Origin of the sequence: Thiorhodococcus mannitoliphagus, assembly GCF_010915725.1 — a bacterium.
Taxonomy (GTDB): domain Bacteria; phylum Pseudomonadota; class Gammaproteobacteria; order Chromatiales; family Chromatiaceae; genus Thiorhodococcus; species Thiorhodococcus mannitoliphagus.
This window is the reverse complement of sequence record NZ_JAAIJR010000045.1, coordinates 1-40943: the sequence shown is the minus strand read 5'-3', so window position 1 is coordinate 40943 and position 40943 is coordinate 1. Positions and strand designations below refer to the sequence as shown.

49 protein-coding genes are annotated in these 40943 nt (G+C 62.4%); 34 read left to right on the top strand and 15 right to left on the bottom strand.

What is annotated here, in order from left to right; genetic code table 11:
• Positions 1–556: 556 nt before the first annotated feature.
• The 7 genes from G3480_RS12635 (at position 557) to G3480_RS12605 (ending at position 8789) form a co-directional block, all read left to right on the top strand.
• Entirely contained in the window at positions 557–1270 is a 714-nt protein-coding gene (locus G3480_RS12635) for an HAD-IA family hydrolase (RefSeq protein WP_240905783.1), read from the top strand.
• A gap of 111 nt (positions 1271–1381) precedes the next feature.
• Positions 1382–2356 (top strand): AAA family ATPase, encoded by a 975-nt coding sequence (locus tag G3480_RS12630; RefSeq protein ID WP_164654248.1) that lies wholly within the window; start codon positions 1382–1384, stop codon positions 2354–2356.
• 110 nt (positions 2357–2466) lie between these two features.
• Positions 2467–3414, top strand: a complete 948-nt coding sequence (locus G3480_RS12625; protein WP_164654247.1) for a DUF58 domain-containing protein — start codon at positions 2467–2469, stop codon at positions 3412–3414.
• Positions 3411–3902: a DUF4381 domain-containing protein gene (locus G3480_RS12620; RefSeq protein WP_164654246.1), complete on the top strand. Its 492-nt coding sequence runs from the start codon at positions 3411–3413 to the stop codon at positions 3900–3902. The genes G3480_RS12625 and G3480_RS12620 overlap by 4 nt, the downstream gene beginning before the upstream one ends.
• Positions 3899–4894 (top strand): vWA domain-containing protein, encoded by a 996-nt coding sequence (locus tag G3480_RS12615; RefSeq protein WP_164654245.1) that lies wholly within the window; start codon positions 3899–3901, stop codon positions 4892–4894. Before G3480_RS12620 ends, G3480_RS12615 begins: the two co-directional genes overlap by 4 nt.
• Before the next feature lie 5 nt (positions 4895–4899).
• Positions 4900–6960 (top strand): VWA domain-containing protein, encoded by a 2061-nt coding sequence (locus tag G3480_RS12610; RefSeq protein ID WP_240905782.1) that lies wholly within the window; start codon positions 4900–4902, stop codon positions 6958–6960.
• Positions 6957–8789, top strand: coding sequence for a BatD family protein (locus tag G3480_RS12605; protein ID WP_338114128.1), 1833 nt, complete (start codon positions 6957–6959; stop codon positions 8787–8789). The genes G3480_RS12610 and G3480_RS12605 overlap by 4 nt, the downstream gene beginning before the upstream one ends.
• A gap of 20 nt (positions 8790–8809) precedes the next feature.
• On the opposite strand, the gene folK is transcribed toward G3480_RS12605, so the two are convergent.
• The gene (folK, locus tag G3480_RS12600; protein ID WP_164654244.1) at positions 8810–9319 is read right to left on the bottom strand and encodes a 2-amino-4-hydroxy-6-hydroxymethyldihydropteridine diphosphokinase; all 510 of its coding nucleotides are present in this window, start codon (positions 9317–9319) and stop codon (positions 8810–8812) included.
• A 222-nt stretch (positions 9320–9541) separates the two neighbouring features.
• Here folK and G3480_RS12595 point away from each other — a divergent pair, with 222 nt between their 5' ends.
• The 16 genes from G3480_RS12595 (at position 9542) to G3480_RS12520 (ending at position 22331) form a co-directional block, all read left to right on the top strand.
• Complete coding sequence (locus tag G3480_RS12595) at positions 9542–10165, top strand: response regulator transcription factor (protein WP_164654243.1); 624 nt, start codon at positions 9542–9544, stop codon at positions 10163–10165.
• A 469-nt stretch (positions 10166–10634) separates the two neighbouring features.
• On the top strand, positions 10635–10850 hold the full coding sequence (locus tag G3480_RS12590) for a hypothetical protein (RefSeq protein WP_164654242.1): 216 nt from the start codon (positions 10635–10637) through the stop codon (positions 10848–10850).
• 350 nt (positions 10851–11200) lie between these two features.
• Positions 11201–11743, top strand: a complete 543-nt coding sequence (locus tag G3480_RS12585) for a YceD family protein (RefSeq protein WP_164654241.1) — start codon at positions 11201–11203, stop codon at positions 11741–11743.
• Positions 11744–11863: 120 nt separating this feature from the next.
• Positions 11864–12040 (top strand): 50S ribosomal protein L32, encoded by a 177-nt coding sequence (rpmF, locus tag G3480_RS12580; protein ID WP_164654240.1) that lies wholly within the window; start codon positions 11864–11866, stop codon positions 12038–12040.
• Positions 12041–12102: 62 nt separating this feature from the next.
• Positions 12103–13131 (top strand): phosphate acyltransferase PlsX, encoded by a 1029-nt coding sequence (plsX, locus tag G3480_RS12575; protein WP_164654239.1) that lies wholly within the window; start codon positions 12103–12105, stop codon positions 13129–13131.
• On the top strand, positions 13131–14087 hold the full coding sequence (locus tag G3480_RS12570; protein ID WP_164654238.1) for a beta-ketoacyl-ACP synthase III: 957 nt from the start codon (positions 13131–13133) through the stop codon (positions 14085–14087). Before plsX ends, G3480_RS12570 begins: the two co-directional genes overlap by 1 nt.
• A 41-nt stretch (positions 14088–14128) precedes the next feature.
• Positions 14129–15073 carry an ACP S-malonyltransferase gene (gene fabD, locus G3480_RS12565; protein ID WP_164654237.1) on the top strand — a complete coding sequence of 315 codons (945 nt, stop codon included), beginning with the start codon at positions 14129–14131 and terminating at the stop codon, positions 15071–15073.
• Positions 15066–15806 carry a 3-oxoacyl-ACP reductase FabG gene (gene fabG, locus G3480_RS12560; RefSeq protein WP_164654236.1) on the top strand — a complete coding sequence of 247 codons (741 nt, stop codon included), beginning with the start codon at positions 15066–15068 and terminating at the stop codon, positions 15804–15806. The genes fabD and fabG overlap by 8 nt, the downstream gene beginning before the upstream one ends.
• A gap of 152 nt (positions 15807–15958) precedes the next feature.
• Positions 15959–16195 carry an acyl carrier protein gene (acpP, locus tag G3480_RS12555; RefSeq protein WP_164654235.1) on the top strand — a complete coding sequence of 79 codons (237 nt, stop codon included), beginning with the start codon at positions 15959–15961 and terminating at the stop codon, positions 16193–16195.
• Positions 16196–16294: 99 nt separating this feature from the next.
• Entirely contained in the window at positions 16295–17533 is a 1239-nt protein-coding gene (gene fabF, locus G3480_RS12550; protein ID WP_164654234.1) for a beta-ketoacyl-ACP synthase II, read from the top strand.
• Between the two features lie 92 nt (positions 17534–17625).
• On the top strand, positions 17626–18456 hold the full coding sequence (gene pabC, locus G3480_RS12545) for an aminodeoxychorismate lyase (protein ID WP_164654233.1): 831 nt from the start codon (positions 17626–17628) through the stop codon (positions 18454–18456).
• A gap of 9 nt (positions 18457–18465) precedes the next feature.
• A complete protein-coding gene (gene mltG, locus G3480_RS12540; RefSeq protein ID WP_164654232.1) occupies positions 18466–19476 on the top strand; it encodes an endolytic transglycosylase MltG in 1011 nt (336 codons plus the stop codon).
• Positions 19477–19484: 8 nt separating this feature from the next.
• Positions 19485–20132 carry a dTMP kinase gene (gene tmk / locus G3480_RS12535; protein ID WP_164654231.1) on the top strand — a complete coding sequence of 216 codons (648 nt, stop codon included), beginning with the start codon at positions 19485–19487 and terminating at the stop codon, positions 20130–20132.
• A 10-nt stretch (positions 20133–20142) separates the two neighbouring features.
• The gene (locus tag G3480_RS12530) at positions 20143–21171 is read left to right on the top strand and encodes a DNA polymerase III subunit delta' C-terminal domain-containing protein (RefSeq protein WP_164654230.1); all 1029 of its coding nucleotides are present in this window, start codon (positions 20143–20145) and stop codon (positions 21169–21171) included.
• A gap of 3 nt (positions 21172–21174) precedes the next feature.
• Complete coding sequence (locus G3480_RS12525; protein ID WP_164654229.1) at positions 21175–21546, top strand: PilZ domain-containing protein; 372 nt, start codon at positions 21175–21177, stop codon at positions 21544–21546.
• Between the two features lie 8 nt (positions 21547–21554).
• Complete coding sequence (locus G3480_RS12520) at positions 21555–22331, top strand: TatD family hydrolase (RefSeq protein WP_164654228.1); 777 nt, start codon at positions 21555–21557, stop codon at positions 22329–22331.
• 18 nt (positions 22332–22349) lie between these two features.
• Here G3480_RS12520 and pap read toward each other — a convergent pair whose 3' ends face one another.
• The 6 genes from pap to G3480_RS12490 all read right to left on the bottom strand — a co-directional run bounded on the left by pap (position 22350) and on the right by G3480_RS12490 (position 26139).
• Entirely contained in the window at positions 22350–23948 is a 1599-nt protein-coding gene (gene pap, locus G3480_RS12515; RefSeq protein WP_164654227.1) for a polyphosphate:AMP phosphotransferase, read from the bottom strand.
• Between the two features lie 418 nt (positions 23949–24366).
• Positions 24367–24609: a BolA/IbaG family iron-sulfur metabolism protein gene (locus tag G3480_RS12510; protein ID WP_164654226.1), complete on the bottom strand. Its 243-nt coding sequence runs from the start codon at positions 24607–24609 to the stop codon at positions 24367–24369.
• A 21-nt stretch (positions 24610–24630) separates the two neighbouring features.
• The gene (grxD, locus tag G3480_RS12505; RefSeq protein WP_164654225.1) at positions 24631–24945 is read right to left on the bottom strand and encodes a Grx4 family monothiol glutaredoxin; all 315 of its coding nucleotides are present in this window, start codon (positions 24943–24945) and stop codon (positions 24631–24633) included.
• Positions 24946–25101: 156 nt separating this feature from the next.
• On the bottom strand, positions 25102–25494 hold the full coding sequence (locus tag G3480_RS12500) for a Rieske 2Fe-2S domain-containing protein (protein WP_164654224.1): 393 nt from the start codon (positions 25492–25494) through the stop codon (positions 25102–25104).
• A gap of 16 nt (positions 25495–25510) precedes the next feature.
• The gene (locus G3480_RS12495) at positions 25511–25915 is read right to left on the bottom strand and encodes a hemerythrin domain-containing protein (RefSeq protein WP_164654223.1); all 405 of its coding nucleotides are present in this window, start codon (positions 25913–25915) and stop codon (positions 25511–25513) included.
• Positions 25912–26139: a hypothetical protein gene (locus G3480_RS12490; protein ID WP_164654222.1), complete on the bottom strand. Its 228-nt coding sequence runs from the start codon at positions 26137–26139 to the stop codon at positions 25912–25914. Before G3480_RS12490 ends, G3480_RS12495 begins: the two co-directional genes overlap by 4 nt.
• Positions 26140–26293: 154 nt before the next feature.
• On the opposite strand from G3480_RS12490, the gene G3480_RS12485 reads away from it, so the two are divergent.
• On the top strand, positions 26294–26581 hold the full coding sequence (locus G3480_RS12485) for a hypothetical protein (protein ID WP_164654221.1): 288 nt from the start codon (positions 26294–26296) through the stop codon (positions 26579–26581).
• Positions 26582–26656: 75 nt separating this feature from the next.
• Here the strand turns inward: G3480_RS12485 and G3480_RS12480 are convergent, their stop codons facing one another.
• Both G3480_RS12480 and G3480_RS12475 read right to left on the bottom strand, forming a co-directional pair.
• Positions 26657–26911, bottom strand: a complete 255-nt coding sequence (locus G3480_RS12480; RefSeq protein ID WP_164654220.1) for a hypothetical protein — start codon at positions 26909–26911, stop codon at positions 26657–26659.
• A 521-nt stretch (positions 26912–27432) separates the two neighbouring features.
• On the bottom strand, positions 27433–27870 hold the full coding sequence (locus G3480_RS12475) for a CoA-binding protein (RefSeq protein ID WP_164654219.1): 438 nt from the start codon (positions 27868–27870) through the stop codon (positions 27433–27435).
• A gap of 51 nt (positions 27871–27921) precedes the next feature.
• Between G3480_RS12475 and G3480_RS29515 the strand changes: the two genes are divergently transcribed.
• The 3 genes from G3480_RS29515 to arfB all read left to right on the top strand — a co-directional run bounded on the left by G3480_RS29515 (position 27922) and on the right by arfB (position 29990).
• Positions 27922–28428, top strand: a complete 507-nt coding sequence (locus tag G3480_RS29515) for a DUF5320 family protein (protein WP_420824621.1) — start codon at positions 27922–27924, stop codon at positions 28426–28428.
• 188 nt (positions 28429–28616) lie between these two features.
• Positions 28617–29495, top strand: a complete 879-nt coding sequence (locus tag G3480_RS12465) for a damage-control phosphatase ARMT1 family protein (RefSeq protein ID WP_164654217.1) — start codon at positions 28617–28619, stop codon at positions 29493–29495.
• 69 nt (positions 29496–29564) lie between these two features.
• Entirely contained in the window at positions 29565–29990 is a 426-nt protein-coding gene (arfB, locus tag G3480_RS12460) for an alternative ribosome rescue aminoacyl-tRNA hydrolase ArfB (RefSeq protein ID WP_164654216.1), read from the top strand.
• Positions 29991–30111: 121 nt separating this feature from the next.
• On the opposite strand, the gene G3480_RS12455 is transcribed toward arfB, so the two are convergent.
• From G3480_RS12455 to G3480_RS12445, 3 genes are all read right to left on the bottom strand, one after another.
• Complete coding sequence (locus G3480_RS12455; RefSeq protein WP_164654215.1) at positions 30112–30915, bottom strand: M90 family metallopeptidase; 804 nt, start codon at positions 30913–30915, stop codon at positions 30112–30114.
• A gap of 292 nt (positions 30916–31207) precedes the next feature.
• Positions 31208–31441 (bottom strand): hypothetical protein, encoded by a 234-nt coding sequence (locus G3480_RS12450; protein ID WP_164654205.1) that lies wholly within the window; start codon positions 31439–31441, stop codon positions 31208–31210.
• Between the two features lie 68 nt (positions 31442–31509).
• Entirely contained in the window at positions 31510–31797 is a 288-nt protein-coding gene (locus tag G3480_RS12445) for a WGR domain-containing protein (protein ID WP_164654214.1), read from the bottom strand.
• Between the two features lie 153 nt (positions 31798–31950).
• Here G3480_RS12445 and G3480_RS12440 point away from each other — a divergent pair, with 153 nt between their 5' ends.
• The gene (locus G3480_RS12440; RefSeq protein WP_240905781.1) at positions 31951–32367 is read left to right on the top strand and encodes a hypothetical protein; all 417 of its coding nucleotides are present in this window, start codon (positions 31951–31953) and stop codon (positions 32365–32367) included.
• Positions 32368–32460: 93 nt separating this feature from the next.
• Positions 32461–33357, top strand: a complete 897-nt coding sequence (locus G3480_RS12435; protein ID WP_240905780.1) for a CHAP domain-containing protein — start codon at positions 32461–32463, stop codon at positions 33355–33357.
• Between the two features lie 189 nt (positions 33358–33546).
• Here G3480_RS12435 and G3480_RS12430 read toward each other — a convergent pair whose 3' ends face one another.
• The gene (locus G3480_RS12430; protein ID WP_164654212.1) at positions 33547–34248 is read right to left on the bottom strand and encodes a P-loop NTPase family protein; all 702 of its coding nucleotides are present in this window, start codon (positions 34246–34248) and stop codon (positions 33547–33549) included.
• 275 nt (positions 34249–34523) lie between these two features.
• Here G3480_RS12430 and G3480_RS12425 point away from each other — a divergent pair, with 275 nt between their 5' ends.
• From G3480_RS12425 to G3480_RS12405, 5 genes are all read left to right on the top strand, one after another.
• Complete coding sequence (locus G3480_RS12425; protein WP_164654211.1) at positions 34524–35216, top strand: type 1 glutamine amidotransferase domain-containing protein; 693 nt, start codon at positions 34524–34526, stop codon at positions 35214–35216.
• A gap of 168 nt (positions 35217–35384) precedes the next feature.
• A complete protein-coding gene (locus tag G3480_RS12420) occupies positions 35385–36236 on the top strand; it encodes a pirin family protein (protein WP_164654210.1) in 852 nt (283 codons plus the stop codon).
• A 266-nt stretch (positions 36237–36502) separates the two neighbouring features.
• Positions 36503–37075, top strand: coding sequence for a hypothetical protein (locus G3480_RS12415; RefSeq protein WP_164654209.1), 573 nt, complete (start codon positions 36503–36505; stop codon positions 37073–37075).
• 379 nt (positions 37076–37454) lie between these two features.
• Positions 37455–37886, top strand: a complete 432-nt coding sequence (locus G3480_RS12410; protein ID WP_338114127.1) for an acyl-CoA thioesterase — start codon at positions 37455–37457, stop codon at positions 37884–37886.
• Between the two features lie 263 nt (positions 37887–38149).
• Positions 38150–38332 (top strand): hypothetical protein, encoded by a 183-nt coding sequence (locus G3480_RS12405; protein ID WP_164654207.1) that lies wholly within the window; start codon positions 38150–38152, stop codon positions 38330–38332.
• Between the two features lie 66 nt (positions 38333–38398).
• Here G3480_RS12405 and G3480_RS12400 read toward each other — a convergent pair whose 3' ends face one another.
• Together G3480_RS12400 and G3480_RS29510 are read right to left on the bottom strand one after the other, a co-directional pair.
• A complete protein-coding gene (locus G3480_RS12400) occupies positions 38399–38974 on the bottom strand; it encodes a hypothetical protein (RefSeq protein ID WP_164654206.1) in 576 nt (191 codons plus the stop codon).
• Positions 38975–39286: 312 nt separating this feature from the next.
• Complete coding sequence (locus G3480_RS29510; protein WP_420824622.1) at positions 39287–39841, bottom strand: transposase; 555 nt, start codon at positions 39839–39841, stop codon at positions 39287–39289.
• Positions 39842–40943: the final 1102 nt, after the last annotated feature.

The following is a 40943-nucleotide window of genomic DNA, read 5'->3' as shown; positions in this document are numbered from 1 at the left end:
CTTCCCCCCTTTCGCAAAGGGGGGCTAGGGGGGATTTCGGGCGGCATCGCTCGCATCGGGAAACAATTGATGGACACCCTCTAGGAGCCTGTCCGACTTAGGATGAATCGGCTGCGGAATCGGGAGAAGGGTCCCTTTCGCCCCGCTTTTTCGTTACATAGAACCACTATGCGCCTCAAAACCGGAACGAAATGGCCTCGCTCTCGCACTTCCTCGCTTCGATCCCCCCAAGTCGGACGGGCTCCTAGATGCTGACGGCGTTGCTTCATTTCACGCTTGGGTTCAGTGCGGTTGCCGGAATAACCTACGCACATGCGCGGCTACTCCAAGAAACGAACGGGTCTTTTCTATCGGCGGGTCTCGTCTCCGGGCTTCTATGCGCGTCGTTGGCTACATTCGCGACTCAATGGGCGAGCCCCGTTGTCATTCTTCTGCTAGGAATCAGCTCGCACAAGGAGTATCTGGAATCCCGAAAGTACAAAGCTCAATACGATGCTGAGGAAGCAAAAGCGAACAACGAGGATGCGGCCTCTAACATCGGAATGGAGTCCGACGCTTGACCGCTCCTTCCTGCGCTGCCGCTCCGGTGGTCGCCGTCAAGCGCGACTCATTGTTGCGTTGTTTTTGTTTCGATTTCGACGGAACGCTCGTCAAGAGCATGGACATTGCCTTCAGTGCCTTCGAGCGCGTCGGTCCAGAGATGGGCTGCAAGCCGCTGACTCGCGACGAGCTGCTCGCCATGCGTGGCATGCATGTGCGGGAGGTCATTCGCGAGATGGGGATCCCCTTCTACCGCGTCCCGCGTCTCGCCAAGCGGATGCGTGAGGCGATGCGGGCGGATCTGATGGAGACCCCGCCGGTCGATGGCGTCGTTGAGGCCCTAGAGGCCCTGGTGGCAAGGGGATATCGCGTCGGCATTCTCTCGTCCAATGCGCGTGAGAGCGTTACGGAGTACGCCGCGCGGCACGGCTTGAAGGGGCTTGATTTCATCGTTGGCGGGGCGGCCCTGCTCAAGAAGGAATCGGCCCTGCGCCGGCTGTTGCGGCGCCAGCGCTTGGCCGCGCGTGAGATGCTCTACGTCGGTGACGAGGTGCGCGATGTGGAGGCCGCGCGCGCTGTCGGTGTTGGCGCCGTTGCTGTCAGCTGGGGCTACAACTCCGCAGAGGGTCTGGCGCGAGCCACTCCTGATCATCTCCTGAATCACCCAAGTGAATTGCTCTCCTTAACAAGTTTTAACGGGTGTTCGCTCGAAGAACCTGTAAGGCTATAAGACACGTTGAGCGCGCGCGGTCGGGCTTCGCCATGGTGTGGGCCGGCCAAAAGGTCTTCTTACCCTGGGTTGGCCGAGCCGCTCGAGAAGCAGGCTGCAGGTAGGAGAACGATGCAGGACTTACTTGATCCAAAGCATGAATTCGCTGGACTCCGCGAGCAGATCGCCCAGTCCATCCTGGGGCAGCAAATGCTCATCGATCGGCTGCTGATCGCGCTGCTCGCGGACGGGCATCTGCTGGTCGAGGGCGCCCCGGGACTTGCCAAGACGACCGCCATCAAGTGCTTGGCGCGCGGCTTGGAGGGAGACTTCCACCGCGTCCAGTTTACCCCCGACCTTTTGCCGGCCGACTTGACAGGCACCGAGATCTATCGTCCGCATGACGGCAGCTTCCGTTTCGATCGGGGGCCGATCTTCCACAATCTGCTGCTCGCGGACGAGGTCAATCGGGCGCCCGCCAAGGTGCAGTCGGCCCTGCTGGAGGCCATGGGCGAGCGGCAGGTCACCGTCGGCCGCGAGACCTATGCGCTGCCGCCGCTGTTCCTAGTCATGGCGACCCAGAATCCCATCGAGCAGGAAGGGACCTATCCGCTCCCAGAGGCGCAGCTCGACCGCTTCTTGATGCATGTGCGCGTCGACTACCCGGATCTGGAGACGGAGCGCGCCATTCTCCGGCTGAATCGGGATGAGGCGCGTCAGGAGGAGCCGGGTGGGCCTGGGGTCGTCGTCAGCCAGGCGCATGTCTTCGCCGCCAGACAGGCGATCCTGGGGCTCTACATGGCGCCCGAGGTGGAGGACTACCTCGTCCACTTGGTCATGGCGACCAGGAATCCGAGTGCTTATACCCAGGAGCTTGTGGGCTGGCTAAGGTTCGGGGCGAGTCCGCGCGCGACCATCGCGCTCGATCGCTGCTCGCGCGCGCTCGCCTGGCTCAACGGTCGGGATTTCGTCTCGCCCGAGGATGTGCAGGCAATCGCGCCGGACGTCCTGAGGCACCGCGTGCTGCTCTCCTACGAGTCCGAGGCGGAAGGCCGTGAGCCGGACGATTTCGTCCAGGCGCTTTTGAGTCGGGTTCCCGCGCCCTAGGCGATCAGGGCGCCAGGGTTCACATCCAGCACTGGACCTGGGATGAGTCGCTGAGCCGCTCGGCGATGTTGCCGCTCCAGCTGCTCGCAGTCGTTTGAAGATCAAACCGCATGATTGACCCAGCCGACAACATGGCACCGGGCCTGCGCGCGACGCTCAAGGAGCTGATCGGGCTGCGCGCGCAGGCGCGGCGCTTGGATCTCGCTCCACGCGGTCGCGTGTTGGCGACCCGCAGTGGTGGGCACTTGTCCCGATTCCGTGGCCGCGGGATGGAGTTCGACGAGTCTCGCGTCTACCAGCCGGGCGACGATCCGCGCAACATGGACTGGCGCGTCACGGCTCGGGCCGGCACGCCCCACGTCAAGCTCTTTCGCGAGGAGCGTGAACGCCCCGTGTGGCTCTTGGTCGATCAGGGTCCGTCCATGCGTTTCGGGACGCGTGTTGCCTTCAAGTCCGTTGTCGCGGCCCAGGCCGCGGCCTTACTCGGATGGGCGGCGGCCGATCGGGGCGATCGGGTGGGCGGTCTGGTCTTCGACGAGCGGGCACACCTGGAGCGTAGACCCGCCGCGCGCGGGGCCGGGCTGCTGCCACTGCTCGACCGGCTGGCCGCGATGCCCGACACGGGTGAGGGCGGCTACGCTTCACTGGAGGAGGCCGGCGGGCATCTGGCGCGTTTGGTGAGGCCGGGCAGTCTAGTGGCCATCGTCAGCGATTTCTTCGATCTCGAGGCGGACCGCGGCCGTTGGCTGAACCAACTGGGTGACCGCGGTGAGCTGCTCTTGATCCTGGTACACGACCCCCTTGAATCCGAGGTTCCGCCGCCAGGACGCTACCCGGTGATGAGCGGCGTGCGTCGCGGCGTCTTGGATTTGACCGCCAAGGGCGCGCGCGAGGCTTACCACCGTCAGTTTGCCGGGCGCTTGGTCTTGCTCGAGCAGTTGGCGCGTCGCAACGCCTTTCACTTGCTCAAGCTTGCGACGACAGACGCGGTCGGGCCTGCACTGGCGCTGGGGCTTGGCGCACGCGCCGTCACGCGGGGCAGGGAGGCGGGGCGATGAATCCGGATCCCCTCGCCGATCTGCGCGACTGGCATTTGCCAGACCCCCTGTCCTGGTGGCCGCCGGCACCTGGCTGGTGGATCCTCCTCGGCTTGGCCGTCTTGGCGATGGTGGCCGCATTCCTTTGGATCCGCCGCCTGCGTCGGCGAGGACGCGCATGGCGGGCAGCCAAACGTGAGCTTGTCGGACTGCGCGCGGCCTATGAATCCGATCGGGACGGGCGGCGTTTCATCGCCGAGCTGTCCCGCTTACTGCGTCGCTTGGCGCTGCTGCGCTATCCGCGTGAGCGCGTTGCCGGCCTCAGCGGTTCCGCCTGGCTGGAGTTTCTCGACGCCACCGGCGGCGCAGGCGGTTTTGTCGGGGGCGCTGGCCGCATCTTGATGGCGGCCTATCGGGCTGACGCGAAAGGGGTCTCCGAGGACGAGGTCGCTGGACTCGCGCGTTTGGCGGAGACATGGATGGCGGCGAACGAAGGAGGTCGGCCATGATCAGCTTGGAATGGCCCTGGGTGCTTGCTGCCTTGCCACTCCCCGTCGTTATGCGCTGGCTGCCGCCGGCTGCTCGGGACGTCGGCGCCGCGCTGCGCTTGCCGATCTACGCCAAGCTCCAGGGGCTGCCGGAGGCCGGCCAGCAGCGCTTGGCCTGGTGGCGGCTGGTGCTGGCTGCGCTGGTTTGGATCCTGCTGGTCCTGGCGGCTGCGCGCCCGCAGTGGGTTGGCGATCCCATTGGTCTGCCCGTCGCCGGGCGTGACCTCATGCTGGCGGTGGATATCTCGCAGAGCATGGAGCAGGCCGACTATGAGCTGAGAGGTCAGCGGGTGTCGCGTCTCGCGGCCGTGCAAGCCGTGGCGGCGGATTTCATCGAGCGGCGCGAGCAGGATCGGTTGGGATTGATTCTCTTCGGCAGCCGCGCCTACCTTCAAACCCCCATGACCTTTGACGCCGAGACGGTCGCAGCCATGCTGCGCGACTCCGTCGTTGGTCTGGCTGGACGCCAAACGGCGATCGGTGACGCCATCGGCTTGGCGGTCAAACGCCTGCGTGATCAGCCGGAAGGGCAGCGCGTCCTCCTCGTGCTGACGGATGGCGACAACACGGCTGGCGTCTTGGACCCGATCGAGGCGGCCGAGCTGGCCGCCAAGGCAGGCATTCGCATCTATACCATCGGCATTGGGGGCGGCGACCTTGGGATTCGTACGCCGCTTGGGATCCGGCTGCTCAAGCAGGGGAACGACTTCGATCCTGCGACGCTGAAGGAGATCGCCAAGATGACCGATGGGCGCTTTTTCGCGGCCTCCAGCCGCGAGGAGCTGGAGTCCATCTACGCAGAGCTGGATCGGCTCGAGCCGAATCAGCGAGAGGAGCGAACCTACCGACCTCAGCGGGCGCTTTTCATGTGGCCGGCTGGCCTGGCGTTGGCGCTGTCAGTCGCCTTGGCACTTGGCGGGCTGTCGCCGCGGTCGGATCAATTCGAGCTGTGAGCATCATGATGCCAGGCGATCTTCATTTCATAAGGCCCTATTGGCTCTTGGCGCTGCTGCCCTTGGCCGTCATTCTCGGGCTGCATTGGCGCGCACGGGCCGGTGCGGCGATCTGGAACAAGCTGGTAGACCCGCACTTGCTGCCGCATCTGCTCGCCGGCGGCGAATCGCGCCCAAGGCGCCTACCGCTGATCCTGGCCGCCCTGGGGTGGACACTCTTGACGCTGGCCTTGGCGGGACCGGTCTGGGAGAAGCTGCCGCAGCCGGTGTTCGGCACGCTGAATCAGCGCGCCATCCTGTTGGATCTCTCGCCAAGCATGAGGGCGACCGATGTCGCGCCGTCCCGGCTGGCACGGGCCAGGTTCGAGATTCTCGACCTTCTGCGTGCCTCCGACGAGGGTGAGGTGGCGCTCCTGGCCTTCGGCCCGGAGCCCTTCATCGTTTCACCGCTGAGTGGAGACGCCAACACGGTTGCCGCGCAGGTGCCTCAGCTGACGACAGACCTGATCCCCGTCCCTGGGGCGCGGCGCACGGATTTGGCATTGAAGCAGACGTCAGAGATGCTGGCGCAGGCGAAGGCCGTGAATGCGGATGTCATCCTCGTCACCGACGCCGTCGGAGACATGGCGGGTGCTCTTGAGGAGGCCCGCAAACTGGCGCGCCAGGGGCATCGGCTCTCGGTGCTTGCGGTGGGTACCACCAAGGGTGCGCCAGTGCCCGGCGCGGAAGGCGGACTAGCGCACAACGGCGATGGCAGCATTCAGATCGCGCGCCTGGAAAGGGAGAAACTGCGAGAACTGGTCAAGGCTGGCGGGGGGCAGTACCTGGAGGCGGTGGTCGGCGATCGGGATACCAAGGCGTTGATCCAGCAGGCACCAGGCTTGGTTGAAGCCATGGAGGAGAAGACGCTGACCGCGGACCAATGGCGCGAGGAAGGGCCTTGGCTGCTGCTGGCGCTCCTGCCCATCGCGGCCCTGGCCTTCCGGCGCGGCTGGCTGCTGCCTGCGGTCCTGGTCTTCTCGCTCTTGCCGGTTGAACCCAGCGAAGCCTTCCAATGGACGGATCTTTGGCTCAGGCCGGATCAGCAGGCGGCGCGTCAGCTGGAGTCAGGTCAGGCGGAGGCCGCTGCGCAAGGCTTCTCGGATCCGGCCTGGGGCGCGGCCGCGAGCTATCGCGCCGGGAACTATGAGCAGGCGCTGGAGCGCGTCTCAGGGCTCGAGGGCGCGGATGCGGATTTCAATCGCGGTAACGCACTGGCGCGCCTGGGGCGTCTGGAAGATGCCGTCACCGCCTATGAAGACGCCCTTGAGCGACAGCCGGACCATGCCGATGCCAAGTACAATCTCGAACTGGTGAAGAAGCTGTTGGAGCAACAGGACGAGAGTCAACAGCAGGGCGAGAGTCAGCAGCAGGGCGAGAGTCAGCAGCAGGACGAGAGTCAGCAACAAGAGTCTCAATCGAGCCAAGATTCCTCAAGCGACGCTGGCGAGGATGGCGCCGAAGACCAATCGCAGAGTCGTCAGGGCGAAGGCGATGCATCTCCTCAGGACGATGCGCAGGGTGCGGAAGGCGGAGAGCCGCAGCAGGGCACTGGCGGCCAACAGCCGTCGCCTCAGCATCAGGATGGCGCTGAGTCCGAGGCCGGGCAGCAGCCTTCGGAGTCTACTGAGACCGGGCAGGGCGATGCGCAAGCGCAGCAGGCGGATGGCGACGACACAGAGCCGCAGGACGCCGGTCAGCGGCAGGAGGCGCCCTCGTCAACGCCTGAGCCTGGGGGCGGGGACTTCAGCCAGGAGGCTCTGGCGCAGCAGTCTCCACCCGACACCGGCGAATCGACTGACGCCTCCGAGCGCCGATCGGCCGCGGGCCTGCAGGCTATGACGGAGGAGGACTCGGACGAGGGCGAGCCTTCTCAGGTCGCTGGGCTAGAATCGATCTCACCCGAGGAGCGCGAGCAGCAGCAGGCGATCGAGGCCCAACTGCGGCGCGTCCCGGATGACCCGGCCGGTCTGATCCGTCAGCGTTTTCTGCTCCAACATCTGCGTCGCGAGGGACGTTTGCCGTGATCTCCAAGCTCAGTATTCAGCGCGTCATCACTTGTGTTCTGCTTGCGCTCTTCGTGAGCAGCGCCTGGGCGGCGGATCTGCGTATGCAGGTCGATCGTCAGCGCCTGAGCTTGGACGACATCCTGAACGCTCGCCTCATCGTCGAGGGCGATGCTCAGGGCGAGCCGGATTTCAGTCCGTTGCGCGAGGATTTCGACATCCTGAGTCAAGGGCAGAGCCAGGTGACGAGCATCGTCAATGGCAAGATCTCCCAGACCCGTCAATGGACGCTTCAACTGGCGCCGCTGCGCGAGGGCAAGCTCGAGATTCCTGCGATATCCCTGGGTAAGGACCGCAGCGACCCGGTCGAGGTCGAGGTGGCCTCGGGCGGACAAGCCGCTGGAGAGACAGGCCCCAAGCCGCTGTTTCTGAAGGCCGAGATCGAGACGTCGAGCCCCTATGTTCAGCAGGTCATCGACTATCGGGTCAAGGTGTATTTTCGCCAGGAGCCCCAGCGCGCCGTCCTCTCGGAACCTCGGGCGGAGGGCGCGACCATCCAGCAGTATGGCGAAGATCGGGGCTACGACGAGTCCGTGGACGGCCAGCTCTATCGTGTGATCGAGCGCCGCTATCAGGTGATCCCGCAGCGCAGCGGGACGTTGCGCATCCAGGCCCCGCGGCTCGAGGCCATGATCCCAGACCCGAATCGATCGCGTCGCGATCCTTTCGCCGATCTGGATGAGGCGTTCGGCGGCCGTTTGTTTCAGAGCTTTCCGCAGATTCCCGGCGTGACCCATCCGGGGCGACGTGTCGTCGAGCGCGCCCAGGACGTCGAGATCGAGGTGCGCGCGCAACCCTCTGGGGCTGACACACCTTGGCTGCCGGCGACCTCGGTGCAGCTCTCGGACGAGTGGTCGCCAAGCCCGCCGAGCTTTCGGGTCGGTGAGCCGGTTACGCGGACATTGACGATCACCGCACAAGGCACGACTGCCGCCCAGCTTCCCGAGCTGGATCTCGGCGCGATCCAGGCCGCCCAGGTCTACCCGGATCAGCCCAAGGCCGAAGACCTCACGACTGGCCCAGCGCCGGCTGCGGTCAAGACCTTCAAGGTCGCATTGGTTCCGACACGAGCGGGCGCCTTGACACTGCCTGAGATCCGCCTGCCTTGGTGGGACACGGTCGCCGACCAGCAGCGGGTCGTGGTGGTGCCGGAGCGCAGCGTGCAAGTGGCGCCGGCGCCTGGCGGGACGCAGCAGCCAGTGGCCCCTCAGCCCTCGCCGCTACCCCAGAGCGCACCCTCCGCGCCGCCAGTGCCCGCAGCTGAATCTCCCGAGTCTCCCGAGTCCTTGGCGCCGGCGAAGGCTGGCGATCGGGAGGCGAGCGCGGGGCTGTGGCCTTGGTTGACGCTCGCCATCGGGCTCGGGTGGCTGCTGACGCTGCTGTGGTGGTTCTGGGAGCGGCGCGCGCGGCGAGCATCGACTAGGCAAGCCCGGGTCGAGCCGCGGTTCGTAGAGGAGGACTTCGCCTCCTTGGGATCGGCCCTCCAGGCCGTGAAGGCGGCCTGTCTGGCGAATGATCCGCGCGCGGCTCGTGGCGGCCTGATCGGCTGGGCTCGCCAGCGCTGGCCGGCGGATCCGCCGGCCGGACTCGAGGGCATTGCCGCGCGGATGGACGACGAGACGCTCAGCGGGCGCTTGCGTGCGATCGATCGCGCCATCTATGCGCCGCCTGGGACAGCCTGGGATGGCGCGGGCGCATGGGCCGAGCTGGAGTCGGCCCTCAAGGCGGCGAGCCAGCGCAGTACGCGCCCGGATGCGCAGGCGATTCCGGATCTCTATCCCCAGGTGTGAATTGCCGCAGAGCCCATGCCTCATTTGAACGGCGAGGCGGGGCCTTTGCCGAGGATTTGGCGAAAGCGGATCTGATCCGTGAGCGCGCTCACAGGCAGACCGAACTCGGGGTGAAGGGCATCTGGCGCGATCTCGATGAGGGGCAGCAGCATGAAGTCGCGGTGCGCGAGCGCCGGGTGAGGAATGCGTAGGTCAGCCTCGTCGAGGACAAGATCGCCGAACAGCAGGATGTCCAGGTCGATCGTCCTCGGGCCGTTTTTCACCGTGCGCGTGCGCTGGAGTCGCGCTTCGATGGCCTGCGTCGCTTCAAGCAGGGCGCGGGCGGACAGCTGGGTTTGCACGCCAACCACGAGGTTGATGAAGTCCGCTTGCGCCTCCATTCCCCAAGCTCTGGTCCTGTACCAGGACGACTGATGGCGCAGCTCAAGGTGTGAGCTTTGCTCGAGCAGCCTGATGGCTTGGGTGACATTACGCTCGGCATCGATGTTCGATCCGAGTGCGATGTACGACCATGTTGTCGATGTTGTCATTCCACTCCGTGCGTCGGTGACGATGCGCGACGACCGCTATGTGGCTGAAGTTTGACGTCCAGCGGCTTGCCTGAGTCCCGCGAAAGTCGGTATATTGGCCATTGGATTCTTGTTATGGACAAGAAGCCTACGAGTGCGTGCTTGCTAGGAGCCTGTCCGACTTGGGGGAATCGAAGCGAGCAATCTTGCAAGCGTGCTCGCGGGGGTAGACTCGGGGGGTTGATGGCTGACGTGCAGACAGTGTTTCTGGTGGACGACGATCAAGGTATGCGTGACTCCTTGACCCTGATCCTGGAGCTGGCCGGCTATCGCGTCAAGAGTTTCGCGTCCCCCATGGAGTTCCTCGAGGTGCTCTCACCCCAGGAGCGCGGCTGCTTGCTGCTCGATCAGCGGATGCCCGAGATGAGCGGCCTGGACCTGCAGGGGGTCTTGCTCGAGCGCGGCTGTTTGCTTCCGATCATCTTCCTGTCGGCCTTCGGCGATGTGCCGACCACGGTCCGAGCGATGCAGGGCGGCGCCATCGATTTCCTGGAGAAGCCCGCGACGACCGAGGTGCTACTTCAGCGTATCCAAACCGCCTTGGCCGAAGACCAGCGTCGTCGCGAAGAGTCCGCGACTGAACAGAGCATTCTCGAGCGGTTCCGGCAGCTCACGCCGCGAGAGCATGAAGTGCTTACGCTGACGACCCAGGGCTTGACCAACAAGGACATTGCACGCGAACTCGGAATCAGTCCGCGCACAGTGGAGAATCATCGCGCCCGCATGATGGAAAAAATGGGGGCGGCCAACCTGGCGGAACTCTGCCGCATGGCGACCGTGTGTCAGCCATCGACGTCAACGCGTTGAGATGCCGGTCCGGCTCGACCCTGCCCTGGGCGCTTGATTGGGCGCCCGCCCTTCGAAAGGCTCCATCAACAAATTCTCCCTTCCGCAAAGGGGACTATGCGACAGAAATTGGCACTCCCGCTGGAGCTGGCCGGCAGGCAGGCTCGATGTTCGGTTGAGCCTTTCGCCCTTGAACCCTTCCATGCTGCTGCGAACCGGCCGCGCCGCCAAAGGCGCCGGACGCCTCTGAGCCAACCGGGGTGTGCCGCTTAGATCTAAAAGCGACAACTCTATAAGCGACAACGAATTGAGTGGTCGTACGGATATTCCCTCCTCGGCGTCTCGTCTACTCTTCCGCGCAGTCCACATGGGGATTCCCCAGACCCACCGGCCTCGCGCCACTTTTGTGATCGTTTCAGGTTCGGCCGAGTTTGCTTGTTGCTTACCTAGCGGCTCTACCTCGCCTCGTGACGATCTGGACGGACGTCCTATGACCAAGCTCAATACAGAGATCAAAGCCCATCGTGATGCGCTCGTTCCAGGCATTTCGCCCGGCATCGCCTCGCTCGTTAGACAGGAAGCGTCACGCTGGCGCGAGGCGGCCTCCGCGAATCAATGGGCTGTACTGAGCTTGCGACAGGATCGGGTGCTCGACTCGCGCCCGCCGCTCGGTAGTCTTGGCGCGCCCAAGTTGGTGTCGCACTGAGGTCGCGGCTGCTGTCGAGCGCGCATGCCCTGCGCCGCAATTGCGAAATCACGGAATAACGAGAAGAAGACTGAGGAGGAGCATCGGCAGAAAAACTCTCCGACGCTAATTCATAACAATCTGCGCGCCCGGTCTCTGCGCTTGAGAACACCGCATGGTGGTCTCAAGCGTCCCTTTAGCCCGGATGGGTCAGGCAAGAGAGCCTAGCCTTAACGAGAGCGCAGAACGACGCTACACTTCCCCCGCCTTTATCGCCCCCGACTCCGGCGATAAAGAGACGGGGGATTCTTTTTTGGAGATGGCTGATCTGATTGACGAAAGTGCGCTTGCTAGAGTAATGTTGCGCGCTTATGTCGCCCACCCTACCTGATCAGCTCGATCCCTGGCGCGCGGTCAAGTCGGGTGTGCACCTGAGTGGCGCGCTGCCGCTGCATATGCTGCCGCGACTATCGGCCGAACTCGCTGTTAGCGCGTCGGACGTCGTCCACTACGAGCTGCTGTTCGAGCGCGATCCCGAGGGTCGAGCGGTCGTCCGCGGGCGTTTGAAGAGTAGCTTGCGACTTCGCTGTCAGCGCTGCCTCGGCGAGGTGCTCGTTCCTGTCGATGTCCCCTTGGGGCTTGTGCTGCTGCCCAGCGAACATGGTGCCGCGGATCTTCCGCCCGATCTGGATCCTTGGGTCGTTGGCGACGATCTCGTGTGCCCCAGGGATCTCGTCGAGGACGAGCTGCTCTTGGCCATCCCTGTCGTTCCGCGCCACGCACCTGGAGATTGCCAGGCGCCGCCCGCGCGTGCGGAGGATCAGATTCGCGACGGAGGCGACTCTGACGAGAATCGGCCCAACCCCTTTGCCGCGCTTGCCGAGTTGAAAGGGCAAGGGCGCAGCGGGAGTTAGCGCTCGGCGGGCATCCTTGCGACTGGGGCTGCCAGGCTCGAGACGCTTGGATTTTTGAATTCGTTTTGCGGATGCTCTCACCTTCCTTTGGTGTGAGACCTTGATGATTTGGAGACCACAATGGCTGTTCAACAGAATCGGAAGACCCCCTCGAAGCGCGGCATGCGTCGTTCGCATGATGCGCTGACCAAGCCAACGCTGTCGGTTGATCCGACCAGTGGTGAGACCCACCGTCGTCATCACGTGACTGCGGATGGCTTCTACCGCGGCCGTAAGGTAGTGGGCAAGTCGGAGTGAAGGCACAAGGCCGCTCGGGCGTTCTCGCGTCGTCGGGTTCGGCCCACGTTGCCAAGATCCCAATGAAACAGCGATGCACCATCGCCTTGGATGCCATGGGCGGAGACCATGGTCCGGAGGTTGTGGTGCCTGCTGCGCTTCGCTATCTCGCGGATAACCCGCATGCCGAGCTCATTCTGGTCGGTGACGAGCCGCGTATCGAGGCAATTCTGGGCCAGGCATCCCGTGGGCGGTTGCGGATTCGTCATACCACCCAAGAGGTGGCGATGGATGAGCTTCCCTCCAAGGCGCTGCGCGGCAAGAAAGACTCGTCCATGCGCGTCGCCATAGACCTGGTCAAGGAGGGAGAGGCGAGCGCTTGCGTCAGCGCGGGAAACACCGGGGCCTTGATGGCGACGGCGAGGTTCGTCCTCAAGACGCTGCCCTATGTGGATCGCCCGGCAATCTGCACGGCCGTGCCCTCAATGCACGGTCACACGCACATGCTTGATCTCGGCGCCAATGTCGACTGTTCAGCTGAGCACCTCTTCCAGTTCGCGGTCATGGGCAGCGAGCTGGTGTCCGCCGTCGAGGGTCTCGAGCGGCCGCGAGTCGGGCTGCTGAACATCGGCCAAGAAGAGATCAAGGGTAACGAGCAGGTCAAGCAAGCGCACGAACTCTTGTCCAAGAGCAACCTCAACTATGTGGGCTATGTCGAGGGCGACGGTATCTTTGTCGAGGATATCGACGTCGTCGTCGCCGACGGCTTCGTCGGCAATGTGGCGCTCAAGTGCAGCGAGGGTGTTGCCAAATTCGTTCGCCATACCCTAACCGGGCAGTTCAAGCGAGCTTGGTACACGCGCCTGTCGGCCTTAGCTGCACTGCCTGTCCTGAAGAGCTTCCGACGCACTGTCGACCCACGCCGCTACAACGGGGCGAGCCTGCTCGGCCTGCGCGGTATCGTGATCAAGAGCCACGGTGGCGCCGATGAGATCGCCTTCGAGAACGCGATCTACATCGCCGAGAAGGAAATCCATGCCAACATCTCGCAGCGTATCAGTGAGCAAGTCGGCCAGCACTTGGGCCGCGAGCAGTACAGGGAAACCGCCTGATGAAATTTTCCCGTATTCTCGGGACCGGTAGTTACCTTCCGGCTCGAGTGGTGACGAACGCTGATCTCGAATCCATTGTCGATACCACGGATGACTGGATTCGCGAGCGTACGGGAATCGAGAGGCGGCATCTGGTCTCCGAAGGCGAAAGCTGTTGCGACCTGGCCGAGGTCGCCTCGTGGAGGGCGCTCGAGGCGGCGGGGCTCGTGGCTTCGGATATCGACCTGATCCTGGTCGCAACGACCACGCCAGACCAGTTCTTCCCCAGCACAGCCTGTCTGCTGCAGCAGCGCCTGGATATTCATGGCTGCCCGGCCTTCGATCTCCAGGCCGTTTGTGCCGGCTTTGTGTATGCGATGGACGTTGCGGACAAATACATCCGCATCGGTGCGGCCGAGAAGGTTCTGGTCGTGGGCTCGGAGACCTTCTCCCGGGTGCTGGATTGGAATGACCGCACGACCTGCGTCCTCTTCGGTGACGGCGCCGGCGCAGTCGTGCTGGGTGCCGCTGATGAGCCAGGGATCATCTCGAGCCATATCCACGCCGACGGTGCCTATAAGGATCTCCTGCAGATCCCCGGCGGTCACGGTAACGGCCGGCCTGACGAGGCCTTCGTGGAGATGCGCGGGAACGAGGTCTTCAGGTTTGCCGTCACGACGCTCGGTCGGATCGTCGACGAGACCCTGGAGGCCAACGGGCTGACCCGCGCGGATATCGATTGGCTGATACCCCATCAGGCCAATATCCGCATCATTCAGGCAACTGCACGTAAGCTCGATCTACCCATGGAGCGCGTGATCGTGACCGTGAAAGACCATGGTAATACGTCCTCCGCGTCCATCCCGCTCGCCCTCGATCAAGCCGTGCGCGACGGCCGTATTCAGCGCGGCGAGACGCTTCTCATGGAGGCCTTCGGCGGCGGTTTCACCTGGGGCTCGGTCTTGGTTAAGTACTAAGAAAAATACAAACCACTTCTAACGAATCACCGCTCCTTCCCATGTCTCAACAACTCGCAGTCTTCTTCCCTGGGCAGGGCTCCCAGTCGGTCGGCATGCTCGACGCGCTGGCCGAGACCTATCCCAGTGTTAAGCACACCTTTAATGAAGCATCGGATGCCTTGGGTCGGGATCTTTGGACCCTCGTTCGTCAAGGGCCGAAAGAGGATCTCGATCGTACCGAGAATACGCAGCCCGCAATGCTTGCCGCAGGCGTTGCCGTCTGGCGCGTCTGGCTAGAGGCCGGTGGGGCCCCCGCGTCCATCATGGCCGGCCACAGTCTTGGTGAGTACGCGGCCTTGGTCGCGGCCCAGGCGATGAGCTTTGCTGACGGTATTCGCTTGGCGGCGGATCGTGCGCGCTTCATGCAGGAGGCCGTGCCAGCGGGCGAGGGTGCCATGGCGGCTGTCCTCGGCTTGGCGGATGAGCAGATCCTGTCCATCTGCGCTGAGCAGGGCAAAGGCGATGTGCTCTCGGCCGTCAACTTCAATTCCCCGGGCCAGGTCGTGATCGCCGGGAGTGCGGCCGCCGTCAAGCGTGCTGTTGAGGCGGCGAAGGCGGCGGGTGCCAAGCGGGCATTGCCGCTCCCTGTCAGTGTCCCCTCGCATTGCGCACTCATGAAGCCCGCGGCTGAACGCTTGGCTGAGCGTCTGGCCGACGTTGCATTGGCCGTTCCCAGTGTACCGGTGATCCACAATGTCAGTGTGAGCGCCGCCGATCGCGTGGAGACGCTCCGCGAGATGCTCGTGCAGCAGCTTTACAGTCCTGTGCGCTGGGTGGAAACCGTCGAGGGTGTCGCGTCACAGGGCGTCCCGACAGCTCTGGAATGCGGGCCGGGCAAGGTGCTTGCAGGGCTCTGTAAACGAATTGCGAAAGACATGACGACGCTGCCGGTCTTCGATCCGAAGACGCTTGAGGCGGCGCTGGAGGCAACTGCACATGCTTAAGGGTGAAATTGCGCTGGTCACGGGCGCTTCTCGTGGGATCGGGCGCGCCATTGCGATGGCACTTGCGGAGCAAGGCGCGACCGTGGCAGGCACGGCGACGACTGAGGCTGGCGCGCAAGGATTCGAGAAGGCGCTTAGCGATGCGGGCTATCAGGGCGCTGGCTTGGTGCTGAATGTTGGTGAGCCGGCCTCTATCGACGCCGCCATGAGCCAGGTCACTGAGCGGCTGGGTGCGCCCTCAATCCTCGTGAACAACGCCGGTATCACCCGCGACAATTTGCTGATGCGGATGAAGGACGACGAATGGGATGCGGTCATCAACACCAATCTCAGCTCGGTCTTCCGTTTGTCCAAGGCCTGCTTGCGATCGATGAGCAAGGCTCGTAAGGGTCGCATTATCAACATTGCCTCGGTGGTTGGTGCTATGGGTAATGCCGGGCAGGCCAACTATGCGGCGGCCAAGGCTGGCATGATGGGCTTCACCAAGTCATTGGCCCGCGAAGTCGGCTCACGCTCCATCACTGTGAATTGTGTCGCGCCAGGTTTCATCGATACGGACATGACACGGGAGCTGCCGGAAGCCCAGCGCGATGCGCTGCTGTCCACGATTCCCTTGGCCCGATTCGGTCAGCCGGAGGAGATCGCGAGCGCCGTGGTCTTTCTGGCGTCGCCGGGCGGTGCCTACATCACAGGTGAGACGATCCACGTCAACGGCGGTATGCACATGGCGTGACTTCTGTTGTGGGTCGCAAATAACGATTGAAAATCAGCATTTTATGTGATGTCTGATGGTGCCGATCGCGGCTTTCATCGGACCTCGTTTGTCACTAGAATACGCCGTGGCCCAGCGAGGGCCAATTTTTGTTATCCGGAGGAATAAATCCTATGAGCAGCGTTGTAGATCGAGTTCGCAAAATTGTCGTCGAGCAGCTGGGCGTCAAAGAAGAGGAAGTGACCCTTGAGGCTTCTTTCGTCGACGATCTGGGGGCGGACTCCCTCGACACCGTGGAATTGGTCATGGCGCTCGAAGAAGAGTTCGAGACCGAGATTCCGGACGAAGACGCCGAGAAGATCACCACGGTCCAGCAGGCTATCGATTATATCAACGCGCATCAGGCCTGAGCACAGCCTGGGAAATCCTAGAGACGCGATGCGTTCGCTGAGGATGGAGGCGCGCTAGGGGCTCGTCGAATGTGGCGTTCTGAACGACAGAGGTAAGAAATGGCAGGCAGAAGGGTAGTAGTCACCGGATTGGGACTTGTGGCACCGGTAGGGCTCGACGTTAAGTCCGGGTGGGACAACATCCTCGCCGGCAAGAGCGGAATCAAACCGATCACCCATTTTGATATCGCGCCGTTCAGTACGCGCTTCGGCGGTCCAATCTACGGCTTCGATCCGAGTCCCTATGTCTCGGAGAAGGAAGCCAAAAAGATGGACAAGTTCATTCACTACGGTATGGCTGCTGGTTGTCAGGCAATCGAAGACTCGGGTCTCGTCATCGATGACTCCAACTGTCGTCGTATCGGTGTGGCCATTGGCTCCGGCATTGGCGGCATCACTGGTATCGAGAACAATTACGAGGCCTACCGTCAGAAGGGGCCGCGTCGCATTTCGCCATTCTTCGTTCCCGCCAATATCATCAATATGGTGGCGGGGAATCTCTCGATCAAGTTCGGTCTCAAGGGTCCGAACTATTCCATCGTTTCCGCCTGTAGCACGGGCGCCCACAATATCGGTGAAGCGGCCATCATGATCCGCCACGGCTATGTGGACGTCATGATTGCAGGCGGTGCGGAGATGGCGACTTCTCCCGTCGGGCTGGGCGGCTTCGCGGCCGCGCGGGCGCTCTCCACGCGCAATGACGACCCCGAGGGTGCAAGCCGACCCTTCGACAAGGAGCGCGATGGGTTCGTCCTGAGCGATGGCGCTGGTGTCGTGGTGCTCGAGGAGTACGAGCGCGCCAAGGCGCGTGGTGCGACCATCTACGCCGAACTCATTGGTGTCGGCATGAATTCGGACGCTTATCACATGACGGCGCCCTCCGAAGACGGTGAGGGAGCGGCCAATTGTATGCTGCAAGCCATGAGCGATGCTGGCGTGAATCCGGAGGAGGTCAGCTACATCAACGCGCACGGTACCTCTACGCCCGCAGGTGACGTTGCCGAGACGCGCGCTGTTAAGCGTGCCTTTGGTGATCACGCCTACAAGCTTGCCGTCAGCTCGACGAAGTCGATGACGGGGCATATGCTGGGTGCGGCCGGCGGCGCCGAGGCCATCTTTACCATCTTGGCGCTCCGCGACCAAACCGCGCCGCCTACGATCAATTATCAGACGCCTGACCCAGATTGCGATCTGGACTGCGTGCCCAACACTGCCCGCGAGATGGCCATCGACGTCGCTATGTCCAATTCCTTCGGATTCGGTGGCACCAACGGCACGCTGGTGTTCCGCAAGGCCTGATCGGTCGCTGGAGCGCTGCGCTGAGGGAGTCGAGGTCGGGAGAACAGCTGTCCTCAGGGATCCGGGGTCTCTCGGCGCCGATTTTGGCCGGGATGCCGCTGCGGACCCTGATCGATGGCGAGGAAGCCGATCATCTGAGCGTTCTTGATCGCGGCTTGCACTATGGTGATGGTCTTTTCGAGACCATCCTCTTGCGGGATGGTCGGCCTTGCCAATGGCAGCGTCATCTCGAGCGCCTCCTGCTCGGCGCCGAGCGCCTGGCAATTCCGACCCCTGATGTCCGCCTGTTGCGCGAGGAGGCGTGGCGGGCTGCGCACGCGCTGAGTTCTGGTGTCCTCAAGCTGATCCTGTCGCGCGGGGCTGGGGGGCGTGGCTATCGACCGCCGCGGGCCCCCAATCCGATCCGTATCTTCCTGGCCTATCCCTTGCCGGCCGCCGGCGCCCAAGACTGGCGCCAAGGGATCGCGGTGCGCTACTGCCAAACACCGGCCTCGATCAACCCAGCCCTGGCGGGAATCAAGCACCTCAATCGGCTCGACTCGGTGCTCGCGCGATTGGAGTGGGGGGATGCCGCAGTTGCCGAAGGGTTGATGCTAGACCCCTTGGGGAGCATCGTTGGCGGTACCATGTCCAACCTCTTTTTATGGGACGGTGCGCGATTGCTGTCGCCGTTACTGGATCGTTGCGGCATTGCTGGCACGGTGCGTGGATTGGTGCTGCATCTTGCCGCTACAATGGGGATCGAATCTTTGTTGACGCGCCTCGAGCCGGACGATCTGAGTGCCGCCTCGGGCCTGTTCTTAACAAATTCCATCCTTGGTGTGCGGCCCGTGCAGACGCTCGGCGGGGCGCGATTCGACCTCGAGCGACTCCCCTGGCGTCTCATGGAGGCGGTGCATGAGGCAGCTCAAGAATTTGAGTAGATTTTGGCGATGACTTGGCGAATCGGATTTCTCGTTCTGCTGTTCTCGGCGGGCCTGCTGGGCGGGGGGCTTTGGGTCGACTATCAGCGGTTCTTGAGTACGGCCGTCGGCGTGCCAGAGCCGGAGCCCTATCTGGACATTCCAAGAGGTACCTCGCTGCGCGCCTTGTCGGCGCAGATGGCGCGGGAGGGGATTCTAGAGCAGCCTTATTACTTCATCGTCCTGGCCTATCTCGAAGGGGCGCAGAGACGGATCAAGGCCGGCGAGTACGCGGTGGCTCCGGGGATGACTCCGGCCGCACTGCTTGGTCGAATCACTGAGGGCAAGGTCGTCCAGTTCGCCATCACGCTGGTCGAGGGACGCACCTTCCGTCAGGCGCTCGCGACTATTGATGCCCACGAGCATTTCGGCGGAGATGCGCTTTCATCACTGACTGACGCTGAGTTGATGGCGGAACTCGGGCGTCCGGGTGAGCATCCGGAGGGCCGCTTCTTTCCAGACACCTATCTCTTCCCGCGCAAGGCGACAGGTCTGGATGTTCTCCGCCGCGCCATGGAGCGCATGGACAGGGTGCTGGCCGAGGAGTGGTCCCAACGAGAACCCAGGCTGCCGATCGACACAGCCTACGAGGCACTCATTCTAGCCTCGATCATCGAGAAGGAGACGGCCAAGCCAGAAGAGCGTCCGGCGATCGGCGGCGTCTTCGCGCGTCGACTGCAGCAGGGTATGAAACTGCAGACGGATCCGACCGTCATCTACGGTATGGGCGAGCGCTACGACGGCGATATTCGTCGGGCTGACCTGCGTGAGCCGACGCCCTACAACACCTACGTCATCCAAGGCTTGCCGCCGACCCCCATCGCGCTTCCGGGCCGCGCAGCCATTCATGCTGCGCTGCATCCGGCGGAGGGTGATGCGCTCTATTTCGTCGCCAGGGGAGATGGGAGCCATGTCTTTTCGCGCACGCTCGAGGAGCATCAGCGTGCGGTGCGCCGCTACATTCTCAGCGAGGGCGGGTGAAGGCAGTGATGACCCGCGGACGCTTTATCACCCTGGAAGGCATCGAGGGGGCCGGCAAGTCGACTCAGGTCGGGCCGCTCGCAGCGAGATTGCGTGCCCGCGGGCTCGAGGTCGTTACGACCCGCGAGCCGGGTGGGTCGCCCATCGCGGAACGCCTCCGCGCCGTGCTGCTCGATCCCGCCAATGCCGGGATGAGTGACATGGCTGAGCTGCTGCTCATGTTCGCGGCTCGGGCCGAGCACTTGAAGCAAACCATCCGGCCCGCGCTGGATCGCGGTGCCTGGGTGATCTCCGATCGCTTCACGGATGCGACCTACGCCTATCAAGGCGGCGGCCGCGGCATTGATCTCGGGCGTATCGGTCTGCTCGAGCAGTTGGTTCAGGACGATCTTCGCCCCGACCTGGTGCTGGTGTTCGACCTGCCGCCGGCGGTTGGGCTCGATCGGGCGCAAGCGCGCTCGGGCAGTAAGGACAGGTTCGAGGCGGAAGACTTGCGCTTCTTCGAGGGCGCACGGGCGCTCTATCTCAGTCGCGCCGACCAGATGCCCGAGCGTTACCGCATCATCGACGCCGCGCGTCCGGTCGCAGCGGTCCAGGAGCAAGTCCGCAGGCTGGTCGACCCCTTCGTCGACGTCGCCCTGGACCGGGCTGAGTAGGCTGAGCTTGATGGCAGAGACTCAGGCCAGTCCGCCTCAATCGCCGCTGCCCTGGACGCTGGGTATTTGGGCTCGCCTGCAGGGCGCGCGACAGGCGGGTCGACTCGCCCACGGCTTGCTCTTCAGCGGCGCTAGAGGGGTGGGCAAGCGGCACCTGATCGAGTGCTTGGCACAGTCGCTACTGTGCCGCTCGCCTGGACCCGAGGGCATCGCCTGCGGCCAGTGCGCAGACTGTGCGCTGCTGGCGGCGGGAAATCACCCGGATCTGATTCGGGTCGGTCCTGACCCCGAAAGCAAATCAGGCGAGATCGCCATCGGAGTCGTGCGTCTCTTCGCCGAGCGCGAATCCCTGACGCCGAGCCGCGCGGCTTGGAAGGTGGCGCTCATCGATCCCGCCGATCGGCTCAATGCCTCGGCGGCCAACGCCTTGCTCAAGACGCTGGAAGAGCCCGCGGGTCAGACCATTCTCTGTCTCGTCGGCGAGCGTATGGGAGATTTGCCCGCCACCATCCGCAGCCGCTGCCTGCAACTCAAGGTGCCAGCTCCCGCCGAGGACGCCGCGCTCGACTGGCTGAGGTCACAGGCGCCGCGAGACGATTGGCCGCTGCGTCTGCGGCTCGCCCATGGTGCCCCGCTGCGTGCGCTCGATGCCTATGACGACGCCCTTATGGAGCAGCGCCGACAAAGGCTCAAAGGTTTCCTCGGCCTGGCCGCTGGTGAATTGGACCCAATCGCCGAGGCAGCTGCTTGGAACAAGCTGGGCGTGACGCTGATGCTCGAATGGTTGGCGAGCTGGATTTGTGACGTGCTCCGGTTGATGGTCCATGGCGAAGCGGTCAGACTCGACAGTCCTGACCAGACGTCTGCCTTCGCCGCGCTCGCGCAACGCATTGATCCAGCAGCGGGCCATCGTCTGCTCAAGCGTGTCTTGGAAGGGCGGACGCTGGCCCAAAACAATGTGAATCATCAGCTGCTGCTGGAATCCCTAGCCATCGATTGGCTCAGGGTCAGCCAGGGCGGCAACGCACGGAGACCTTGAGCCATGAGCACACCCATGGGCGCACTCGGCGGGCTGGGCGGTCAACAACGGATTCTGAGCTTCGCCATCAAGGACAAGAGTGCCCTCTACGCCTCCTTCATGCCCTTCATCAAGAACGGCGGACTCTTCATCCCCACCACGAAGAAATACCAGCTTGGTGACGAGATCTTCCTGCTGCTCCAGCTGATGGAAGAGCCTGACCGCATTCCGGTTGCCGGAAAGGTCGTTTGGCTCACACCGGCCGGGGCTGAGGGTAACCGCTCCATTGGTGTCGGTGTCCAGTTCAGCGAGCAAGACAAGGGCGCGGCCCGACGCAAGATCGAGGCTTACCTCGCGGGCGCGCTGGCCTCGGAACGACCCACGCACACGATGTAGTTTGTAACATGTTGATTGACTCCCATTGCCATCTGGATCGGGTGGATCTGAAGCGGTATGACGATGACTTCGACCGCATGATGCAGGCAAGCGTGGATGCCGGCCTGACGCGGATGCTCTGTGTCTCGATCGACCTCGAGCATTACCCTGTCATGCGCGAAATGGTCGAGCCTTATGCCCAGGTGGATGTCTCGGTCGGTGTCCATCCCAACGAGGAAGGGCGGCGCGAGCCGACCGCGGAGGAACTGGTGCGGCTGGCTGCGGATCCGCGCAATGTGGCCGTCGGGGAGACAGGGCTTGACTACTATCGCAGCTCTGGCGACGACCTGGCTTGGCAGCAGGCACGCTTTCGCACCCACATTGCCGCTGCCCGGGAGTGTGGCAAGCCGCTGATCATCCACACCCGAAATGCGCGTGAAGACACCATCCGCATCCTGAAGGAGGAGGGCGCCGCCGAGGTCGGCGGTGTGCTGCACTGCTTTACCGAGGATTGGGAGACTGCGAAGCAGGGCTTGGATCTGGGTTTCTACGTCTCTTTCTCGGGCATCGTCACCTTCAAGAACGCGGCGGATCTGCGTGAGGTGGCTCGTCAGGTCCCGAGCGATCGCCTCTTGATCGAGACCGACTCACCCTATCTTGCACCTGTCCCGCACCGGGGCAAGTCCAATGAGCCGCGATTCGTCGGGCACGTGGCGGAGTGCATTGGGGATGTGCGCGGAATGGATCCGGAAGAGGTCGCCGCGGTCACGGCGGAGAACTATCTGAGGCTCTTCCGCCGCGTCTGACGCCGCTGGTGCTCCGACTTATTCCCGCGACCTCCCGTTCTTCTTTTTGTTGGGCTCGTCGGCCTTTCGTGACGGCTCTTCCACACGCTTTTCACCGCAAGGCAGATAGCCGGCGATCGGCTGCGGATCCTGCTTCAAGACCTCGTTCAAGGTGTCGCAGATGGTGCTGAGGACCTTGACTCGCGCATAGGGCTTGTCATTGCCTTCGACCAGGGTCCAGGCTGAGTGCTGGGTGCTGGTGCGCACCACCATCTCGTTGACGGCCTCTTTGTACTGCGGCCATTTCTCGCGGTTGCGCCAATCTTCGTCGGTGATCTTGTACTGCTTGTAGGGGACGTCCTCGCGATCCTTGAAGCGTTGGAGTTGCTCATCCTGGCTGATCTGAATCCAGAACTTGAGCAGGATGATGCCGCTGTCGACCAACTGTTCCTCGAAGCGATTGATCTCCGAGTAGGCGCGCCGCCAATCGGCGTCCGCAGCAAAGCCCTCGACCCGCTCCACCAGCACGCGCCCGTACCAAGACCGGTCGTAGATGGTGATGTGACCGGCACGCGGAATGTGCCGCCAGAACCGCCACAGATAGTGGTGGGACTTTTCTTCGTCCGTGGGTGCTGCGACTGGAATCGACCGATAGAGGCGGGCATCCACGGCATTGGTGATGCGTCGGATGGCGCCGCCCTTGCCGCCGGCGTCCATGCCTTCGAAGACCAGCACCGTCGAGCGTTTCTTGTTGTACGCCTTCCAAGCCAGCTCGTTGATCTCGGACTGCAGCTTCTTGATCTCGCTCTTGTAGTCGTCGCGCGGGATGGATCGCGAGAGGTCGAGCTGATCCAAGAGGGTAATCTGAGCATCTGGGCTGGTCGGCAGCTCAGGGCTATTGACGGCGTTGTTCTGCTCCTCAGGGATCGACTCGCTCAGACGCGAGCGGATGGCATGCAGCAGCGTCTTGCCCACGGTGAGATCGCGATAACGCCGATCGCCGGCCTCGACCAGATACCAGGGCGAAGTGCCGCGGTCTGTGTGGAGGATGACACGCTCTGCCACCTGCTCGAAGGCGGCATAGTGCTCTGCGAACTTGCTCTTGTCCGGCGCCATTTTCCAGCGGCTCTTGTCGTCCCGCGACAGCTCCTTGAGGCGGTCCTTCTGATCGGTCTCGGACATGTGGAACCAGAACTTGACGATGAGCGCATCGTCCTGGGTCAGCATGCGCTCGAAGTCCACGATGCGATTGAGCTCGCCGTCCAGCTCGGCATCGCTGCAGTGTCCGCGAAAGCGGTGCTCGATGGGTGTCTGATACCAGCCGCCGAAGAGGATGGAGATCTCACCGCGCGCCGGCATGGAGCGCCAGAAGCGCCAGAAGCGCGGGCGCTCGCGTTCTTCGTCGGACTCGTCCCAAAACGCGAAGGTCTGGACGCCGCGGGTGTCGAGCCACTCATTGAGCCGATTGACAACCTCACCCTTGCCCGCCGCCTCGACGCCCGAGACGAGCACGATGACGGGGATATTGGTTTCCCTTAGATCGCGTTGGACGGCCAGCAACTGGGTGCGCAGCTCGTCCTGCTGCTCCTTGAAGTCCTTCTTGCTGACGGATCGTCCGACCTTGGTTGCCTCGAACATAGATGGTCTCCTCAGGCGGGCTTAGATCCGACGATTCTAGGTGGAATGCCGGCAAAGGTCGCGGAGAATCTGCGTTTCCCTGATATTCGGGTGAGGCGACCGGCAGGATTCCTTGGGTTCGCCTTTTGTGACCTTCACAGCCCTGCCCAACGAGTCCCCTCGATCGGTCTCGGGTGTGCGGCGATCACTAGAATCCTCAAGGGCGCAAAATGCTTGCAGATGAGTCAAACTTCGATGAAGCGTCCGACCATCCAAGGCCGTCGGGATCGGTATCGGTATCGAACCGACGATCCCGATTCCGATAGCGATCCCGATGGCATGACTCGTCGGTCTGAGGCGAGGCCTCGCTAGGAAGTTGTAAGCCGACCGTGATGCAGATGGGTGCCATCCCGATCCGGCGCTGGCGGCGCAACTGGGCTCAGGAAGATTCTGCGGCTTTCTCCTGCGGGGTCTTGGCCTTGATCGTCAAGGCGTGCAATGCGCCTGATCCCAGCTCGTCTTTGAACAAGGCCAGGATGCCCTTTTGGCGTTGCAGCAGACTTTGGCCGGCGAAGTTTTCGCTGACGATATGGACCTCGAAATTGCAATCCTCACCGGCGATGTCGATGGTGGCCTCCGGATGCTCGGCCCGAATGCGCTTGATCATGTCGTCTTGATGCATGAGTCGTCCTCGGATTCGTCGTCAAGCTGCCGCGCTTTGTAGCATCGGCAGGAGTTCACCGCTTGCAAGCATGGCCTCGACAATATCGCTGCCGCCGATGACCTCGCCATTGATGAAGAGCTGAGGGAAGGTCGGAAAGTCGGAGACCTCGGGCAGCGCCTGCATGATCAAGGGTGCTGCCAAGACATCCACATAGGCGAACTCGATCCCGGTTGATTGCAGTGCAGAGGCGGCCTTGGCAGAGAAGCCGCAGCGGGGCTCGCTCGGGGTGCCCTTCATATAGAGGACGATGGGGTTTTCCTCGAGTTGTTTCCGGATCTTGTCGGTCGTTTTCATGGGGCTTACTCGCTGAAATACGGCGGTTGTCGGGTGCCCGCACGGAGCGTGCAGGCATCTGAGAGAAAAAGGAAAAAAGCGCTGATCCTTTCGTGCTGTGGCAATGCCATCGGCCCTGGGCTTGGTTGTCGCTAGCGCCGGCCCATTCTGCCTGCTTCAAAGCAGGTGCTTCGCCCGCTTGTCGATGATGTAGACCTGCCCCTCAAGCTCGGTCGCGCGCAAGGGTTCGAGTCTCTCGCCTGAGCAGAGTACGCTCAAGGATTCTCCCGTTGTCGGATCGTAGACGATCCCATGCATCGAGCAGCGCAGGTGCTCCTGCTCTGCATCGAAGACGGTGTCGTGCAGGCAATCCAGACGGCGCACCATATGCACGCATTGATTCAAGTAGGCGTAGATCTGACCCTTGTGCCGCAACACGATGGCCGTGTGCTCTTCGTCCTTGAACAGCAATGGCACAATCCGGTATTGCCGATCACCCAGATCGGCACTTGCGCAGACTGCCAGCTTGCGTTTCTCGCGCGTTGAATCACGCTGGGATGTCGTATTCACGGATCTGAAGATGGGGTCAGGAAACAGGATTCGACTTCAGATGAGCAGCAAGGGCGCTGTCCATCGTGGCCGCATGGAGTGCGAACCAACCCGGCAATTGTTCGCGGACGTAGGCTCTGCCCAGGGCGAGTTTGCCTCGCGTCGTGCGCTGACCGATCGCCTTGAGGTCACCGAGGACGCGCTGGTGATCGGCCCGATGTTCTTGCAGCGCGGGGAATCCTGTCTCCGTCATCCACTGCTCTTCGCGCTCGAAGTGCGCCAGGGTGTGCTCGACCAGGCGCTCGAAGAGTTCAAGGAAACGGGCTTGGTTGGCCTCTGCCATGGCGTTGACCAGATCGATGAATTCAAAATGAACGCTGTCCATGTCCGGCACGCCCAAGCGGAAGCGGGCGTTATCGGGGTCGATGAGGAGCTCGCTCATCGGTGCTGCTCCCGACGGTAGTTAATGGTCTTGAAGAGCTTGCGAGCGACATAGGCCGCGAAGGCCTCGCTGTTGTCGTAGTCGTGCTCGATGGCAAGGTTGGCCAAGGCGTCGACCGCGTCCCGCAGTCGAGCGATCTCGCTCAGTTCTCGTCCGCAGGTCAGGCAGCGCTCGCCGTCATCGCGACAGGCGTTCTTGCCTTGGCAGGGTTCAAAGCGGGCCATGTCTCAGGCCTCCCGGGGCACAGTGGGCGCGTACTGAAGATCCTGGGGGCGCTGGAGGGCGTCTTTGTCGGCGGCTGGGGCATCTTCCATTGGGCGGAGCGCGATAGAACCTGTGAATGTTTCTGCAATCGGCTTCGGTTGGTGGTGTTGTCCCATGCTATTGGCCTGCTTCGGTGTTGTGATTGGCAACATTAAGCAAACGACGGGCCAGGAATCAGGTTCCTCGTTTCAATGGCTTAGCAAGCCGATTCGCCAGTTGCTGCAGCGAATCGTCGTCTTTGCGACAGTGCCTTCAAGGGGGGTGACAGAGATCGGAGTGGAGACTGACGTCGAGTGCAAGGCGCTATCTTTGGCGGGGCTGCATGCTGCACTCGGCGGCGGGCTCGTTCAGCAGGAAGGCGTCGCCGCCTCGCGCGCTGGCGTGGTGCTTGGGTGGGGGTGATGGCGCGGCGACGTCTTGGAGTGGAGCCGCGAAGCCAGCCATCGCCGGCCGGACTGGAACAGTCTTCGGACTGGATCAGTCTTCGTCTGGTACGCAGGTGGCCTCGACGGCACCACCTTCAGCCGGCGTCACGACCAGGGATTCATCTTCCGCGCAGAAGACCATGATGCGCCCATCGCCAACATTGGTGTATGGGGTCTGGTAGGTGTCTTCGGCCGGATCACCTGTCGGGTTGTTGTAGGCGTTTTGGCCGCCTCCCGCGAGCGCCGCGCTACCGAACGCGAGACTCATCACAACTAGGATCACAATTTTCGTCAGTTGAGCGCTCATCAATGCATGCTCCAAGGTTGAATCCGGCCAGGTCGGCATCCCGCCAAGCTGTCCACGGCGAAGCCGTGCTGCCGAGCGCGGGGGGCGGTCGCATCGCCGAATTCAACCGTTTTCAATGGGTTCCTGACGATCGAACTCTGCTGGCCGGCCACTACGCTACCTATCCACTAAACATAGGTGGCGCGAAAATACATTGCGAATCCGCAAGGGCTGCGAGGCGCCACGGGTCAGCACAGCGTCCAAGAACTGCTCGGTCGTCTTGCCTGCGTCGGCAGCGCTCGCGACGACATTGCTGCCTGACTGGGGGGCCGCTGCCGACGAGACACTCGGGTTGCGCGTGAATGATTTCAGGCGCGTGCGCGCAGTCTCATCAGTACCAACATCACCGGCAGCTCGATCAGAAGCTGTCTGAAAAAACGGGTAGGGGCGAATTCATTCGCCCAACCGCCGGACCAAGGGCGAATGAATTCGCCCCTTGTATGTCTCGACCATGATTTCCAGACAGCCTCTCAGAGTCGAAATCAATATTTCCCGGCCAGCTTCATGATGGCTTTGTGAAGACTGTGATAGGTGAGACCCGGGGTGACATACATCACCGCACAGGTGCCGGTGCGGAGGTTGATGCCGGACTCTTCGGCGAGCGCCACGGCCTCGGGGGTGTCGTGCGCCATGTGGACCCAGACGTCACGCAGTCCGGCTCGCGCGGCCGCGGCGACCCAATCGCGCGTCTCGGCCTTCGGCGCCTCGATGATCAGGGCCTCGACCGATTCCGGCAGGGCGTCGAGATCCGGATACGCCCGATCCCCATCGATGTCGGTTGCGCTGGGATCGATGGCATAGACTGTCTTGCCGAGCCGCTTGAGGCCGCGATAGCTCAGGAGCGGGAAGGGTTTGACCGCCGAGCGACCAACGAGGGCGAAGCGCTGGTTGTCGAAGAAGCGTTCGTAGTTCGATGGCATGGGTTGGATTTCCTGTTTCGCAATTTGGATGTCGCCTATTGGAACGCACATATGTGCGCTTTGCATTGCGAAATGTCCGGGCAAAGCAGTCGGGAATGCGCTGATACTTTGAGTGCGGGCAGTGCGCGATTGGCTGCTCAGGAACTCCAGCGTCTTGGCCAATGTCTAGGACGCGGGCGATGCGTCAACTTGAGACGGGCACGCAGTCTTGGGTCGATGTCTCCGAGCCGGAGACCGGCTCGCGGGTCCGTTTTTGAAGAGGAAGAGATCATGCCAATGCAAGACGGAACCGGTCCGCGTGGAGCTGGACGTGGCCAGGGAAAGGGGCAAGGCCAGGGAAAGGGGCAAGGCCAGGGGCGTGGACAGGGTCCCTGTGGTCGTGGGCGAGCGCGTGTCGGTCGCGGTGTTGACGCGCGCACGGCATCCGAGGTCAGTGAGGCGAGTTCTGGACGCCTGGAGTCCCATGCACCTGCGCCAGCGCCTCTGAGCGAGCAGATCGCGCGCTTGAGAATGCAACTCGAGCGCCTGGAGACTGGATTGTCGTCAGAGCTAGGGTAATGACGCTGGCGATGCCGATGGCCGGCGGGACGCGAACGCTCATGCCGTGATTCCGGCATCCCGGAGCATGGAATAGGGGCTGCAGCCGTCTGCGAACTCGTCGCGGCGGGGCGCCGCTCCCACCAATCGAACTGGAACAAAGCAGCCGTCCTGACCACTGACCACTGGTAGCCTGTGCGAGCTGACCGATGAAGACCTACCTGGACTGTTATCCCTGTTTCCTGCGACAGGCGCTGAGCGCCGCCCGCCGCGCTGGCGCTGCGCCGGAGCTGCAGCGGCGTATCCTGCTGCAGACCATGTCGCATCTCGAATCCCTGCCGGCAGAGGCCACGCCGCCGCAAGTGGCGGAGGCCATCCATGGGTGGGTCCGCACCCAGACGCAGGATCCCGATCCTTACCAAGGGGCCAAGCAGGAGGCGACCGAGCAGGCGCTCGCGCTCTTGCCTGATCTGCGCGAACGGCTCCGCACGGCGATCGATCCGTTGGACACGGCCGTGCGCATCGCCATCGCGGGCAACATCATCGACCATGGCGTGGCCGAAGCCTTCGACCTGGAGGCCACGCTGGAGCGGGTGCTCAGGCAGCCTTTCGCCATCGACGGCATGAGTGCGCTGCGTTCGGCATTGGCCGCGACCGACACCGTCCTCTACCTCGGTGACAACGCTGGCGAGACGGTCTTCGACCGCGTCCTGATCGAGCAGTTGAGACAGATGTCGAAACCCGTCACCTATGTCGTCAAGGCATCCCCCATCATCAACGACGCGACGCGAGATGACGCCCTGGCCGCCGGACTCGATGCGGTCGCCGAGATCATCGACAACGGCTCGGCCGCGCCAGGGACCCTCCTGGAGCGCTGCTCGGAGTCCTTCCGTGCGCGCTTCCTCCGGGCGACGCTCATCATCGCCAAGGGTCAGGCCAACTACGAAACGCTCAGTGAATCGAGCGCGCCGGTCTTCTTTGTCCTGCAGGCGAAATGCAGTGTGATCGCCGCAGAGCTTGGCGTTGCGCCGGGTGACATCGTCCTCAAGGCGCCAGTCACGGCGGCGTGCGAGCGAGCGGCTTCATAGCCCTTGCCCTCAGGCACGCTGGCATGATCACGGCTTGCTCGGCATGGGGCAGGGGGCCAGAATTGGTCCATGCTTCAGATTACACCAGTGATTCGCATCCCTGAATCCGAGCTTTCCGAGCGCTTTATTCGCGCGCCTGGGCCGGGCGGGCAGAACGTCAACAAGGTCGCCACGGCCGTCCAGCTGAGCTTCGACGCGGCGCGCTCGCCCTCGCTTGCGGAAGACGTGCGCCAGCGCCTGCTCCGGCTGGCTGGGCGCCGGGTCGATGGAGAGGGTGTGCTGACGATCGAAGCGCACCGCTTTCGTACGCGCGAGCGCAATCGCGAGGACGCCCGCGAGCGCCTGGCTGGCCTGATCCGTCAGGCGGCGCATCGGCCGAAGCCGCGGATCGCGACTCGGCCGACTCGCGGCTCCAAGGAGCGGCGGCTGACGTCGAAGAAGCTGCGCGGTCGGGTCAAGCAGACGCGGTCTCGGCGGTCGGATGAGGACGCTTGAGGTCCTTAGAGGCTGTCTGAAAAACCTCGTAGGGGGCGACTTTAGTCGCCCTTGGCACTGGCGGGAGGGCGAATGAATTCGCCCCTTGCAGCTCGGGCGATTACAATATTCAGACAGCCTCTTAACGTCGGCTGCGATTGACACCTTCAACACAGCCGGCGAGCCTGCGCAGCGGATCCTGTCTGTAGAACGCCTTGAGCTGCCCATAGACATCCGGATATTCGCCGATGAGCAGCGACGGGACCTCAAAGAAGGCCTCGCTGACCACGGCGAAGAACTCGGCCGGGGATTGTGTGGCGTAGGGGTCGATGGGCGTGTGCTCGCCCGCATCGGCGCGGTGACAGAGGTCCTCGTAAGCCTGGGCGAAGGTCCGCTTCCAGAGCGCGCCAGACATCCCGCGGTGTAGCGGCGGGGAGCCATTGGTGCTGCCGGAGCGTCCGTCCAGCTTGTGTGCCAGCTCGTGAATGATGACATTGTGCCCATCCAGCTCAAGGTCTTGGTGAATATCCGCCCAGGAGAGGATGATCGGGCCTCGCTCCCAGGACTCGCCCGCCTTCACCGTGCGATCGACCCAGACGACGCCGTCATCGCCCATCACCTGGTGCTCGGGGATGAAGGCATCCGGATAGACGATGACGGAGTACCAGCCGCCGTACCAGTCGAGCCCGAGCTGCAGAACTGGCAGGCCGGCCTGCAAGGCGATCATGAGCCGTATTGGGTCTGTCAGAGCGAGCCCTTGCGCGGGCTCCAATGTCTTCTGGCGGAGGAAACCCAGGGCGAGTCGGCGCAGCCGGGCTGATTCGGAAGCGTCCAAGCCGGCGAGCAGCGGCAGCGACTTCCAGGCTTGCTCCCAGGTTGCTGCGGTGAAAGGATCACGCTCCTCGGCAAGCGCAAGGGAATGCCACCAGCGCGCTAGAGGGTTCATCCTAAGAAAGTGTCCATCAATTGTTTCCCGATGCGAGCGATGCCGCCCGAAATCCCCCCTATCGCCCCTTTGCGAAAGGGGAGGAGTTGTTGATGGACGCTTTCTAAGTCCTGCAATTGGAGCCGCGAAGGGGCAAAGGAGACGAAGAAAAGTCAGGCTGATGTGCGTCCTTCATATCCACTCTTGGTGTCTGAAGCCCGTGCCGCGGCCGCGTCTGCGCACTGCGCCTTGACACTGGCTGGGCGCGCTGGCCATGGTTCGACCCCAGCCGGGCGCGGGCAGTGTTTAGGCACTAACGTTCGCTCTCCTCGTCGCTGCGCTCGGTGCTCTTGATCTCGGCGCCGATCTCGAGCCAGTAAGGCTCGGCTCCGCAGGAGCCGCAACCGTCCCAGACCTCCACGCCTTCATGCATACTCAACTTCCGCGGCTCATGACGGTGTGCGTCGTCTGCCGCCTGCGTTGAGGTTTGGTGCTCGGTGCTGGGGCACTCCGATAAAGAGGGTTGCGTGGCATTGAGCTTGCTCATGAGTCGGGCTCCCATTGGAAGGCATGGTGGGGGCGCGGCAGCCCTGTCGCCGCGTTGCGGCTTCGAACTCAGGTCAGGCGTTGCGGCGCAGTCTCGAGGTCGGTCAGCTCCTTTTGGGACTCTTGGAGGTCGCGGCCCTGTGACTCAAGCTGATAGCCGCATCGGCGGCGCCGCTTGGCGATGGTCTCCAACTGCTCCAGGCCTGCGCTCTTGGAGGCGACCACCATGACGCGCATCTGCCCGCCGCGTGATCCCAGCGCGCCCCAAGAGAGTATCAGTGTCCAATCACCGAGAAGATCCTGAACCAGGTCCACCAAGTAGTAGCGCCCTTTATCCGGGTTGATCCAGCGTTGCATAGTCTCGTGCCGTCGCAGAACATTGGCCCTAATGATGACACACTGGGCGGGGCGGGCAAGCGCAGCAGCCTGTCGCATTCCCCATGGCAGCCCGCCGCGCCGACCCCATGTCACCGCTTAATCAACACATGCCCACCGGAGATCGAGATGCTCATGATCGATTACAAAGAGGCTAGCTGGTGGTACTGGCTCGTCACCGTCTGCTTGCTGACCCTTGGACTTGTCGGGTATCCGCAAGGGTTCCTTCTGGCAATTGGCTTGACGGTCGTCCAACTCGTCCACTTTGGGATGCGCGAGCGCAGCCTGACGGCTTTCCCCATCCAGGTGCGCTTCTGGTATCTGCTCCTCTTGCTCCTGTCTCTGCCGGCGCCGATGCAGTTCCTCTATTGGCTGCCGACCATCGGGACCTGGGCCCAGGTCATCTTCGGCTACTGCGCCATGGCGCGTTTCGTGTCTCTGCTGCCTTGGAATCGTCGCGAGCCCTGGACGCTCCCTCTGGTCTGGCGGACCTTCCTCTCCCGGCCAGTGCGAGGCAATATCCTCCAAGGGCTGCCGCCGACGGGTGCCTAGCGGAGTGGCCCTCTGCGGTCGGCCGGTTGCCGTCACTAACGCTCGAATACAAGGATCCGGCCCTGATCGATCATTGCGGAGACCCGCCAGCACATGACCTTAAACCGATCTCTCTCGTCCGCTGCTGGACTTCAGATGGCTGTGGCGGTGGCCGCGCTCTCCTTGACTGGCTGGCTAGCATGGAATCCGGCATGCGCAGACGCGACCTCGACGGCCCAGCAGGTCGGGCTCGGAGCGCAATCCCTCGCGCTTCTGCCGCCACATACGGACGGCGCCGATCTCGGCCAGAGTCCGCCGTCGCTGGGTCCCTTGGAGCGGCTGCAGCGACTGCGCGCGGCCAAGCGCGCCTGCCAGGGGCCCTGTGAGATCCCCTTCGGCGCGCGGCTCGGCACCGCGGACGGCGTCGAGGCGCGTTCCAACTGCAGCTCTGCCTGTCTGCGGCTGGAGTACAGTTTCGTCGATCCCACAACCGGCGAGGTCCAAGTGGCGGACAAGTCGCCGGATGCCGATCGTTTCGAGTACGCCGGGGTTACCTACCAGTGCGTCGAGTACGCGCGCCGCTGGTGGATTCGCAATCGCAGTCTGACCTTCGGGGACGTGCCGACGGCGGCCGACATCTTCGATCTGACCGCAGGGCTTCGCCTGCCCGGGCGTGAGCCGGTGCCGCTTGGACGATCGCTCAACGGGGCTGGGAAGCGTGCACCACAGCGCGGTGATCTGGTCATCTATGCACGCGATCATGCGGATCCGGAGTGGCGCTTTGGCCATGTCGCCGTGGTCGTCGGGGTGAATCTCAAGCAGGGCTGGGTCGAGCTTGCGGAGGAGAACTATGACAACCTCCCATGGCGCGATCCGGAGGCCTATGCCCGGCGGATCCGCCTCTTTGCTGTGGGCGGTCGTTATACCCTGATCGATGTGGAGCCGGGCAGGACGCGGCATCCCGGAGGTGGGCAGATTGTCGGTTGGCTCTATCCCTTGGCCGAGCCTTAGCCGGTGCTTTGCGCCCAGGATGAAGGCAGCGCGCGCGATGCGTCGCTGTTACCGAACAGCGCCGCAGCCGCTCACTTTGGTGGGGAGCGGCGCCCCGCCGCGAAGAACGCGCAGACGGCGGCCTTTGTTCCCTGCTTCCGGGTGCCGGAAGCAGGGCATGAGCCTTTGCCAGGGAGTCCTTGCGCCAGCTCAGGACTTGGCCTCGATGAGACTCTGAACGCGCGCGAACTGCTGGTAGGCACGGTTGATCCAGACCTTGACGCGCTGCCGGTCCATGAGTCCCAGGCCAGCGTCCTTGTTGTGCGCGGCGGCCCATAGGCTGGCGTTGCCATGGTCGATCTTGCGCATCGAACCGGCGTGAAGCTCTGGGAGGTCGATCACATGAACGCCAAGCTCCGCGGCCTTGGCCTGAGCCGCTGATGCGGCGAAGGCGGAGAAGTCCTTGCCCCTGCCGTAGTTCCTCACAATGACATAGCTAGCGGCGCTGCCGTAACGCTCGAGCAGGGCATCCAGCAGGGCGATGCCGTCGGCCCCATCGTCGATCACATGCCAGAAGACGATCTGGATCTGCGCCTCGCTCGCGAAGGTCAAGAGGTCTGCTTGCTCGATCCAGCGATGCAGCAGTGACGACGTTTGGGCTGCAAGATCCACCAGGATGCTCTGCTCGGTCTCCAACGCGGACTCGATCACCTGGTCCGTGCTCTCGATGTCATCCAGCAGGATCGGCCGACTGAAATCGGCATAGAAGCGCAGCAGTGCGCCGTGCGAGCGGTCGGTATCGAAGGCCGTGAAGGGAAGTGCGTTGTCAATGTGATACTGCGCCAGGAGTCGCGCGAGGACGGACTTGCCGACCCCGCCTTTCTCTCCGCCGATGAAGTGAATCCTGCTCATGTCGTGCGTCTCGATGGTTGCAAAGGTGTCGGGCCAAGACCCGGGAGGCGCGAATGGTAGCCGCTTCCGGGGTGCTGGTCACCGGAGCAGCAATTCTGATGTTGGATCGTCATCCTGGTCTTGGGCCTCGGGGCTCACGCTTGGGTTGCAGCGCTCGCACGGAAGAGGTCTCGGCCTTTCTCCGCGTCTTTCGAGCTGTTGGGGGGCAATGGCCGGATTTGGCTTGAAACTCTTGTCTTCAGCCCGACGCTGTTGCTAGCAACAGGAGTTACTTTATGGCCGATAAGATTCTCATGGTTTTGACCTCCCACGATCGCCTCGGCGAGAGTGGGCATCCGACCGGATTCTGGTACGAGGAGATGGCCGCGCCCTATCGCATCTTCGACGAGGCCGGTTTCGAGATCGTCATGGCCTCGCCCAAGGGCGGCGAGCCGCCGCATGATCCCAAGAGCCTTGAGCAGCTCGAGACCCTTCCCGAGGACGTCGCCTGGTTTCTCGACAACGCTACCGCCATGGAGGGGCTGTGCAACAGCGTCCGGCTTGCTGAGATCGACTTTAGCGATTTCGTGGCCGTCTTCCTGCCGGGTGGTCACGGGGCCGTTTTCGATCTGCCAGGCGATTCGAATCTCATCAAGATTCTCGGCGCTGCCGCGGATCGCGGTGCGGTCATTGGTGCCGTCTGTCATGGCCCAGGGGGCCTGGTCGGCGCAAGGCGAGGCAATGGCGAACCGCTGATTTCAGGCTACCAGGTAAGCGGCTTCACCAACGGTGAGGAGCAGGCGGTGGAACTGACCAAGGTCGTCCCCTTCCTGCTCGAAGACAAGCTGCGCGCGCTGGGCGGCCACTACGTCAAAGGAGAGGATTTCCAGCCCTTCGCGGTGCGGGACCGCAACCTCGTCACCGGGCAGAACCCCATGTCCTCCGTCCGCACGGCCGAGCTGATGCTGGAGGCGCTGCTGGAGCGGTGACTGAGCCCGCCAGGCTTTGTCCCCTCGCGGGACCCAGGCAAAGGCCATCCCACGGCGGATGATTGGGCGACGGCGGCGAACTTGACCTGAAGCAGCACGCGTCCAGCATCCAAACGGCAACCGAGGCGCTCTAGCAACTAACTGGCGGCGACCTCAGAGGAGGGCGACATGCAAGCACGCTCGATCAAGCGCATTTTGACGGCCGCGCCCGCCTCCGATGGCGGTGGTGTCAAGCTCCACCGGATCGTCGCCCCAGATGGCATGCGCGGGCTGGATCCATTTCTCTTGCTCGACGACTTCGGTTCGGACGAGGCGCAGGATTACCTCGCCGGCTTCCCGCCGCATCCGCACCGCGGCTTCGAGACCCTGACCTACATGCTGGAGGGCCGGATGCTCCACGAGGACCATTTGGGCCATCGCGGCCTGCTCGAATCCGGCGGTGTGCAGTGGATGACCGCAGGCCGCGGTGTCATCCACTCCGAGATGCCGCAGCAAGAGGCCGGCCGGATGCACGGCATGCAGCTCTGGGTCAATCTGCCTGCGGCGGAGAAGATGAAGGACCCGGCCTACCGTAATCTGCCGGCCGAGGAGATTCCGGTGGTGAAGCTACCCGATGGCGTGTCCGTGAAGGTGGTGGCGGGCATCTTCTCGGACGGTGAGCGCGAAATCGCAGGAGCAGCCCAAGGCATCAGCACGGATCCACTCTATCTCGATGTCCGCATGCCGCTCGGCGCCAGCCTTGAGATGCCGGTGGAACGGGGCCATCAGGCCCTGGTCTACCTCTACGAAGGTGAGCTGCAAATCGCGGGCGAGCCCATTGTCGCGCGACAGATGGCGGTGCTGGGCGATGGCGATAGGCTGATCCTGCGTGCGAAGTCGGCGTCAGCGGGTGCCTTGGTCCTAGCGGCGAGCCCATTGGGCGAGCCGGTCGTCCATCATGGTCCCTTTGTGATGACGACCCGCGAGGAGATTCGCCAAGCGATCGCGGATTATGAGTCAGGTCGGCTCACGGCGGTCTAGGAGCCTGTCCGACTTAGGATGAATCGGCTGCGGAATCGGGAGAACGGTCCCTTTCGCCCCGATTTTTCGTGACATAGAACCACTATGCGCCTCAAAACCGGAACGAAATGGCCTCGCTCTCCCACTTCCTCGCTTCGATCCCCCCAAGTCGGACAGGCTCCTAGTCCTCGATTCGCCTGAACTTCAACGGATCTTCTTGGGCTCAACCCCTCTTGTCAGCGTCATCGATAATGATCGGCGACGCAAACCGAATGAGGTGCGCTTCGATGCGGCCGAGACTTCTGCTTGTGCTCAGCCTGGTCTGCTTGGCGGCGGCCTTGGCGGGCTGCAAGACACTGGTTCGGGAATCCGTGCCGGGGGACTGGGTGGAGGTTCCACCAGGAAGCGCCGTCCGTTTCAATCGGCCGATCGAGATTTCGCCGGGACGTGCACGAGCCTTCCTGACGACGGGTTCGGCCTTGGCCGAGGGGACGAGCTGCGCGGTCGAGGTGAGACGCATCGACCATGAAAAGCCCCAGGCCGTGGCGGCGGGCACCTATCAGATCACGCGCGTCCAAAACGACTTGGCCTTGGTTTCCAAGGTAGACGACCCTTCTCGAGGCGCCGTGCGTTTTCAACTGGCCGGGCATGGAGACAGCGGCGGCTCACAGATGGTGCGCTTCGGCTACCACTTCTGGCTGGACGATGGTCAGGACCCGAACTTGATGCGCATGACCTGCCTGGGCCGCCTTGACGACCCAGCGTACACGCGCCCGCCGACATTGGAGGAGATTCGGGCTGTGCTTGGCGACCAGGCGACGCTTGAGCTGGCTGGTCAACCTGTGGAGCCCAAGCCATGATCCCAGGGTGCGGCGACGCCCTCTGATGCCGTCCGTCCTCGACGGCTGCGACCCTGATCAAGGGCGGTTGCGCGCATTCGGGTCCAGGGGGGCGTCGGCGCTCGGGACGGGGCGATCTCGAATGGCCGCATTCAGTTGCGGCCGGCCTGCTTGGCCTGGGTGAGAGCTGAATCGCTGATCGAGAGCATCTCCTGCAGGACAGGCATCTCTCGCTCGCTTGCGGCCGCTCAGGGCTGCGTGATTCATTGGATCTTCAAGAACCTCTGGCGGAAACCCCTTCGTGGGGATGCGGCCGAAGTGGATTAAACTGTGGCCTTGTCAGGGGCTTTGCCCAACCAACTTCTGCCTGACGGAGGCAAGTAATCAGACGATGGACAGGATGGACCCAGCCAACCCGCCAGTGACGGATCCGACCATTTGGCAGCTCGCGGCGCGCGTGGTTGCGATGCCGGCAGATACCAATGCCTTTGGCGATATCTTTGGCGGCTGGCTATTATCGCAAGCAGACCTGGCGGGCGGCACCATCGCCATCCAGGCAGCACAGGGCCGCGTCGCAACCGTAGCGGTCAAGGAATTCCAGTTTCTCGCACCCGTGCTGGTCGGGGACCTGGTCGAGGTCTTCGCCCGGATGATCCGCGCCGGGAAGACTTCGATGACGGTCGAGATCCAGATCTGGGCGCAGCGCGAGCCGGACCCACAGAGCCGACATCAGGTCGCCGCGGCCAACTTCACCTATGTCGCCGTGGACGAACAAGGCTCCCCGCGATCACTGCCACCGCTGGAGCGCGGGCCGCGTGTCACCGAGGCTTGATCTCCGGGTAGAGCCGCCGGGTATCCGGCGGCACTACTCGGCGTTGATCGAAAGAGAACGGCTTCAAGCTGCTTTCCGGTAAACAAAGTGATTTCCGAACAAGTGATTTCCGAATAACAGTTTCCCCGTCTAAGACGGGATTCCCTCAACAACTCGCCCTTGTCGATCCAGATAATGCCAGCCGAGACAGAGGCGTCTGCATCCTCGTTGCTCCTCTCGCAAATCGAAGACCTGAAGTTGGCGAGTTCCAACATTACGAGGTCATGCGGGTCTACTTTCCGCCGGACGCCAAGGGGCTGCTCTCGGTGATGGACCCTTGTCTGCGCCGCCGTGACCCTGTCGCGGGACAGTCGCGCGTTGCCCAGAAGCGGGCCGAAGCCCTGGTCCTGGCCGACCGCGTCACCTTCAAGGTGCTCGACCACCTGGAAGACCGCTTGTCTGTCTGAAGGGGCCACTGGCGGATGGCGGCGAGAACATTCGCGATCAGCGGCGAGGCAGACGACCTGTGGGCGTTAATCCGGATCGTATTGCTCCATTTCGCTCTGCCAACCATAGGCATCGTAGTGCTGATACTGGCCGTATTCGTCCTGGATCATCGTCGAACCATCGTAGCCTTCGTAGACCTGACCGGGTTGGTAGTAGGGAAGTTCATAGACCTCATTGCCGTCGGTGTAGTGAGAGCGCTCCCAGATACCCTCGCGGGTATAGTTCTGATGTCCTTGGTATTGCGCGGCCGATCGGTCCATGTAGCTGTTATACATCCCGTCGAGCACGGCGTTGCTGTTCTTGACATAGGCGTCCTGCTGCGTCTGAAAGGCCTGTTCGCGTTGCTGCAAGTCGGAATAGAACCCCGGATTCTGTTGCCGGGACAGGGCATCCAGGTGTGCTAAGACCTGTTGGTCCGGTGTCGACCAGTCACCGGTTTGCTGGCGATACAGCGTGATCGCGTTCTGTGCGTGCATCTGGGCCCGTTGACCCGCTTGCGCTGCAAGCTGCTCTACGTAGCCGACATAATCCTGGCCGTTTGCAGCTTGCCAGGCACAGGGGCCAATGGTGAGAGCGAGCAAGAATGGCTTTATTCGATTCACTGTTGTTCTCCGATTGCAGGCAGTGATGATACGTGGTAAGCCAGTATGCGAAATTTCTCGACGAAAAAACGGCTTGGCTGGAGAATCTTGCTAAACAGGTGGTCTCAGCACATCGAACATCATAAATTCCTCATCCCAACTGCCCCGCATCGGGGAAAGCTAAGAAAGAGCGCCTTTGTCGATGGTCAAGTTATGGGGGGGAGGGGCGCAGAGCCCAGTCGAAATCCCTACGACTCCCTATGAGGTATCGCTGAGTTTGATAATAGCTGGATATCGCGCCCATCAAGCCCTACGAAATCGGGGTAATTAGGGTTAGATGCCCGCATCAGGTGCGGGTGCATTCACGCGACTCGCCCCCGAGAGCCACCCTCGCCGGGCTCTGCGCCGACGCTGGTGGACTGCGCGATGATGCCCTTGGAACTCAGACATCCAAGCACTTGGCCTAAATCGAATCTGCGATCCGGCGCCTCCCCGCGCAGGGAGGGCGGTTCGGCTCTCCCGGAATTCAGGTGGCCGATAAAATTCTTTTATAACAGTCACTTGACCTCGAATTATCCGCACACAGAAGCTTCGAAATGATGCTGAGTGAAAGAGAGGTAAGCGACTGATTTGTAAGCATCGACTAGCCGAAAAGGGCGTATCCGTGCATATCGATGTACACTCTTTGAAAAAGCCGCTTTCGAATTTGGTGAAGCCGTAGCCGCGCCGTTTGAGCACTTTGATTTTGTTATTGAGGCCCTCAACAAATCCGCTGGTTTGGCGGCTGATGAAATCGTTGGCAATGATCTCAAGATGCGTCGTGAGGGTCTTGATGAAGCGATTGAAACAGCTCAGGCCACTCTTGCTCGACTTTGGCCATTTTTGCAGTCTCCCAGAAAGCTAACTGCTTGAAGTATCGTGAGGGCTGAAAATTAGAGGGGGTCGCGAGGCCCGAACGCCGAAACTGGACCCCTCGTTAATTTTTTCACGCATCGTAAGCTACTGATAAAAAGAGATTGCCAGCCGGGGAAAATGGCCAAAGTCGAGGCTGAGTAAGTTGTTGATAAATATTGTATCGCACACTACTTGAGATCCGGAAGAGCGCGACTTTAGTCGTCCTTAGAAAGTGTCCAACAATTGTTTCCTGATGCGAGCTATGCCGCCCGAAATCCCCCCTGGGGGGAATAGCACTAACTTAAGGTAAAATATTTTTTAAATCAGTTGCTTGAAAGGAACGCTGATCACCGACTTACTGAGTTTGCTGAAGGCTTGACTGTCGGCACCCGCCCAGACAGTGGCTTTCCAACAATTTTGGCTCCAGAAAGGCATCTGCAAGCATCTGATTCCCGACATTCCGCATATCGAAGTTTCGCGATCTTCGGCTAATTTGAACCGAAAATCAGCGAATAGTCGCGATAAAAAATAATGACTTTTCACGCCCAGGAAGCGCAGGAATATTTTGTCTCGCGATGACTGGCAATTTGCTCTGAATTCGTGTTCGAAACGGCTGAGTTTGAACATAAAATCAGCAAGATAGATAAATTATTTTTACACATTCTGATGTGCGGAATGTCGGTGATTCAATTGAATAAAAATCTTAAGTTAGTGCCATTCCCCCCTGGCCCCCCTTTGCGAAAGGGGGGAAGTTGTTGAGGGACGCTTTCTTAACACGGGCGGGAAGGCGAATGAATTCGCCACTTCAGCTCGGGCGATTTCAATATTCAGACAGCCTCTGATGATGGCCGTGTTGGGATTCACCCGCCCTGGCCATGGATCTCAGCGGGACCATTGGCGTCGAGCGCTTGTCCCCAGGTGCCGTGAGCGGATCTGTGGATAAGCTGTGTCGTTCTGCGGTAACCATCTGCTCGCATTGAGAAACCCCTGTGCTGGTCATTGTTTGACCAGCTTGCAATCAAGGCGATCGAATAGGGGCCGAGCAGAGGCCGCTGCGGTCAGGTAACCGCCGGTGTTTGATGCAGAAAGCTGTCGT

Bases quoted from the DNA above. Each gene is read 5' to 3' on its own strand.
- G3480_RS12630 (WP_164654248.1), top strand. From the start codon at position 1,382: ATGCAGGACTTACTTGATCCAAAGCATGAATTCGCTGGACTCCGCGAG.
- G3480_RS12625 (WP_164654247.1), top strand. From the start codon at position 2,467: ATGATTGACCCAGCCGACAACATGGCACCGGGCCTGCGCGCGACGCTC.
- G3480_RS12620 (WP_164654246.1), top strand. From the start codon at position 3,411: ATGAATCCGGATCCCCTCGCCGATCTGCGCGACTGGCATTTGCCAGAC.
- G3480_RS12615 (WP_164654245.1), top strand. From the start codon at position 3,899: ATGATCAGCTTGGAATGGCCCTGGGTGCTTGCTGCCTTGCCACTCCCC.
- G3480_RS12610 (WP_240905782.1), top strand. From the start codon at position 4,900: ATGATGCCAGGCGATCTTCATTTCATAAGGCCCTATTGGCTCTTGGCG.
- folK (WP_164654244.1), bottom strand. From the start codon at position 9,319: ATGACAACATCGACAACATGGTCGTACATCGCACTCGGATCGAACATC.
- G3480_RS12595 (WP_164654243.1), top strand. From the start codon at position 9,542: ATGGCTGACGTGCAGACAGTGTTTCTGGTGGACGACGATCAAGGTATG.
- G3480_RS12590 (WP_164654242.1), top strand. From the start codon at position 10,635: ATGACCAAGCTCAATACAGAGATCAAAGCCCATCGTGATGCGCTCGTT.
- G3480_RS12585 (WP_164654241.1), top strand. From the start codon at position 11,201: ATGTCGCCCACCCTACCTGATCAGCTCGATCCCTGGCGCGCGGTCAAG.
- rpmF (WP_164654240.1), top strand. From the start codon at position 11,864: ATGGCTGTTCAACAGAATCGGAAGACCCCCTCGAAGCGCGGCATGCGT.
- plsX (WP_164654239.1), top strand. From the start codon at position 12,103: ATGAAACAGCGATGCACCATCGCCTTGGATGCCATGGGCGGAGACCAT.
- G3480_RS12570 (WP_164654238.1), top strand. From the start codon at position 13,131: ATGAAATTTTCCCGTATTCTCGGGACCGGTAGTTACCTTCCGGCTCGA.
- fabD (WP_164654237.1), top strand. From the start codon at position 14,129: ATGTCTCAACAACTCGCAGTCTTCTTCCCTGGGCAGGGCTCCCAGTCG.
- fabG (WP_164654236.1), top strand. From the start codon at position 15,066: ATGCTTAAGGGTGAAATTGCGCTGGTCACGGGCGCTTCTCGTGGGATC.
- acpP (WP_164654235.1), top strand. From the start codon at position 15,959: ATGAGCAGCGTTGTAGATCGAGTTCGCAAAATTGTCGTCGAGCAGCTG.
- fabF (WP_164654234.1), top strand. From the start codon at position 16,295: ATGGCAGGCAGAAGGGTAGTAGTCACCGGATTGGGACTTGTGGCACCG.
- pabC (WP_164654233.1), top strand. From the start codon at position 17,626: ATGCCGCTGCGGACCCTGATCGATGGCGAGGAAGCCGATCATCTGAGC.
- mltG (WP_164654232.1), top strand. From the start codon at position 18,466: ATGACTTGGCGAATCGGATTTCTCGTTCTGCTGTTCTCGGCGGGCCTG.
- tmk (WP_164654231.1), top strand. From the start codon at position 19,485: ATGACCCGCGGACGCTTTATCACCCTGGAAGGCATCGAGGGGGCCGGC.
- G3480_RS12530 (WP_164654230.1), top strand. From the start codon at position 20,143: ATGGCAGAGACTCAGGCCAGTCCGCCTCAATCGCCGCTGCCCTGGACG.
- G3480_RS12525 (WP_164654229.1), top strand. From the start codon at position 21,175: ATGAGCACACCCATGGGCGCACTCGGCGGGCTGGGCGGTCAACAACGG.
- G3480_RS12520 (WP_164654228.1), top strand. From the start codon at position 21,555: ATGTTGATTGACTCCCATTGCCATCTGGATCGGGTGGATCTGAAGCGG.
- pap (WP_164654227.1), bottom strand. From the start codon at position 23,948: ATGTTCGAGGCAACCAAGGTCGGACGATCCGTCAGCAAGAAGGACTTC.
- G3480_RS12510 (WP_164654226.1), bottom strand. From the start codon at position 24,609: ATGCATCAAGACGACATGATCAAGCGCATTCGGGCCGAGCATCCGGAG.
- grxD (WP_164654225.1), bottom strand. From the start codon at position 24,945: ATGAAAACGACCGACAAGATCCGGAAACAACTCGAGGAAAACCCCATC.
- G3480_RS12495 (WP_164654223.1), bottom strand. From the start codon at position 25,915: ATGAGCGAGCTCCTCATCGACCCCGATAACGCCCGCTTCCGCTTGGGC.
- G3480_RS12490 (WP_164654222.1), bottom strand. From the start codon at position 26,139: ATGGCCCGCTTTGAACCCTGCCAAGGCAAGAACGCCTGTCGCGATGAC.
- G3480_RS12485 (WP_164654221.1), top strand. From the start codon at position 26,294: ATGCTATTGGCCTGCTTCGGTGTTGTGATTGGCAACATTAAGCAAACG.
- G3480_RS12480 (WP_164654220.1), bottom strand. From the start codon at position 26,911: ATGAGCGCTCAACTGACGAAAATTGTGATCCTAGTTGTGATGAGTCTC.
- G3480_RS12475 (WP_164654219.1), bottom strand. From the start codon at position 27,870: ATGCCATCGAACTACGAACGCTTCTTCGACAACCAGCGCTTCGCCCTC.
- G3480_RS29515 (WP_420824621.1), top strand. From the start codon at position 27,922: ATGTGCGCTTTGCATTGCGAAATGTCCGGGCAAAGCAGTCGGGAATGC.
- G3480_RS12465 (WP_164654217.1), top strand. From the start codon at position 28,617: ATGAAGACCTACCTGGACTGTTATCCCTGTTTCCTGCGACAGGCGCTG.
- arfB (WP_164654216.1), top strand. From the start codon at position 29,565: ATGCTTCAGATTACACCAGTGATTCGCATCCCTGAATCCGAGCTTTCC.
- G3480_RS12455 (WP_164654215.1), bottom strand. From the start codon at position 30,915: ATGAACCCTCTAGCGCGCTGGTGGCATTCCCTTGCGCTTGCCGAGGAG.
- G3480_RS12450 (WP_164654205.1), bottom strand. From the start codon at position 31,441: ATGAGCAAGCTCAATGCCACGCAACCCTCTTTATCGGAGTGCCCCAGC.
- G3480_RS12445 (WP_164654214.1), bottom strand. From the start codon at position 31,797: ATGCAACGCTGGATCAACCCGGATAAAGGGCGCTACTACTTGGTGGAC.
- G3480_RS12440 (WP_240905781.1), top strand. From the start codon at position 31,951: ATGATCGATTACAAAGAGGCTAGCTGGTGGTACTGGCTCGTCACCGTC.
- G3480_RS12435 (WP_240905780.1), top strand. From the start codon at position 32,461: ATGACCTTAAACCGATCTCTCTCGTCCGCTGCTGGACTTCAGATGGCT.
- G3480_RS12430 (WP_164654212.1), bottom strand. From the start codon at position 34,248: ATGAGCAGGATTCACTTCATCGGCGGAGAGAAAGGCGGGGTCGGCAAG.
- G3480_RS12425 (WP_164654211.1), top strand. From the start codon at position 34,524: ATGGCCGATAAGATTCTCATGGTTTTGACCTCCCACGATCGCCTCGGC.
- G3480_RS12420 (WP_164654210.1), top strand. From the start codon at position 35,385: ATGCAAGCACGCTCGATCAAGCGCATTTTGACGGCCGCGCCCGCCTCC.
- G3480_RS12415 (WP_164654209.1), top strand. From the start codon at position 36,503: ATGCGGCCGAGACTTCTGCTTGTGCTCAGCCTGGTCTGCTTGGCGGCG.
- G3480_RS12410 (WP_338114127.1), top strand. From the start codon at position 37,455: ATGGACCCAGCCAACCCGCCAGTGACGGATCCGACCATTTGGCAGCTC.
- G3480_RS12405 (WP_164654207.1), top strand. From the start codon at position 38,150: ATGCGGGTCTACTTTCCGCCGGACGCCAAGGGGCTGCTCTCGGTGATG.